This window comes from Pantoea sp. EA-12 (genome assembly GCF_030053355.1).
GTDB classification, from domain to species: domain Bacteria; phylum Pseudomonadota; class Gammaproteobacteria; order Enterobacterales; family Enterobacteriaceae; genus Pantoea; species Pantoea vagans_C.
The window spans coordinates 230,687-288,357 of record NZ_JASGBY010000005.1 but is presented as its reverse complement, the minus strand read 5'-3'; the positions used below and the strand labels follow the sequence as shown (position 1 = coordinate 288,357).

General features: G+C 55.3%; 48 protein-coding genes (2 of these 48 running past the window's edge). 32 read left to right on the top strand and 16 right to left on the bottom strand.

The window, feature by feature from the left end; all coding sequences use genetic code 11:
* Positions 1-23 carry the 3' portion of a transporter substrate-binding domain-containing protein gene (locus tag QMZ30_RS10255; RefSeq protein ID WP_039328592.1) on the top strand. It extends 742 nt beyond the left edge of the window, so the window shows 23 of its 765 coding nt (coding positions 743-765); the start codon falls outside the window, past its left edge; it ends in the stop codon at positions 21-23.
* A gap of 106 nt (positions 24-129) precedes the next feature.
* Here the strand turns inward: QMZ30_RS10255 and QMZ30_RS10250 are convergent, their stop codons facing one another.
* The 6 genes from QMZ30_RS10250 to QMZ30_RS10225 form a co-directional block, all read right to left on the bottom strand.
* Positions 130-993 carry a ketose-bisphosphate aldolase gene (locus QMZ30_RS10250; RefSeq protein ID WP_283227277.1) on the bottom strand — a complete coding sequence of 288 codons (864 nt, stop codon included), beginning with the start codon at positions 991-993 and terminating at the stop codon, positions 130-132.
* Positions 994-1,104: 111 nt separating this feature from the next.
* A complete protein-coding gene (locus tag QMZ30_RS10245) occupies positions 1,105-1,956 on the bottom strand; it encodes a class II fructose-bisphosphate aldolase (RefSeq protein WP_283227276.1) in 852 nt (283 codons plus the stop codon).
* A 9-nt stretch (positions 1,957-1,965) separates the two neighbouring features.
* Positions 1,966-3,057: a PTS fructose transporter subunit IIC gene (locus QMZ30_RS10240; RefSeq protein WP_039328598.1), complete on the bottom strand. Its 1,092-nt coding sequence runs from the start codon at positions 3,055-3,057 to the stop codon at positions 1,966-1,968.
* Positions 3,058-3,068: 11 nt separating this feature from the next.
* On the bottom strand, positions 3,069-3,383 hold the full coding sequence (locus QMZ30_RS10235) for a PTS fructose transporter subunit IIB (protein WP_039328600.1): 315 nt from the start codon (positions 3,381-3,383) through the stop codon (positions 3,069-3,071).
* 23 nt (positions 3,384-3,406) lie between these two features.
* Positions 3,407-3,877, bottom strand: coding sequence for a PTS sugar transporter subunit IIA (locus QMZ30_RS10230; protein ID WP_283227275.1), 471 nt, complete (start codon positions 3,875-3,877; stop codon positions 3,407-3,409).
* An 18-nt stretch (positions 3,878-3,895) separates the two neighbouring features.
* Positions 3,896-5,458: a BglG family transcription antiterminator gene (locus tag QMZ30_RS10225; protein ID WP_283227274.1), complete on the bottom strand. Its 1,563-nt coding sequence runs from the start codon at positions 5,456-5,458 to the stop codon at positions 3,896-3,898.
* A gap of 409 nt (positions 5,459-5,867) precedes the next feature.
* Here QMZ30_RS10225 and parC point away from each other — a divergent pair, with 409 nt between their 5' ends.
* The 3 genes from parC to ftsP all read left to right on the top strand — a co-directional run bounded on the left by parC (position 5,868) and on the right by ftsP (position 10,454).
* Entirely contained in the window at positions 5,868-8,141 is a 2,274-nt protein-coding gene (gene parC / locus QMZ30_RS10220) for a DNA topoisomerase IV subunit A (protein ID WP_283227273.1), read from the top strand.
* Positions 8,142-8,179: 38 nt separating this feature from the next.
* Positions 8,180-8,917 (top strand): 1-acylglycerol-3-phosphate O-acyltransferase, encoded by a 738-nt coding sequence (locus QMZ30_RS10215; protein ID WP_039328606.1) that lies wholly within the window; start codon positions 8,180-8,182, stop codon positions 8,915-8,917.
* Positions 8,918-9,026: 109 nt separating this feature from the next.
* A complete protein-coding gene (gene ftsP / locus QMZ30_RS10210) occupies positions 9,027-10,454 on the top strand; it encodes a cell division protein FtsP (protein WP_283227272.1) in 1,428 nt (475 codons plus the stop codon).
* A gap of 389 nt (positions 10,455-10,843) precedes the next feature.
* Here the strand turns inward: ftsP and dkgA are convergent, their stop codons facing one another.
* Positions 10,844-11,671, bottom strand: a complete 828-nt coding sequence (gene dkgA, locus QMZ30_RS10205) for a 2,5-didehydrogluconate reductase DkgA (RefSeq protein ID WP_039328609.1) — start codon at positions 11,669-11,671, stop codon at positions 10,844-10,846.
* A 206-nt stretch (positions 11,672-11,877) separates the two neighbouring features.
* On the opposite strand from dkgA, the gene QMZ30_RS10200 reads away from it, so the two are divergent.
* Complete coding sequence (locus QMZ30_RS10200; RefSeq protein WP_283227271.1) at positions 11,878-12,786, top strand: AraC family transcriptional regulator; 909 nt, start codon at positions 11,878-11,880, stop codon at positions 12,784-12,786.
* A gap of 82 nt (positions 12,787-12,868) precedes the next feature.
* Here the strand turns inward: QMZ30_RS10200 and QMZ30_RS10195 are convergent, their stop codons facing one another.
* Positions 12,869-13,528: a DedA family protein gene (locus QMZ30_RS10195; protein ID WP_283227270.1), complete on the bottom strand. Its 660-nt coding sequence runs from the start codon at positions 13,526-13,528 to the stop codon at positions 12,869-12,871.
* A gap of 105 nt (positions 13,529-13,633) precedes the next feature.
* Positions 13,634-14,824: a cystathionine beta-lyase gene (metC, locus tag QMZ30_RS10190; RefSeq protein WP_283227269.1), complete on the bottom strand. Its 1,191-nt coding sequence runs from the start codon at positions 14,822-14,824 to the stop codon at positions 13,634-13,636.
* Between the two features lie 260 nt (positions 14,825-15,084).
* Between metC and exbB the strand changes: the two genes are divergently transcribed.
* From exbB to QMZ30_RS10175, 3 genes are all read left to right on the top strand, one after another.
* Positions 15,085-15,813 (top strand): tol-pal system-associated acyl-CoA thioesterase, encoded by a 729-nt coding sequence (exbB, locus tag QMZ30_RS10185; RefSeq protein WP_283227320.1) that lies wholly within the window; start codon positions 15,085-15,087, stop codon positions 15,811-15,813.
* Positions 15,814-15,818: 5 nt separating this feature from the next.
* Positions 15,819-16,241, top strand: coding sequence for a TonB system transport protein ExbD (gene exbD / locus QMZ30_RS10180; RefSeq protein WP_039328885.1), 423 nt, complete (start codon positions 15,819-15,821; stop codon positions 16,239-16,241).
* Between the two features lie 182 nt (positions 16,242-16,423).
* Positions 16,424-17,746, top strand: a complete 1,323-nt coding sequence (locus tag QMZ30_RS10175) for an MFS transporter (protein WP_058968760.1) — start codon at positions 16,424-16,426, stop codon at positions 17,744-17,746.
* Between the two features lie 34 nt (positions 17,747-17,780).
* On the opposite strand, the gene QMZ30_RS10170 is transcribed toward QMZ30_RS10175, so the two are convergent.
* Genes QMZ30_RS10170 through QMZ30_RS10150 form a run of 5 tightly spaced genes read right to left on the bottom strand, consistent with a single transcriptional unit; the run spans position 17,781 to position 23,006 of the window.
* Complete coding sequence (locus tag QMZ30_RS10170; protein ID WP_283227268.1) at positions 17,781-18,746, bottom strand: Csu type fimbrial protein; 966 nt, start codon at positions 18,744-18,746, stop codon at positions 17,781-17,783.
* On the bottom strand, positions 18,743-21,178 hold the full coding sequence (locus tag QMZ30_RS10165; protein ID WP_283227267.1) for a fimbria/pilus outer membrane usher protein: 2,436 nt from the start codon (positions 21,176-21,178) through the stop codon (positions 18,743-18,745). Before QMZ30_RS10165 ends, QMZ30_RS10170 begins: the two co-directional genes overlap by 4 nt.
* A complete protein-coding gene (locus QMZ30_RS10160; protein WP_283227319.1) occupies positions 21,178-21,876 on the bottom strand; it encodes a fimbrial biogenesis chaperone in 699 nt (232 codons plus the stop codon). Before QMZ30_RS10160 ends, QMZ30_RS10165 begins: the two co-directional genes overlap by 1 nt.
* Positions 21,877-21,901: 25 nt before the next feature.
* The gene (locus QMZ30_RS10155; protein ID WP_039328878.1) at positions 21,902-22,414 is read right to left on the bottom strand and encodes a Csu type fimbrial protein; all 513 of its coding nucleotides are present in this window, start codon (positions 22,412-22,414) and stop codon (positions 21,902-21,904) included.
* A 22-nt stretch (positions 22,415-22,436) separates the two neighbouring features.
* On the bottom strand, positions 22,437-23,006 hold the full coding sequence (locus QMZ30_RS10150) for a spore coat protein U domain-containing protein (protein ID WP_039328877.1): 570 nt from the start codon (positions 23,004-23,006) through the stop codon (positions 22,437-22,439).
* A 548-nt stretch (positions 23,007-23,554) separates the two neighbouring features.
* On the opposite strand from QMZ30_RS10150, the gene QMZ30_RS10145 reads away from it, so the two are divergent.
* The 3 genes from QMZ30_RS10145 (at position 23,555) to QMZ30_RS10135 (ending at position 29,593) form a co-directional block, all read left to right on the top strand.
* Positions 23,555-25,657: a putative bifunctional diguanylate cyclase/phosphodiesterase gene (locus QMZ30_RS10145; protein ID WP_283227266.1), complete on the top strand. Its 2,103-nt coding sequence runs from the start codon at positions 23,555-23,557 to the stop codon at positions 25,655-25,657.
* Between the two features lie 160 nt (positions 25,658-25,817).
* The gene (locus QMZ30_RS10140) at positions 25,818-27,908 is read left to right on the top strand and encodes a putative bifunctional diguanylate cyclase/phosphodiesterase (protein WP_283227265.1); all 2,091 of its coding nucleotides are present in this window, start codon (positions 25,818-25,820) and stop codon (positions 27,906-27,908) included.
* 269 nt (positions 27,909-28,177) lie between these two features.
* Positions 28,178-29,593, top strand: a complete 1,416-nt coding sequence (locus QMZ30_RS10135) for an aminotransferase-like domain-containing protein (RefSeq protein WP_283227264.1) — start codon at positions 28,178-28,180, stop codon at positions 29,591-29,593.
* 106 nt (positions 29,594-29,699) lie between these two features.
* Here the strand turns inward: QMZ30_RS10135 and QMZ30_RS10130 are convergent, their stop codons facing one another.
* A complete protein-coding gene (locus tag QMZ30_RS10130; protein WP_283227263.1) occupies positions 29,700-30,182 on the bottom strand; it encodes a YlaC family protein in 483 nt (160 codons plus the stop codon).
* 252 nt (positions 30,183-30,434) lie between these two features.
* Here QMZ30_RS10130 and QMZ30_RS10125 point away from each other — a divergent pair, with 252 nt between their 5' ends.
* From QMZ30_RS10125 to QMZ30_RS10080, 10 genes are all read left to right on the top strand, one after another.
* Positions 30,435-31,049, top strand: coding sequence for a cupin domain-containing protein (locus tag QMZ30_RS10125; protein WP_039328871.1), 615 nt, complete (start codon positions 30,435-30,437; stop codon positions 31,047-31,049).
* 125 nt (positions 31,050-31,174) lie between these two features.
* The gene (locus tag QMZ30_RS10120) at positions 31,175-32,614 is read left to right on the top strand and encodes a circularly permuted type 2 ATP-grasp protein (protein ID WP_039328870.1); all 1,440 of its coding nucleotides are present in this window, start codon (positions 31,175-31,177) and stop codon (positions 32,612-32,614) included.
* The gene (locus QMZ30_RS10115; RefSeq protein WP_283227262.1) at positions 32,608-33,537 is read left to right on the top strand and encodes an alpha-E domain-containing protein; all 930 of its coding nucleotides are present in this window, start codon (positions 32,608-32,610) and stop codon (positions 33,535-33,537) included. The genes QMZ30_RS10120 and QMZ30_RS10115 overlap by 7 nt, the downstream gene beginning before the upstream one ends.
* Positions 33,534-34,334: a transglutaminase family protein gene (locus tag QMZ30_RS10110; protein ID WP_283227261.1), complete on the top strand. Its 801-nt coding sequence runs from the start codon at positions 33,534-33,536 to the stop codon at positions 34,332-34,334. The genes QMZ30_RS10115 and QMZ30_RS10110 overlap by 4 nt, the downstream gene beginning before the upstream one ends.
* 19 nt (positions 34,335-34,353) lie before the next feature.
* On the top strand, positions 34,354-35,058 hold the full coding sequence (locus tag QMZ30_RS10105; protein ID WP_039328866.1) for a proteasome-type protease: 705 nt from the start codon (positions 34,354-34,356) through the stop codon (positions 35,056-35,058).
* 224 nt (positions 35,059-35,282) lie between these two features.
* The gene (gene olsF / locus QMZ30_RS10100; RefSeq protein ID WP_283227318.1) at positions 35,283-37,001 is read left to right on the top strand and encodes a bifunctional ornithine lipid synthase OlsF; all 1,719 of its coding nucleotides are present in this window, start codon (positions 35,283-35,285) and stop codon (positions 36,999-37,001) included.
* Between the two features lie 169 nt (positions 37,002-37,170).
* Entirely contained in the window at positions 37,171-38,235 is a 1,065-nt protein-coding gene (locus QMZ30_RS10095) for an ABC transporter ATP-binding protein (RefSeq protein ID WP_283227260.1), read from the top strand.
* A gap of 25 nt (positions 38,236-38,260) precedes the next feature.
* Complete coding sequence (locus QMZ30_RS10090; protein WP_283227259.1) at positions 38,261-39,250, top strand: ABC transporter substrate-binding protein; 990 nt, start codon at positions 38,261-38,263, stop codon at positions 39,248-39,250.
* 2 nt (positions 39,251-39,252) lie between these two features.
* Positions 39,253-40,995 carry an ABC transporter permease gene (locus QMZ30_RS10085; RefSeq protein WP_283227258.1) on the top strand — a complete coding sequence of 581 codons (1,743 nt, stop codon included), beginning with the start codon at positions 39,253-39,255 and terminating at the stop codon, positions 40,993-40,995.
* A gap of 234 nt (positions 40,996-41,229) precedes the next feature.
* Complete coding sequence (locus QMZ30_RS10080; RefSeq protein WP_283227257.1) at positions 41,230-44,073, top strand: bifunctional diguanylate cyclase/phosphodiesterase; 2,844 nt, start codon at positions 41,230-41,232, stop codon at positions 44,071-44,073.
* 162 nt (positions 44,074-44,235) lie between these two features.
* Here the strand turns inward: QMZ30_RS10080 and ftnA are convergent, their stop codons facing one another.
* Entirely contained in the window at positions 44,236-44,745 is a 510-nt protein-coding gene (gene ftnA, locus QMZ30_RS10075) for a non-heme ferritin (protein ID WP_038644750.1), read from the bottom strand.
* Positions 44,746-44,983: 238 nt separating this feature from the next.
* On the opposite strand from ftnA, the gene QMZ30_RS10070 reads away from it, so the two are divergent.
* From QMZ30_RS10070 to mrdA2, 11 genes are all read left to right on the top strand, one after another.
* Positions 44,984-46,087, top strand: coding sequence for a M20 peptidase aminoacylase family protein (locus tag QMZ30_RS10070; RefSeq protein ID WP_283227256.1), 1,104 nt, complete (start codon positions 44,984-44,986; stop codon positions 46,085-46,087).
* A 302-nt stretch (positions 46,088-46,389) separates the two neighbouring features.
* Positions 46,390-47,979 (top strand): peptide chain release factor 3, encoded by a 1,590-nt coding sequence (gene prfC / locus QMZ30_RS10065; protein WP_039327028.1) that lies wholly within the window; start codon positions 46,390-46,392, stop codon positions 47,977-47,979.
* A gap of 319 nt (positions 47,980-48,298) precedes the next feature.
* A complete protein-coding gene (gene osmY / locus QMZ30_RS10060; protein WP_039327031.1) occupies positions 48,299-48,886 on the top strand; it encodes a molecular chaperone OsmY in 588 nt (195 codons plus the stop codon).
* Positions 48,887-48,982: 96 nt separating this feature from the next.
* Positions 48,983-49,144 carry a DUF1328 domain-containing protein gene (locus QMZ30_RS10055; RefSeq protein WP_013510475.1) on the top strand — a complete coding sequence of 54 codons (162 nt, stop codon included), beginning with the start codon at positions 48,983-48,985 and terminating at the stop codon, positions 49,142-49,144.
* Positions 49,145-49,321: 177 nt separating this feature from the next.
* Positions 49,322-50,365, top strand: a complete 1,044-nt coding sequence (locus QMZ30_RS10050) for a patatin-like phospholipase family protein (RefSeq protein WP_039327032.1) — start codon at positions 49,322-49,324, stop codon at positions 50,363-50,365.
* Positions 50,362-51,138 carry a TatD family hydrolase gene (locus tag QMZ30_RS10045; protein ID WP_283227255.1) on the top strand — a complete coding sequence of 259 codons (777 nt, stop codon included), beginning with the start codon at positions 50,362-50,364 and terminating at the stop codon, positions 51,136-51,138. The genes QMZ30_RS10050 and QMZ30_RS10045 overlap by 4 nt, the downstream gene beginning before the upstream one ends.
* A gap of 290 nt (positions 51,139-51,428) precedes the next feature.
* Complete coding sequence (deoC, locus tag QMZ30_RS10040) at positions 51,429-52,208, top strand: deoxyribose-phosphate aldolase (RefSeq protein ID WP_283227254.1); 780 nt, start codon at positions 51,429-51,431, stop codon at positions 52,206-52,208.
* Between the two features lie 171 nt (positions 52,209-52,379).
* Positions 52,380-53,702, top strand: coding sequence for a thymidine phosphorylase (deoA, locus tag QMZ30_RS10035; protein WP_058968697.1), 1,323 nt, complete (start codon positions 52,380-52,382; stop codon positions 53,700-53,702).
* 91 nt (positions 53,703-53,793) lie between these two features.
* Entirely contained in the window at positions 53,794-55,017 is a 1,224-nt protein-coding gene (gene deoB, locus QMZ30_RS10030; protein WP_058968694.1) for a phosphopentomutase, read from the top strand.
* 33 nt (positions 55,018-55,050) lie between these two features.
* Complete coding sequence (gene deoD / locus QMZ30_RS10025; RefSeq protein ID WP_034828492.1) at positions 55,051-55,764, top strand: purine-nucleoside phosphorylase; 714 nt, start codon at positions 55,051-55,053, stop codon at positions 55,762-55,764.
* Positions 55,765-56,141: 377 nt separating this feature from the next.
* Positions 56,142-57,671 carry the 5' portion of a peptidoglycan DD-transpeptidase MrdA2 gene (gene mrdA2, locus QMZ30_RS10020; protein WP_283227253.1) on the top strand. It continues 348 nt past the right edge of the window, so only the first 1,530 of its 1,878 coding nucleotides appear in the window; it begins with the start codon at positions 56,142-56,144; the stop codon falls past the right edge of the window.

The following is a 57,671-nucleotide window of genomic DNA, read 5'->3' as shown; positions in this document are numbered from 1 at the left end:
AGTGGTTGGGTGTGATCAAGTAAACAACGAGGTCGCCATAAATGGCGACCTTAAGCGCTAAACTGGCGAGCACCAGGCCAGAAATCGCGACCATAAATGTAGGGTGCGCATTTGTGCGCACCAGGTCAATTAACGATACAGCCCCGCTTTACCCAACCCACCAAACAGATTCATCTTGTAGCGAATCACCGCTTTCGCGGCAGCAATCGCGTCCGGGTAAATCACATTGGGATCCCACCAGGTTTCGCGCGCCAGAATCTCACGCAGTTTGGCAAAGTAAGCGTACTTCATATCGCTGGAGATATTGATTTTACCCACGCCCAGCGTCACCGCTTCGGCAATCTCTGCGTCCGGATTGGCGGAGCCGCCATGCAACACCAGTGGAATAGTCACACGCTGCGAAATATCTTTCAGGATATGCATCTGCAACTCTGGCTTCATGTCTTTTGGATAGATGCCGTGCGCGGTCCCGATGGCCACCGCCAGCGTATCCACGCCGGTGCGCTGCACAAAATCTTCCGCCTGCGCCGGTTCGGTGTAGATCACTTTACTCACGCCGCCCTCCACCGTGGTACCGGTATCGCCAATGGTGCCGAGTTCTCCTTCCACTGAAACCCCCACCGAGTGCGCCAGTTTCACTACCTCTTTGGTCAGCGCCACGTTCTCTTCATATGGCAGCAATGAGCCATCAATCATCACGGAGGTGAAGCCGCATTGAATAGCCCGCAGCACCTGGGCAATCGATGCGCCGTGGTCGAGGTGGATAGTGAAGGGCACGCGGCTTTTCAACGTGCGTTCACGCACATAGCCAAAGAATTCATCGGTGACAAACTCCAGCTCGCTTGGGTGAATCGAGATGATTGCCGGGGTGTTAGTGGCTTCGGCTTCTTCTACCACGGCGCGGATAAAGCAGCTGTCTGCCACGTTGAATGCGCCAATAGCAAAGCGATGTTCACGGGCAGGTGCCAACATTTCTTTCATTGAAATCAACATGTTAATATTTCCTTAACGTGAGTTTTACCAGAGCCGACGCGCGCGCCGACCCGATGATGGATAAAATGGGAACACTTTAGATACGCGCGATAAATCGCGCCGCTACGATCGTCAAACCCGGTTTGCCGATCCCGACCAGCTCAAATACTCAATCACCACCTCGCGGCAGGCGGATTCCATTAGCCCAAGCAAATCGGCCAGCTCCGCGTGTGGATGCTGCTTGAGCGCCTGTTCTACGGCATTTTTACCGGCATCAAATACCGCCGCGCCCACGTTAATTTTGGCCACGCCATACTGGCTAACACGGCGAATATCCTCGGCTGGCGTGCCCGATCCGCCGTGCAGCGCCAGTGGACGGGTGGAGACTGCATGCAGCTCCTGCAAACGCTGGAAATCGATCTTCGGCTTCACTCCGGCAGGATAGAGGCCATGCGCAGTGCCGACGGAAATTGCCAGCAAATCGATCTCGGTTTGCTCGATAAAGGGCAGCACATCCGCAACCTGCGTCATCTTCACCGAGGCATCCGCCAGCTCGTAAGTGGGTGCATCCGCGATATGGCCCAGTTCACCTTCAACACAGACGCCCGCCGTGTGTGCCATCTTCACCACTGCCGCAGTCTGGCGAATGTTCTCTGCCAGCGGATCGGCAGAGGCGTCGATCATCAGCCCGGTAAACCCGGCGCGAAACGCCTGGCCGATCAGCGGGAAGGCTTTGCCGTGATCCAGTGCCAGCGCCACCGGCACGCTTGCTGCACCGGCCAACGCCTGTACTAATGGCACGGCCACGGCGGGTGGGAAATGCGTACTGTGCCCCTGATACACATTGAGGATCAGCGGGGCGCGCTGCTGTTCCGCGGCTTGAATCGCCGCACGTGCGGTTTCGAGGTTAAAGCAGTTGATCGCCAGGACTGCGTACTGCTGTTTGGCGGCGGCCTGAATCAGGTCATTCATCATGGCAAACATGGTGGCTCCTTATTCCAGTGTGAATTTGATCTCTTCATCGCGGACGCCAGGGGCTTCCACGTCATCGAACTCTTCATCGGCCTGCGTCACCGGTTTTTTCATCAGCGACAGCATCACGCCGCACACAGCCGTACCGATGCCCAGTGCCAGACAGAACATCAGGGGTTTGGTGAACAGTGGCACCACAAACATCCCACCGTGCGGCACTGGCGCTTCTACGCCCCACACCATGATCAGTCCTCCGGCGATGGCAGAGGCCACCACACAGCTGGCGACCACGCGCAGCAGGTCACGTGCGGCAATAGGGATCACGCCTTCGGTAATCATGCAGATGCCCATCGGGAAGGCGGCCTTCAGCGCCTCTTTTTCCGCTTTGGTGTACTTGTGACGCGTCAGCAGATACGACAGCGTGATACCAAACGGTGGGATCATCGAGCCGACAAACTTCACCGCTTCCGGGCCGTAGATGCCATCAACCAGCATGCCGTCGGCGAACAGCGACATGGTTTTATTGATGGGGCCGCCGAAGTCAAAGGTCGCCATCGCGCCCAACACCGCGCCCAGCACAAATTTTGATCCGCCCTGCATGGATTCCAGCAAGTGAATCAGCGCCTTCTGTAGCCAGACAATCGGCTGACCGATGAAGGTCATCATCAATAGCCCGGCGATGATGGTGCTCAGCACCGGCAGCACCATAATCGGCATCAACCCCTGCATCGACTGCGGCAGTTTGATAGTGCGGCGCAGCAGCAGCACGGTGTAACCGACGAGGAAGCCGCCCAGCATACCGCCGATAAAACCCGTACCAATCTGGCCGCAAATAAAGCCGACAATTAAACCGGGTGCAAAGCCGGGTCGATCGGCAATCGAGTAGGCGATCGCCGCACTGATCAACGGCACGATCAGCCCCATGCCCCAGCCACCGATCTGGTTCAACATCCAGGCGATGGTCCCAGGATGTTTACCGACATCCGGGCCGCCGATCACCTGGCCGAGCGCGATACAGATCCCGGCGGCAACGATCAGCGGGATCATCCACGAAATTCCGGTGAGTAAGTGGCCTTTGATCTCCTGGCCGTACTGACGTTTGTTCTCGTTCATGGTGGATCTCCTCAGGCACGCGCCAGTGAATCCGCCACTTTTTCGAGGAATTTCACCGGTGACTTAATCACCACTTCGGTTTTCACTCGTACGATGGGTTTGCCCTGGAAGCGCTCTTCGCCTTTGATCTTCACGTCAATGGCGAGGATCACCACATCAGCGGCGTCAATGTCTTCACGCGTCAGCGCCGTTTCAGTACCGATGGTGCCTTGGGTTTCGACGTGGATGGTGTGGCCCAGCGCGTGAGCCCCTTTAATCAGTTTTTCGCGCGCAATATAGGTATGCGCGATGCCTGCCGTGCAGGCCGCTACACAGACAATATTCATGTGTCACCTCAGAGAGTTGGGTGTTAACAGAGGTCGGTTTCGGCGTACTGACTAAACAGCCGGATGATATTGCTGGGGTCGTTTTCCACCAGCAATTGGGCAATCACCTCATCATCGGCCAGCGCGCTGGCCACCTGCGACAACAGGCGAATATGGGTGGTGTTCTGATCTTCCAGTCGCACAGCGAACAGGATGATGCAGCGCACCTGGCTGCCATCAAGCGTTTCCCACGAGATATCCTGTTGGGTACGACCAATGGCGAGCGTGGTGTGGAGGACCGCAGAAGATTTGCCGTGCGGAATGGCGACGTGGTTTTCGAAACCGGTGGATCCTTCGGCTTCACGCAGCCAGACGTCTTCAATAAAGGCTGCGCGATCGGTGATGGCCCCGTCCTGATACAGCAGATCGGTGAGTTCATTAATCACCTCTTCTTTAGTGGTCGCGGTCAGCGCCAGATTAACGCGGCGTGGCGTGAGAATGCGGGAAATATCCATGGGTGCTACCTCATTCAATTAATGTTCAGCCAAGGCGCAGGGCGCGCCGTCCGGCAGCTGGCTGCCAATCATGGCGTCAGTCACTCGCCGAATATCGTCATCGTTAAAAAATGCACTGACATACACCGCCGGGATCGCACCGGCGTCGAGATGAATCGTGGTAATCACTAAATCCACCGTTTGGTTCTGGCAAAACGCAGCGTGATTACTGGCGGAGACCACGCCGGCGATTTCCCAGTCTGGGAAGGCACGCAAAATACGGCTTTTCAGTAGATGGGATGTCCCCACGCCGCTGGAGCACACCACCAGAATGCGCTTATGAGCAATTTGCCGCTCCAGCGCTGCCTGGAAATGTACGCAGAGGTAGCCGATTTCATCATCTGCCACGGGCGAAAGGGCATGCGTCCGTGCGGTCAATTGCATCGCCTGTTGGGTCAGGGAAAATATCCCCTTCATTTCCTGCTGAATATCCTCCAGCAGGGGATTACGAATGTGAATATGATATTTGAGTCGATTTAATAATGGCTTTATATGCACCAGTAGCCCATCGAATAATAATCGGTCCTGTGCTAAATCTTGCTGAATAAAAGCGGAAAACCGATCAATTAATTCACAGGTTATTTTTACGGACTCTGCGGTGGAAAACTGATTATGCACCGGGGCATTATCCCCACGCTCTTCCACCACAATGCCGGATGAAACGATATATTGATAAATAAATCCGACTTCATCTTTAGGCAGCGCGCAGCACATCCGCTGCTCAATCTGCACCACCATCTGCTGCGCGATAATCAGGATGCGCTGGTCAAGATCCTGCGCGGTGGTTGAGGTCGCCAGAGCCAGCGCGTTGCCCTGCGCCATACGATGCATCATGATCAGAATATGCGTGCAGAGATTCAGGTACCAGGCATCGCCCAGTGGGTAACTCAGCTGCTGCTCCATCTGCTGTAGCAGCGCCTGCACAAAAGCCACATCCTCATCACCGAAATAATGCACCAACGCTTGCTGGCTGCCGGGATCAAGCCGCGGTAGCAGCGGCGTTCCGGCGACATTTTGCTGCATCACATCATTAATCAGTGACACCATCGCCTGACGCAGCGTGTGTTCATCCCCTTCGATGTGCGTACCGCCAGGTCCGCGCTGCAGCGTCAGCCCCAACGGTTGCAACCACTCCTCAATCACTTTCAGGTCATTCACTATCGAAGCATGGCTGATAAAATAGCGCTCAGACAGTTTGCTGATGGAGGTGGCGCGGGGCGCATCACTCAGCAGCTGTGAGGCAATTTTCACTCTGCGGCTGTTTTGCCCCAGCGCATCGGCGCTGCTCTCATCGCCGTTTAACTGCTGCTCCAGCTGCAAGCGTTGCTGAATGTCATCAACCCGCAGACGTACGCCGCGTCCCGGCGTCTTTTCCAGCACCATTGACCATCCGCTCAGCCAGCTCTCCAGCCACTGCAAATCGCGTTGAATGGTTTTCTCTGACACGCCAAGTTGTAAAGCTAACGCTCTGGTCGGCTGCGGTGCAGCGTGTTGCAACAGCATTTTGACTAAACGGTGTTGTCGCGAAGTCAGTATTTGCATTCGGTCACCCTTTATTTTGGCAAATCGTTTTTAAGATTATTTCCTCGATATATTTATTTGGTGCCAGAAATCAGGAGCGCAAAAAATTGTTTTGTTGAGTGTAAATTTAGAAAAGGATGGCGTAAGCAACAATACTAAATGTTGTCCATGGATGCGGACAGTATTAATACGCTTCTCGCGTGAGATATTTAATTGCGATCCTGCTCACAATTTATTACGGATATTAATTGTGATGCTGCTCTCATTCCTTTTTATTTTTCTAACCAATATCACGTTATTTAACCTCACAGGTTTCTCTTCTCCACCACTGGCTTCCCTGTGACTAACTCGCACGAATAAGGTACTATCCTCGCCAAATGACCGCCGGATGTCCCGCCGTTGCGGGCCACGAAGTGAGGATGCGAGCTTAATGAGCGAATTGACGCAGGATGGTGCAGAGCGTCTTGCCCTGCACAAGTTTACGGAAAACGCGTACCTGAATTACTCCATGTACGTGATCATGGACCGCGCACTGCCGTATATCGGTGATGGCCTTAAGCCAGTGCAGCGCCGTATCGTGTATGCGATGTCAGAGTTGGGCCTCAACGCGAGTGCCAAATTCAAAAAATCGGCGCGTACCGTGGGTGACGTATTAGGTAAATACCATCCGCACGGCGACAGCGCCTGCTATGAAGCGATGGTGTTGATGGCGCAGCCCTTCTCCTATCGTTATCCGCTGGTGGACGGGCAAGGTAACTGGGGTGCACCGGATGACCCCAAATCCTTCGCCGCGATGCGTTACACCGAATCGCGTCTGTCGAAATATGCGGAAGTCCTGCTGGGTGAACTGGGTCAGGGAACGGTCGATTACATTCCCAACTTTGATGGCACCATGCAGGAGCCGAAAATGTTGCCGGCGCGTCTGCCGAACATCCTGCTCAACGGCACCACCGGCATCGCGGTGGGCATGGCCACTGACATTCCTCCGCACAACCTGCGGGAAGTGGCGGAAGCCGCCGTGCGCCTGATTGATAAACCCAATACCACGCTTGATGAGCTGCTGGATATTGTGCAAGGCCCGGATTATCCGACCGAAGCGGAGATCATCACGCCACGCGACGAAATTCGTAAGATTTACCAGAATGGTCGCGGATCGATCCGCCAGCGTGCGGTGTGGAAAAAGGAAGATGGCGATGTGGTGATCACCGCACTGCCGCATCAGGTATCCGGTGCACGTGTGCTGGAGCAGATTGCTGCGCAGATGCGTAACAAAAAGCTGCCGATGGTGGAAGACCTGCGTGATGAATCCGATCACGAGAACCCAACGCGTCTGGTTATCGTGCCGCGTTCCAATCGTGTTGATCTTGAGCAGGTGATGAATCACCTGTTTGCCACCACCGATCTGGAAAAAAGCTATCGCGTTAACCTGAATATGATCGGGCTGGATAACCGTCCGGCGGTGAAAAACCTGCTGGAAATCCTGTCTGAGTGGCTGGTGTATCGCCGTGATACGGTGACGCGCCGCCTGAATTACCGCCTGGATCGCGTATTGCGTCGCCTGCATATTTTGGAAGGCTTGCTGGTCGCGTTCCTCAATATTGATGAAGTCATCCACATCATTCGTACTGAGGACGAGCCTAAACAGGTCTTGATGTCGCGCTTTGAGCTGACCGACACTCAGGCCGAATCGATCCTGGAATTAAAACTGCGCCATCTCGCCAAACTGGAAGAGATGAAAATTCGTGGTGAGCAAGCGGAACTGGAAAAAGAGCGTGATCAGCTGCAGGCGATTCTGGCTTCCGAACGCAAGATGAGTAACCTGCTGAAGAAAGAGTTGCTGGCTGACAGCCAAACCTATGGCGACGATCGTCGTTCGCCGTTGCATGAGCGTGAAGAAGCCAAGGCGTTGAGCGAAAACGAGCTGGTAAGCGCCGAGCCGGTGACCATCGTATTGTCACAAATGGGCTGGGCGCGCAGCGCCAAAGGCCATGATATCGATGCGGCAGGCTTGAGCTACAAAGCCGGTGACAGCTATCTGGCCGCAGCACGCGGTAAGAGTAACCAGCCGGTGGCGTTTATCGACTCCACTGGGCGCAGCTACACGCTGGATCCGACTTCGCTGCCATCCGCACGCGGGCAGGGCGAGCCGTTAACCGGTAAGCTCACGCCACCACCGGGCGCGGCATTTGAACAGGTGCTGATGGAGCCAGACGATCAAAAACTGCTGATGGCTTCGGATGCCGGTTACGGCTTTATCTGTACCTTCGCGGATTTGATTTCACGTAACCGTGCGGGTAAAGCGCTGCTGACGTTGCCAGATAACGCCAAAGTGATGACGCCAATGGCGGTGCATTCGGGAGATGACATGCTGCTGGCGATTACCCAGGCTGGCCGTATGTTGATGTTCCCGGTGGGCGATCTGCCACAGATGTCGAAAGGCAAAGGCAATAAAATCATCTCGATTCCATCCGCAGATGCCGCAGCGGGCCTGGATAAACTGCAATGGTTGTTGATTCTGCCACCGGGCAGTTCCATCACCATCCATGTTGGCAAGCGCAAGTTGATTATGCGCGATGAAGACCTACAGAAAGTGCGTGCCGATCGTGGCCGTCGCGGCAGTGTGTCGCGTGGCTTGCAGCGTATTGATAGCGTGGAAGTGAATGCGCCTGCGCGCCCAAAGAGTGACGCGAGTAGCGAAGAATAATACTGACCAGGCGATGGAATGCCAACTTTGAGGAAGCTATGTTACTAATTTTACGTACGATTATTGTTATCGTTTATTCGATTTTGGTCTGTATCTTCGGCAGTATCTGGTGTCTGTTTTCACCGCGTAATCCGCGTCACGTCGCGACTTTTGGTCATATGCTCGGTCGCCTGTCGACGGTGTTTGGCGTCAAAGTGGAGTTGCGTAAACCGGCCGATGCGGAGAGTTACGGCAACGCGATTTATATCGCTAACCATCAGAACAACTACGACATGATCACCGCGGCGAAGATCGTGCAGCCCACCACGGTTACCGTGGGTAAAAAGAGCCTGCTGTGGATCCCGTTCTTTGGCCAGCTATACTGGTTGACTGGCAATCTGTTGATTGATCGTGATAACCGCGCCAAAGCACACGGTACCATCGGTGAGCTGGTGGCGCAGTTCAACAAAAAGAAAATCTCCTTCTGGATGTTCCCGGAAGGCACGCGCAGCCGTGGTCGTGGCCTGTTGCCGTTCAAAACCGGCGCTTTCCATGCTGCAGTGGCCGCTGGTGTGCCGATCATCCCGGTGGTGGTGTCTAACACCCACGACAAAGTGAAACTCAACCGCTGGAACAACGGCCTGGTGATTGTTGAAATGCTGCCGCCTGTTGATACCAAACAGTTTGAAACCACCTCGGTGCGTAAGTTAGCGACCCATTGCCGCGAATTAATGTCTGCTAAGCTGGAAGAATTGAACGCCGAAGTCGCCGAACGTGAAAAAAACGGTAAAATCTAGCCGATTACGGGGCAGTACCGCTGCCCCATGCTCATCACAGCAATAACCCACTAACAAAAACAACATGGACACGGCGTCTTCACGCCCCGCTCAAAAGGTCTGAAGTTTTATGTCTTGCAGCAGACGTCAGTTTATTCAGCTTACCGCCGGCGTTGCGCTGGCTTCAGGCAGCATGCCTTATGCTGCCCATGCTGCGGCACCGCCTGGTGATGTGCCGCTTCCGATTCCGCCATTGATCGAATCACGTCGTGGTCAGCCGCTGTTTTTGACGCTACAACGCAGCCATTGGTCGTTCAGCGGAAACAGCAACAAGGTGCCGGTATGGGGTATTAATGGCATGTACCTCGGCCCCACCGTGCGCGTATACAGCGGCGATGATGTGAAGCTGATTTACAGCAACCGCCTCAACGAACCGGTGGCGATGACCGTCAGCGGGCTGCAAGTGCCGGGCGCGCTAATGGGCGGTGCCCCGCGCTTAATGTCTGCGGGCGTAGACTGGGCGCCGGTGCTGCCGATTCGCCAGGGGGCTGCCACGCTCTGGTATCACGCCAATACGCCAAATCGCATGGCGCCGCATGTTTACAACGGCCTGGCTGGCATGTGGCTGATTGAAGATGACGTCAGCAAAGCGCTGCCGTTGCCAAAGCACTATGGCGTCGATGATTTCCCGCTGATTATTCAGGATAAGCGTCTGGATAACTTCGCCACACCGGTTTACAACCCCCCTGCAGATGGCGGTTTCCTCGGCGACACCCTGCTCGTAAATGGCGTACAGAACCCGTACATCGAGGTTTCTCGCGGCTGGGTACGCTTGCGCTTGCTGAATGCGTCCAACGCGCGCCGGTTCGATCTGAGCTTCTCGGACAACCGCCCGTTCACGGTGATCGCCAGCGATCAAGGCTTCCTCGCCGCTCCTGTGGCGGTGCAGACGCTGTCACTGGCACCGGGTGAACGCCGTGAAGTGCTGGTCGATATGTCGCAAGGTGATGAAGTGTCGATTACTGCAGGTACCGCCGCCGGTCTGATGGATCGGCTGCGCGGCCTGTTTGAACCCTCGTCCATCCTGGCGAATACGTTGGTGCTGAGCCTGCGACCAACGGGCTTGCTGCCGTTGGTTACCGATAATCTGCCGATGCGTTTACTGGCGGATCAGATTCTGGATGGTGTCGCGGTGCGCACGCGCGAATTCCGCATCGGAGACAGTGCGCCGGGCATTAATGGCGCGCTGTGGGATATGAGCCGCATCGATACCACCGTGCAGCAGGGCACCTTTGAACGCTGGATTATCCACGCCGATCGTCCGCAGTCGCTGCATATTCAGGGTGTGATGTTCTTGATTAAGAACGTCAACGGCGCGCAACCGATGGGGGAAGATCGTGGCTGGAAAGATACCGTGTGGGTTGATGGCGACGTGGAGCTGTTGGTGAGCTTCCCGCAGAGTTCGTCGGATCACTTCCCGTTTGTCTACTACAGCCAGACGCTGGAGTTGGCGGATCGCGGTACGGCAGGGCAGTTGCAGGTGAACCCGGTTCCTTGATTTACCCTCACCCTAACCCTCTCCCACAAGTGGGAGAGGGGATCGTTAGTGCAGTATTTGGATAGGTATGAGAACTTCAAATCGCAGCGTAGTGCTCCTTCGCCCGCTTGCGGGAGAGGGGATCGTTAGTGCGGCATCTGGATAGGTAAAAGAACTTCAAATCGCAGCGGAGTGCTCCCTCGCCCGCTTGCGGGAGAGGGGATCGTTAGTGCGGCATCTGGATAGGTAAAAGAACTTCAAATCGCAGCGTAGTGCTCCTTCGCCCGCTTGCGGGAGAGGGGATCGTTAGTGCGGCATCTGGATAGGTATGAGAGCTTCACATCGCAGCGGAGTGCTCCCTCGCCCGCTTGCGGGAGAGGGCTGGGGTGAGGGAAGACGTCCGCACTATCCTACCCGTTAAACTTCTCCGGATCCGGCCCCAAACGATTGCCGCTATCCAGCTTGGTAATCTCGCTGATCTCCGTTTTTTCCAACCTGAAATCAAACACCTGGAAGTTTTCGCGAATGCGTTCTGGCGTTACGGATTTAGGGATCACCACCAGTCCGCTATCCAGATGCCAGCGAATCACGATCTGCGCCGGGGTCTTGCCATACTTTTTGGCTAAATCGCGGATGATCTCCTGGTCGAACACGCCTTTACCGCCTTGCGCCAACGGACTCCAGGATTCTGTTTGAATGTGATGCATTGCATCCCAGGCATGCAGGGTGCGCTGTTGCAGCATCGGGTGTAGCTCAATCTGGTTCACCACCGGTGAAACCCCGGTCTCATCGATCAAACGCTTGAGGTGTGCTTCGTGGAAATTACAGACGCCGATACTTTTGGTTAAGCCCTGTTTTTGCAGCTCAATTAAGCCTTTCCAGGCTTCAACATAGTGATCTTTCTCTGGGCACGGCCAGTGCATCAGGTAGAGGTCGACGCTCTCCAGCTGCAATTTCTTCAGGCTGGTTTCCATCGCCGCCTGCCAGTTTTGCTGGTCGTCATTCCACAACTTGGTGGTAATGAAAATATCTTCACGCGCCACGTCGGTATCCTGCAGCGCCTGCCCGACTGCTTCCTCGTTTTTGTAAATAGCGGCGGTATCGATGGAGCGATAACCCACTTTTAACGCTTCCACAATCGCATTGCGGGCATCCTCAATGCTTGCCTGCCATACGCCGAGTCCAAGCTGAGGCATCATATTGCCGTCGTGCAGTTTAATAATGGGTTGCTCTGCCATAGTTGCTCCTTATCTGTCGCAGTGACTTACCGTTAAAAGCGCTGTGGTTAAGTCTAGTCAACAAACTTAACCGAGGAGATGATTGTGGCAATCAAAGCGCCGTTTTGCCCTGGTCATTTCTGCCAGAATCTTGCCTGATTCTCCAGAGTGGTGGAGCTTTAAGCAGTATTGCGGCACACTGAATTTTTGCTGCCAGAGAGAAAACCATGCCGAATGATGCCCTTTGCCGCCAGCTGGCGCAGCGAGTGATTGCGTTAATGAGTGATGCCCGGCAACCGTTGTGCGCGGTGGATAACGTCAAGCTGATCTATGCCTGTGAAACGCTGCCGCGCACGCCGATGATGTACCAACCCGGCATTGTGATTCTGTTCCAGGGACGTAAAACCGGCTATCTCGGCAGCACGGTGTTCCACTACGATGCCACCAAATATCTGATGCTGACCGTACCGTTGCCGGTGGAGTGTGAAACCGAAGCGACGTTAGAAGAGCCGCTGGCAGGCATGTGTCTGAGCGTGGATACGGCCAGTCTGCAGGATCTGCTGATGGATATTGGCGATGATGAGCAGTTTCAGCCGCAGCTGCATACCTCGGGCATCCATTCGGCTTTTATGAGCGAGGAGATGCTCTGTGCAGCCGAACGCTTGCTGGATGTGATGAACAAACCGCGTGACGCGCGTGTGTTGGGTCCGCAGCTGGTGCGTGAGATTATTTACTATGTGCTAACCGGGCCGATTGGCGGCGCACTGCTGTCGCTGGTGAACCGACAGACGCAGTTCAGTCAGATTGCGCGCGCGTTGCGCCGCATTGAAAACCATTTCTCAGAAAGCCTCAGCGTTGAAGTGCTGGCGGCGGAAGTGAACATGAGCGTGTCGGCATTTCATCACAACTTTAAAGCGGTAACGCAAACCTCGCCGCTGCAATACCTGAAGCGCTATCGCCTGCATCAGGCGCGATTAATGATGTTGCAGGATGGCATGAAAGCCAGTGCGGCAGCGGTGCGCGTGGGTTACGAAAGCCCTTCGCAGTTTTCGCGGGAGTTTAAACGCTATTTCGGCGTAACGCCGGGAGAAGAGGCCAGCCGCGTGCGTCTCACGTTACCGTTTGACGCCGCGTGAATGACAGGTGCGCATAAATGCGCCCCCTACAAAACCTTGTTTGGTCGCCATTTATGGCGACCAAATACATGACAGCGTTTATTTACGCTTTCTGGCGGCGCTTTTTCCAAATCACCACAATGCTGCCAGCCAGCCCGACACACAGCAGCACCATCGGTAGCACCATCAGCACGGCCATCACCTGGTCTTCGTGGCGCTTGATAAACGGCACCTGACTGATGCCATAACCCATGGCCACCACAATGCCGACCCACAATGCGCCACTCAGCCAGTTGAATATCTGAAAGCGACCGTTCTGTAAGCCAGAGATGCCCGCCATGGTAGGCAGCAAAGTGCGTACAAACGCCAGGAAACGACCGACCAGCAGCGCCATCAACCCGTGGCGGTTAAACAGATTCCACGCCCGCTGATGGTATTGCGCGGGAAGGTGCATCAACCAGCTTTTCACCAACCGGGTATTCCCGAGCCAGCGGCCTTGCAGATAACTCAGCCAGCAGCCGAGGCTGGCGGCGGTGGTCAGGATCACCATAGTCGGCACGAAATCCATCACGCCTTTGGCAATCATGGCACCCGCGAGCAGCAGCAGGCTGTCGCCCGGCAAGAAAGAGGCCGGCAACAAACCGTTTTCCAGAAACAGCGTCAAAAACATCACGCCGTAGACAACCCACACGACATCCGGATTGGCCAGCGCGGCAAAATCCTGATGCCAGAGCGCGTGGACAATCTCATGTAAAACACCCATCTGCTATCCCATCGAGTCACAAGGATTCTATTTTAACGTTCTGTGGCATCGTATTCGTTGATCTCACCTATGCCACACAGAACGGTTTAGGTTTTGTTTATCTTTTTACTGCTTTAAACGGGCAAAGCCGGCTTTCAGGTCATCTAACAGGTCATCGACATGCTCAAGACCGATGTGCAACCGCACCAGCGTTCCGGTGAAGTCCACGCCGCCTGCTGGGCGAATCTCTGCCAGTTCTTCCGGCTGGTTGGCCAGAATCAATGATTCATAACCGCCCCAGGAATAGGCCATGCTGAAGTGGTGGAAGTGATCGAGGTAATTCGCCAACTGCTCGTGGCTCAGCTTTTCATGCAGGATAAAAGAGAAGAGTCCGCTGCTGCCGTTAAAATCACGCTGCCAGAATTCATGCCCTTTGCATTGCGCTAACGCGGGGTGATTCACACGCGCCACTTCCGGCTGTGCAGCCAGCCATTCTGCCACCTGCAAACCGCTCTCTTCATGCTGGCGCAGGCGCGTACCCAGCGTGCGCAATCCGCGGCTGGCCATGTAGGCGGTATCGGCATCCACCATTTGGCCCATCAGGTACGAATTCTCACGCAGCTGTGGCCAGCAACGTTCATTGGCAACGGCGGTACCGATCATCGCATCGCTGTGGCCAATAATGTATTTGGTGCCCGCCTGGATAGAGATATCGATGCCATGCTCCAGAGCGTTAAACAAGACGCCCGCCGCCCAGGTATTATCGATCATGATGATCGCGTCTGGCGCTTTAGCCCGCACCGCCGCCACAATGGCGGGGATGTCCTGTACTTCCATGGTGATGGACGCGGGCGACTCAAGAAACACCACGCGCGTATTCGGCTGGACTAACTCACCGATTTCGCTTCCAATGCAGTGATCAAAATAGGTGGTGGAGACGTTCAGCTTACTGAGGATTTTTGAGCAGAAATCCTGCGTGGGTTCATACACCGCGCCGCTGACCAGAATATGATCGCCTGCTTCAACAAAAGAAAGAATCGCGTTCGACACCGCCGCTGCACCGCAAGGATAAAGCGCACAGCCAGCGCCGCCCTCCAGTTCCGTCATGGCGTCCTGGAACGAGAAGTGGGTGAGCGTGCCGCGACGGCCATAAAAAAGCTCACCGGATGCACGACCTGCGGTCGCACGTTTTTTGTCAGCAACGGTGTCAAAAACCAGTGACGAGGCGCGTTGAATCACGCTGTTAACTGAGCCCTGAGTGTAACGTTTGCTGCGTCCCGCGCTGACCAGCGTGGTATCAATTTTATTCGTTGCCATCACTGCCTTTCCTGACACTTACCGCAAAACATCCACGTTACCACGAAATGTCGCACTGGGTTGATCCAGATTACGGAATATCAGAGTGGTGCCAGTATTCTGTAAAACATTTGCCAAATTGTGGAAATACAAGGCACTTTTGGATTGTAAATAGTAATGAGAACTACTATCACTTCGGTCAATTTTTTTGCTATGATCCGCGCTTCAATCGTGAACTGTGCAACAGAAGTTGGAGACGCAGCGTGGTAGCCAGTGATTTGATGCAAACGGACCTCTCCGTTTGGGGCATGTATCAGCATGCCGATATCGTGGTAAAAATTGTGATGATTGGCCTGTTACTGGCCTCAGTTGTCACCTGGGCGATTTTCTTCGGCAAGTTTGCTGAGCTGAGCGGGGCGAAACGTCGCCTGAAACGCGAACAGCAGGCACTGGGCGAAGCACGATCGCTTGATGATGCTTACCGCGCCGCCGAAAGCTTTAAAAGTAACAGCCACAGTGCTGTGCTGCTGAATGATGCACAAAACGAGCTGGAACTCTCCGCGGGTGCCGACGATCTTGATGGTATCAAGGAGCGCACCAGCTTCAGCCTTGACCGTCGCGTTGCGGCATTCAGCCGTCATGCCGGTCGTGGTAATGGCTTCCTCGCCACTATCGGTTCTGTTGCGCCATTTATCGGTCTGTTTGGTACCGTGTGGGGCATCATGAACAGCTTTATCGGTATCGCTAAAACGCAGACCACCAACCTCGCCGTTGTGGCGCCGGGCATCGCAGAAGCGCTGCTGGCTACCGCCATTGGTCTGGTTGCTGCTATCCCTGCGGTGGTGATTTACAACGTTTTCGCCCGCATGATTGCCAGCTACAAAGCCTCATTGGGTGATGTGGCCGCTCAGGTCATGCTGCTGCAAAGCCGCGATCTGGACCTCGGTAACGTCGATACCGCGAAAGAAGCGACCCGTCCGACGGCGGCACAGAAACTGCGCGTAGGATAAGTATTATGGCGATGCGTTTAAACGATGACTCGGTAGGCGATGGCGAAATGCATGAAATCAACGTGACGCCGTTTATCGACGTTATGTTGGTTCTGCTGATCATCTTTATGGTCGCCGCGCCATTAGCCACGGTGGATGTGCGCGTTAACCTGCCTGCTTCCACCAGCGCACCGCAACCGCGTCCGGAAAAACCGGTCTATCTGTCGATCAAAGAAGATAAGCAGATTTACATCGGTAATGATGCGGTCACCAAAGAAACCCTGGTGAATGCGCTGACGGCACAAACAGAAGGCAACAAAGAGACTACTATCTTCTTCCAGGCTGACAAGTCAGTGGATTACGAAACGCTGATGAGCGTGATGGATCAACTGCGTGAAGCGGGTTATCTGAAGATTGGATTGATGGGTATGGAGACGGTGAAGAAATAATTCACCTTTCTCATCCCCCCGAGGGCCGCTATTCACAGCGGCCCTTTTTATTTGCCTCGCCATTCTAATGTTAATTTCTTGTTACTTTTGGTCTCACTTTTGTAAACTGCAATGGTGAAGCAGATCACATCTATTCCTGGCGTATCCGGTTAAAACGGAAGAAAAACCCCAGGAAGATCAATATGAGTGCGAGCCAGTCTTTACAAAAGCCATCGCAAGGCGGTGCCAAAACCATCTTTAGTGTCACCAGCGGTAATTTCCTTGAAATGTACGATTTCATGGTATTTGGTTATTACGCGACGGCGATTGCTAAAACCTTTTTCCCCGGAGATGACCCTTTCGCCTCACTGATGCTCACTTTGATGACCTTCGGTGCGGGCTTCCTGATGCGCCCCCTTGGCGCGATTATTCTCGGTGCTTACATTGACCATCACGGTCGCCGCAAAGGGCTTTTATTGACGCTGGGACTGATGGCGTTGGGTACGCTGACGATTGCCCTGGTGCCCGGTTATGCCACTTTGGGAGCCGCCGCGCCGATTCTGATTTTGCTGGGGCGTCTGCTGCAAGGTTTCTCTGCGGGTGTCGAATTAGGCGGTGTGTCCGTTTATCTGGCCGAAGTTGCGCCGAAAGGGCGCAAGGGCTTCTACGTCAGCTGGCAGTCTGGCAGCCAGCAAGTGGCGGTGATCTTTGCTGCACTGCTGGGTCTTGGCCTAAACCATCTGCTGGCGAAAGATGCGGTCACCGAGTGGGGCTGGCGTATTCCGTTTGTGGTCGGTTGTATGATTGTGCCGTTCCTGTTCTGGATCCGTCGCATGCTGGAAGAGACCGAGGCGTTTAGCCAGCGTAAGCATCACCCTTCGATGGGCCAGATTATGCGCTCAGTGGGGCAGAACTGGGCTCTGGTGCTGGCGGGCATGTTGATGGTGGTGACCACCACTGTGATGTTCTACATGATCACCGCGTTCACCCCGACCTTTGGCAAAACCGTGTTGATGATGAGTGATGAGCAGAGCTTTATGGTGACGCTATTTGTCGGCATCTCCAACTTGATCTGGTTGCCGGTGATGGGGTCACTATCGGATCGGATTGGCCGTCGTCCCTTGCTGATCACCTTTACCATTCTGATGATCCTGACGACCTGGCCGGTACTGCACTGGTTGGTGGGTTCACCAAGTTTTGCGCATCTTGTCGAAGCCGAACTGTGGTTGTCCTTCCTGTATGCCAGCTATAACGGTGCGATGGTGGTGTATCTGGCTGAAATCATGCCAGCGGAAGTGCGCGCATCTGGTTTCTCGCTGGCTTACAGCCTGGCAACAGCCCTGTTTGGTGGCTTCACGCCAGCCGTTTCCAGCTATCTGATCCATGCCACCGGTGATAAAGCGATGCCTGGCGTCTGGCTGTCGTTTGCTGCGGTATGCGGATTAATCGGTACGCTGTTAATTGGCCGTATGGTGAAGCAGTATCAGGCACGTCACAGCGGTTCGCCGGTGAGTGCATCCTTGTAAGATTTGGGCGGCCTCAAGGCCGCCTTTACCCCCTCTAAAACGATAAATCCACCACCACACTGTCGGTATAGCTGCCTGCGGCTGGCGTATTCTGCGTGGTCAGGATCTGCGCCGTGTAGGTGAAATTGCGCGTAATCAGATCGCTGCTCAGCGATGTGGCGCTTGCGCTGCTCCAGCGATCGGTGCCCGTTGGTCCCCAGCGGGTGGTGGTAGTGGTACCTTTATAGATGTCATAGGCCAGCCGGTTAGTGCCGCTCGCCATCTGGCGTGTCGTGCCGCTGTAATAACTGCCGTTGCTCAGTCCCACCGTGAAGGTACTGCCTTTTGAACACACCACGTTAATGGTCTGCTGCACGGTAGAGAAACTGCCAACCAGCGGCGCACTGCCGAAACTGACGTTGGGCGCGGTGATGGTGGTGCAATCGTTCGTAAGGACCAGGTTAACCGCAAACGTCATCGCTGTGCCGGTACTGGTTTGCACGGTGCCAACGCATAACCCCGCCACGTTGAGCCCCGCACACACCGTGTAGCTAACGGTCATCGTCACCATCGTGGTGTAACTGCCCGCCGCCACCACCTGTCCAGGTACGGTGCGGAAATAGAGCGGAATGTTGAAGTTCAGGCTGTTCCCCAAACCCAAGAGCATGGATGAACTCCAGGTATATTTCCCACCCTGTTGCAGTTCAGTAGCGCAGGCGCTGTCGATGCATATCTGAAACGGGATAGTATCGGTGCCGGTACTGCCGGTTTTCAACGCTGCGCGCGTGCCACTCAGGTAGGTTGAGGTGGTAAAGGTGTAGGCCACATTATCGGTGCCCAGCAGCGACAAGGTGCCTGAACCACAGTTAACGTTGGTGATGGTTGAAGTGCTTTGCGCGGTTGAGCCGACGGCAAAGGTGGTAACAGAACCAAAGGTCGCCGTCGGTGCCGATAAGCTACACAGCGCGTAGCTGGTACCCGGCAGAATAAACAGCGCCAGCAACAAAAGTAGCTTTCTCATGGTGAAATCCCTGACTGTGAATTATTTGCCGAACTGATTGCTGATCCTGGCGGCGGTGGTGGCAGAGCACAGGTGAGCGGCCCATAGGTTTGCAGCGCTTTGGGCTGGCCACCCTCAATAGTCAGCGTGGTGTCGCATGTGCGGCCATCCGGTGTGACCACGTGAATAGGGTTCTCAGCGCTGAGATTCTCCATCCAGACAATCCCGTCCCAGCCGACATATTCGGTCGCCTGGCTGGGACGTAAAACCTGGCTGGAGATAGGGATCGGCTGACCGCCGCTGTCGTGCAGCACCACACTGGCAGCACGCAGACGCTCGACCGGGAAGTGAAGCAGATAACCGCTTTTCCGTTTCACCGCGAAGCGTTGTTCCACTTTGGGTGCGGTCCGGTCAGCGGGTAAATCCAGGGTATCGAGATCGTATTTCGCGCCGTAATAACTGCTGATCGAGGGCACCAGTAAATAGCCCTCTTTATCGGTGCGTCCCATTGACTGGTTCTCATAGCGCACCGTTACATCCGGATAATCGGTTTTCACCACCACAAAGGCATCGTTGATATCGTTGGCGGCGAAGACGCGGTTATCCATGAGCACCAGTGATCCGGTTAAATCTGCCCACTGCGTGGTGTTGTCGTTATCCCCGTAGAAACCGGCAGAGGTATCAATTTTGTTGTTGCGATAGCGCAGGCTCGCCTGGCGATAATCTCCGCTATCGCCGCCCTGATTGGCCCATGCGGCATCGTATGCAAACCCGCCGTCCGTTGGCATGGCGCGTGAAACGTAGACGCGCTGGTTATTGCGGCCTTGCTGATCACGTTCATAGCTGACCGAGGCGCTGCTCTGCTCACCGAAGGGAATGACGAGGGAAATTGCGCCGCTCCAGTCGCCTTGTTCCTGATCGCGGCTGGCCGAGATATACAGGCTGCTGTTGCCCCACAGATTCTTACTCCATGACAGGTTCCACAGTCGGGTGCGGTCGCCAGTTCCCCCGGCGATATCAAAGTAAGCCAGGCCAAGACTGCCGTATTGGTTAAGGGAGACGCTGGCCGTATATTGCGCGCTGCGCCGTGCCAGCGAGTAGCTGGTATTGGCGCTGTCACCACGGCTGCCGACCAGGGCCAGGTTGCCGAAATCAGCCGTTCGCAGCGTGTGTTGCGTCCCTAAACTGAACCAGCTGTTGTTGTACTGATAGCCCCAGCTGTATTGCGTGCCCGGTTTGCCCTCCATTTGGCTCTGCGCCAGCGCACCGTTCACCACGCCCCAACTGCCAATTTTCACTAATCCTCCGGCTCCCCCCATCGCCACGCTGTCGCTGCCCTCGGCATGGCTCTCTAATGTCAGCCAGTCGGTTAAACCATAACGATAAGAGCCGCTGGCGGCTGCCGCCCCGTAATCGAAGTTTTGCAGACCGTAGTTTTCGCGAATCGCACCGGCAGAGAAGGAGTAATCGGATAAGCCCTGACGCAACAAACTGCTGGAAACATAAAACGGCAGCGTGGTCGTCACCTGGCGCCCCACGGCATCGGTAGTGGTGATCACCGCATCGCCCGCACCATTAACAAACGGGACATTGGTCAGTGACCAAGGGCCGGGTTGTACGTTGGCCTGGGTGCTGCGATAGCCGTTAATAAACAGATCAACCGACGAGGGAACGGCAGCCTGGCCAGAAAAAGCAGGCAGGGGATAGGTCACCAGATCAGGGCGCACGCTGAAATCACGTGCGATCTGAACCCCGCCAAGGCGCACGCTGTTGCTCCAGCTTAGCGCGTCAGTGACCAAATCCCCGGCGCGCCAGCTAATGGCATCATTTTCATCTTCGTTACTGAACCAGGTGTCATAGCGGATATAGCCCTCTTGCTGACCGCTCACGCCACCTTCCAGCTGCTGGGTGTAAACTCCGTTGGTGGAGAACTGTCCCACGGGACCGAAGAAGCGCAACTCGTTCCAGCTGGAGAGGCGCGAACCTGCGTTATCGGTCCGCGTCGCATAGAAATCGTAATTGAGTAAGGCCCCGTTGCTGGAGCGCCCCGGATAGCGCGGTCCTCGCTGATCTTTGCCTATCACCTGGCCTGGCAGCCATGCAGGTGGAACCGTCAGCAGCAAGCGTTGGCGACGCTCGTCGTAATCCACCTTCACGTCCGCCAGTTTATTGATGTCGATTTGCTGGCCCTGCAGCTTTTCGGCGGGAATACCCGCACGCTGCAAATCGCCGCTGCGTATCCAGAAATCTCCGTTTTTACGCTCAACCGGCACGATGTCACCGCGATCGCTCTGGTTAACCACCAGCTCCAGCATATATTGCTGGCCGCTGGCGTTATTCTCCATGGCAGGCGGGGGCGGCAGCTCGGAGAAGGTTTCCGCGCCGCTGGTCAGGGGGCTGAGACAGAGTACGCTGCCAACGGCGAGCGCACAGGGATGCAGCGTAAACCTCATTAGCGCGCGGCCGCGCTGCTCCAGTGGCCTTTATTCACCTCGGCCGATAGCTCGCCACTCACGCTACTGGTTAACGGCCAGCGGTTGCTGCTGTTGGCGAGCACATAGCCAAACAAGCCATTCCCGAGGCGACGACCACCAACAGTGACGTTACTTAACCGCGCATGGCCATTACCCCGGTTAGTGAGTTCTAGCCAGCGTCTGCCACCGCTTTCAATTTGTTGCCAGCTGAGCTGCGGTTTCGCACTGTCACTGGTGACGCCGTTACCGTAGACAAACAGCGGTACCGAATAGCGCATCTGGAAGGTCAGCCCCGCCTGATTCTCACCCGGCGTGCGTGGCGTAGGGATCTCATCCAGCACCACGCGGTAGGACATTTCACGTCCTGCTTCGGGTGGCGTTTGTTTGATCAAACGAACCAACTGTTTCTGACCTGGCTCGAGGCGCACCATGGGTGGGCTCGCTACCACCTGTTGTTGGGTTTGATACTGCTCCTGACCGCCGACTTGCAGCCAACTGAAGATGCGGACCTGCATGATCGTGGTGGCGTTGCCGCGGTTTTCCAGCCACAGCTCGCTGGCCTTATCTTCGGGATTTATCGCCGGATCGATCGGCCAAATCATCAGCGAATTGGCCGCGTGGGCGGCGGGGATTAGGGCCATGACAAACAACAGTAACAGGGCGCGCAGGTTCATGATTATTCATCCTTCTTTAATACTTCCGTCACCAACTCAGTGTGACGGTTAAGGTGTCGGTATAAGTCCCGGCGCGCGTCGGGCCGGGCAGCGTTAACAGGCCGTAAATCGGCAAAGTGATGTTATTAGCGTTGCTATAGCTCAATGCCACAGCCGTATTCACCGGGATGGCGGTGGTATGTGCCGCATTGGTATACAGGCTATAAGCCACGGTATTGGTGTTACCGGATATCTTGAGATTGCGGGTGGTGGTGTAATTGCTGCCGCCGTTGATGCTCATGCTCACGGCGGTGCCTGGCGTACAGGCGAGGGTGATAGTGGTGCTTTGCACATAACTGGCGCTGACACTGCTCGACGCCACGCCAGACTGCGTGCCGAAATTAAGCGTGCCAAAAACCCCGGTATTGGTACCGGAAACCACACAGCCTGCCACCACTGACGCAGAGACCTGAAACGTTGCCGTTGGCAACGCCCAAGCGGAGACGCTCCCTATCAGCAGGGCCAGGCCGCCTACACTGTGCACCCAACGCACCACGGCCACCCTGATTACCCCAACCGATCCCTTAGTAATTCACCGCCACGTTGATGGTATCGGTATAGGTTCCCGCTGGAATGAGCGGGTTAAAGCCACCCCCAACCACACGGCCATAGATGGCGTAATTGGTGCCCAGTGTCGGGTCGGTGGTGCCGCTGGCCGCAATGTTGGTGTTATTGGCAATCGCGGTAGTGAACGCGGCGTCGCTGTACAGGGTATAAGCAATACCTTGGGTGTTATTGGAACCGAGAATTAAATAGCGCGGCTGACCGCTCACGGTGCCATAGATGGTGGCAGGGGCGGCATTACTGCTGGTGACCTGCACGTTAAACGTTTGGCCGGTGGTGCAGCGCACATAAATACCGTTACCCGATGCGCCAACCAAAGTGGCGTTTAAGGTATCAAAGGTTGCAGCACTGCTACCAAAGTTCAGGGTACCGAAGTTGACACCGGTAGTGGCAGACTGACCATTCACCAGACAACCGGTGGTGAGGGTCAATGTGGCATTGATGGTTCCCGTTGTGGTGGCGGCAAAAGCAGCGGTTGGGGCGAGCGCGACGCTCAGGCTGGAAGCCAAAAGAAAAAGCTTGAGTTTCATAATCATTCCTTACTGATTATCCAATGTCATTGCTTTTTCACCTGGTGATTCATTTATGTAACGAATCCGAATTAAAACAAGAGCCGCGATCGGCTGCACTTCGTAAGTGCCCGTCACCTAGGAATATTCTTAGATGGTGGGTTTATGATTTATATCAGTTTTCTTTACTATAGATCAGCAATTCAGCAGTTGTGATGCTGCGCTTAGTTTTTTCACTAATCAATTCACACTTTTCGCCGATAACTCAGTGACTACAAGGGGTAGCGACCTGTTAAAAAAACTAAACAACGAGTGATTTAACCCTCTACCGCGACTCACGGTTCAATGCTATGTTCGTGCATTAATCAGATATTATTAATTTTTCTGACTGCGGCAGATGATGAAAATAAAAAAACACAGCGCGGTGATTCCAGAATTGTCTGGATCGGCTCCTTTCTCTGCCTCACTGCATGCGGTCATTAATCGCCCTTAATCGATGTTCGAATACTCTTTGACCTTTTTTGACGATACAGCACCTGCTCCGCAGCGGGCTGAGCTTAGGAGCGCACATGCTGCTGGTTACCTGGGATAGCGTTCTGGTTACGGTTTCACTGATTGTGGCCTTTATCGCCGCGTTTACCGCGCTGGACACGGCTGGGCGCGTCGCGGTTTCGCGCGGCTGCCTGGCGAAGATGTGGTTAGTGGGCGGCGGCACCGCGATGGGTATTGGTATCTGGGCGATGCACTTCATCGGTATGTTGGCGATGATGATGCCAATGACCATGCGCTATGACATCCCCCTCACGGTCATTTCTCTGGTGGTGGCGATCCTCGCCTCTATTTTTGCCTTTGCGCAGGGCGTTCAGGGCAGCCATCTGACCCGTCGTCGGCTGATACGTGGCACCTTGATACTCGGCAGTGGCGTGGTGATGATGCATTACATCGGCATGAACGCTTTGATGATTGAGCCCGCGATCCGCTGGGATGCGTTGTTAGTCGCGGTGTCGGTGATCATTGCTTACGTCGCCTCTGGCGCCGCATTGTGGCTGGCTTTTCATTTGCGCCAGGGCGAAAGTGTGCTGATGATGCGCGTCTGTGCCGCGTTGGTGATGGGCATTGCGATTGCGGGCATGCATTACACCGGTATGGCGGCGGCAGAGTACAGCATGCCGAGCACCATGATGCAGCATCACGGCGTCAGTGAAGATGGGCTGGCGGTGTGGGTGACCATCATTACGCTCACCATTCTGGGTTTAACGCTGTTGGTCTCGATGCTGGATGCGCAACTGCGTGCCGCGCGTCTGGCTGCCAAACTCAAACGTGCCAACAATGAACTGCGTCAGTTGGCGATGCATGACAACCTCACCACGCTGCCTAACCGCGTACTGCTGGAGCAGCAGCTCAACGAGCAAATCAAGCAGGCGACTTTACAAGATCAAACCTTTGCGCTGATGTTCATGGATCTCGATGGCTTTAAAGCCGTCAATGACACCTGGGGGCATCATGTGGGTGACCGTTTGTTGATTGCGGTGGCAGAGCGGCTGCGTGTGCAGCTGAGTGATGACATTTTCCTTTCCCGACTCGGCGGTGACGAATTCGTGCTGCTGTGTCCGCAATACAACGCTTTGCAGGCTTCAGCCTTGGCGCAAAGGTTGGTCAATACCATCGATTTACCTTTTGAGTTGGATCGCTACTCGCTGCGCGTATCGTTAAGCGTCGGTATCGTCACCTTCCCCGAACACGGTCGCAGCCAGCAGGAGATGATGTTCAACGCTGACTCTGCCATGTATCACACCAAACACAGTGGCCGAAACGGTTGGTGCTTATTTGAACCGGTAATGAGTGCCACGGCACAACATCAGTTGGCCTTGGCCAATGACCTGTGGAATGCGCTGGAGCACCAGGAGATGTGCCTGTTCTATCAGCCAAAATTCCGCGCGGGCGGCACGGTGTTGATGGGCTTTGAGGCGCTGTTGCGCTGGCAGCATCCCCGCCGTGGTTTGCTGATGCCCGATATGTTCCTGCCGCGTGCGGAAAAAACTGGGCAAATTGTTGCACTGGGTAACTGGGTGATCGATGAGGCCTGCCGCCAGCTGAAACAGTGGCACAATGAAGGCAACAGTGACTGGAGCGTGTCAGTGAACCTCTCCGCGCTGCAATTTCACCAGCGAGATTTGATCGACAGTCTGCGCCTGGCACTACAACGCCATCAGTTGCCGGAAGGGGCGCTGATGCTGGAGATTACCGAAAATATTGCCATGCGCGACCCGCAATTTAGCCAGCAGCGCATCTCCGAACTGCATCGCCTGGGGGTGAAAGTCGCGATTGATAACTTTGGTATTGGTTATGCCAATCTGCTGCATCTCAAGCATCTGGAAGCCAGTGAACTGAAAATCGACCGTGCTTTTGTGAATAGCCTGCGGGCTGACAGTGAAGACGCTACGGTAGTGAGCGCGATGCTGACGCTGGCACAAAGCCTGAACCTGCGCATGGTCGCGGAAGGGGTCGAAACCGAGGAACAGCAACGTTTACTTACTGGTTTAGGTTTTGACACCTTACAAGGTTATTTGTTGGGTAAACCGACACCCGCAGAGCGCATTGGTGAATTTACCGCTGCGCTTAATATGCCGCTGCCCTTTGCCGATAACGTCATGCCACTGGCAGGTGCATAACAAACAATTTTTATTTTCTTCCGCATCGGAAGGTTTCATCGTTCAAAGACTCAAATCGGCAGTGATTCTGCCGATAATTTCAACAATAAAACTAATAGCCTTCATTTTTCTTTCATAACACCACAGCTGATTTAAAACGGCTTTAACTTGGGAAATCACTATGTTAGTGACTTCGTATGATTCGTTTACCGTGATCGTCTCGATTCTGGTGGCGATGCTGGCCTCGTTTACCGCATTAGATATGGCGGGACGCGTGGCCTCCTCAACCGGCAAGGTGGCGCTGGTTTGGTTGTTGGGCGGTGGATTCGCCATGGGCGTTGGCATCTGGGCGATGCACTTTATCGGCATGCTGTCGATGAGTCTCGACATGGTGATGAGCTACGATCCGATGCTGACGGTGACCTCCATGGTGGTCGCCATTCTGGCCTCGATCTTTGCCCTGTGGCTGGTCTGTTCCTCGGCGGATTTACCCTGGAAGCGGTTACTGGGCGGTGCCTTCGTGCTCGGTTCGGGCGTGGTTGCCATGCACTATACCGGCATGGCGGCACTGATGTTCGCGCCAGGTATCACCTGGAACTGGACGTGGGTAGCGGCTTCGGTGGTGATTGCCATGGTGGCTTCCGGTGCGGCGTTGTGGCTGGCCTTCAATCTGCGTGAAGGGCACGGGCGCGTCACACTGTTGCGCCTGGGTGCATCGGTGGTAATGGGCTGCGCGATTGCCGGTATGCACTACACCGGCATGGCGGCGGCGTCTTTCCCGATGCAGAGCCACGCGACGCACATGGGCGTCAACAGCAACTGGCTGGCGATTGTAGTCACCGTCGTCACCCTGGCAATTCTGGGTATCACGTTGCTGGTGTCGATGCTTGACGCCCGCTTGCAGGCGCGCACCTCGATTCTGGCGCACTCCCTTGCCGAAGCCAATCGTGAACTGGCGCAGCTGGCGCTGCACGATAACCTGACGCGTCTGCCCAACCGTATTCTGCTGGAAGATCGTCTGGAGCAATCTATTAACAAAGCCAACCGTGAAAAATCACAGTTTGCTCTGATGTTTATGGATTTGGATGGTTTCAAAGCGGTCAATGATGCCTTCGGCCATCACGTGGGAGATAATCTGCTGATCGCCGTGGCCGAACGCATGATAAGCCAGATGAAAGGGCACTTCACCCTGGCGCGCATGGGTGGTGACGAGTTTGTGCTGCTGATTGAAATCGACGATCCCAACGATGCGGCAGCCGTGGCGGATACCTTGGTGAAAGCGGTGGACCGTCCGTTTGATATTTCCCGCTATGAGTTAATGGTTTCGCTGAGTATCGGTATCGCAGTCTATCCTGGCGATGGTAAGGATGATCGCGAGCTGATGTTCAATGCCGATGCCGCGATGTACCACACCAAAAACAACGGTCGCAACGGTCACAACTTCTTCCAGCCATCAATGAATACGCTGGCGCAGTCACAGCTGCAGTTGAATAACGATCTGTGGCAGGCACTGGATAATGGCGAGCTGCGTTTGTTCTACCAGCCGAAGTATTGCGCGCCCAGTGGCCCGATTATCGGCTTTGAAGCGCTGTTACGCTGGCAACATCCGACTCGCGGTTTACTGGCACCGGACACATTCCTGCCGATGGCCGAGAAGACCGGCATGATTATTAATATCGGCAACTGGGTGATTGATGAGGCTTGCCGTCAGTTGCACAGCTGGCACATGCAGGGCCATCCGCACTGGTCGGTGGCGGTGAATCTCTCTGCGCTGCAATTTGAGCAGTGCAATCTGGTGGAGACCGTCACGCAGGCGCTGGCAAAGCATAAGATTCCCGCTGAGCTGTTGACGTTGGAGGTGACAGAAACCACGGCGATGCGCGATCCGGAAGAGAGTGTGCGCATCCTGACCGAGCTGACCAATATGGGTGTCAAAGCCTCGATCGATGACTTTGGTACCGGTTATTCCAGTCTGCTCTACCTCAAGCGCCTTCCCGCGAGCGAGCTGAAAATTGACCGCGCGTTCGTTAATGAACTGCAGGCCAAATCGGAAGATGCCACTATTGTTTCTGCCATTGTGGCACTGGCGCAGTCGCTGGACCTCAAAGTGGTGGCCGAAGGGGTGGAAACTCAGGAGCAGCAGGCGTTCCTGACAGGCCTCGGCTGCGATACGTTGCAAGGCTATCTGCTCGGCAAGCCGGTACCGCCAGAGCGCGTTCACGAGCTGGCCAATTTTGTAGAGGAAGAGCTGGAGTTGGTGCGGCTGCCTTGATGGTGCGGTGATGCCCCCATCCCCTCATCCCAGCCTTCTCCCGCAAGCGGGAGAAGGGGCATTCCTCTGCACAGTGAATGTTGTTTGCCTGACTAAAAATCACTGCCCAACGGTCCCCTCTCCAGCTTGCGGGAGAGGGGGTATTCCTCAGCAGAGTGAATGTTGTTTGCCTGACTAAAAATCACTGCCCAACGTTCCCCTCTCCCGCTTGCGGGAGAGGGTTAGGGTGAGGGAAAATAGCCGCACAAATCCCAAACAGCGGAGGTCGGGTGGCGAAATACCAGCAGTTGGTCGATCAGTTACGGGCACAGATTGAAGCCCGTATCTGGCCGCCAGGAGAAAAGCTGCCGTCGCTACGTCAGCAAGCGGAGCAGAGCGGGCTTAGCCTGATGACGGTGATGCACGCCTACGAAGTGCTGGAGAGTCAGGGCTGGATCGTCTCTAAGCCGCAGTCCGGCTACTATATTGCCCCGCGCGCCGCTGAAAGCCGTCCACGTTTACCCACGCAGGCCATTGCCAGAACTGAGCAGGCAGACACCAACAGCTTCGTGTTCGATGTACTGCAAGCCACGCGCGATCCGGCCATTATTCCCTTCGGCTCAGCGTTTCCCGACCCTGAACTCTTTCCGCAGCGCCAGCTGATGCGCTCGCTGGTAAAAGTCTCGCACAATCTCAAACCCACTGACGCGCTCAACAATCTGCCGCCGGGGAACGAAGCGCTGCGTAAAATCCTGGCTCAGCGTTACGCCCAGCAAGGCATCACCTTATCACCCGACGATATCGTCATTACCAATGGCGCGATGGAAGCCCTCAATCTCAGTTTGCAGGCCGTAACGGAACCCGGCGACTGGGTGGTGATTGAGAACCCCTCTTTCTACGGTGCATTGCAGGCGATTGAGCGCCTGAAGCTGAACGCCATCGCTATCGCCAGCGACGTCGAACAGGGCATCGATCTCGATGAACTGGAGCAGGCGCTACAGCGCTGGCCGGTGAAAGCCTGCTGGTTGATGACCAACCGCCAAAATCCGCTCGGCTTTACGCTGAGCATCGAGCGCAAGCAGCAGTTGGTGGCTTTGCTGGCGCGGCACAAGGTGGCGATGATTGAGGATGACGTCTACAGCGACCTCTACAATGGTCACGACAAACCACTGCCCGCGAAAGCTTTTGATCGTGAAGGGAATGTCCTGCACTGCGGCAGCTTCTCAAAAAGTCTGGTGGCGGGATTTCGCGTCGGTTGGGTGGCGGCCGGACGTCACGCCCAGCGCGTGCAGCGCATTCAACTGATGAGCACGCTCTCCACCAGTGCACCGATGCAGCTGGCGCTGGCCGATTTCCTCAGCACCCGCAGCTACGATACGCATCTAAAGAAGCTGCGTCAGACGCTGGCAAAGCGCAAGCAGCAGGCACAGCAGGCGCTGCGCCGCGTCTTGCCAATTGAGGCGCGCATCAGCGATACGCCAGGTGGCTATTTCCTGTGGATTTCACTTCCCGAACAAATCAACACCACGCAGCTTTATCATCTGGCCTTGAAAGAGGGCATCAGTATTGCGCCGGGCCAGCTGTTCTCGGGCAGTGAAGGATTCAGCCACTGCTTCCGATTCAATACCGCCTGGCCGTGGGATGCACGGGCCGAGGCGGCGGTGGAGACGCTGGGCAAATTGATTGCGCAATTGCGGTCGCCATAAATGGCGATCCTACACGTAGCGCCGCATCTGTCTGCGATGGCACGGCTTTAATTTCGCGCGATAAACCGCACCACTACATGCCATTAAATCGCGCCGTGACAGCCCTTTAAACCGTTGCCGCCTGCTGGTGGCCCCAGGTCAGATAATACACATCGTAAAAATCGACTTCGCCTTTCTGTTTCATCAAACGATCGATACCACTGCGCACGCGATCGGGCGTGCCGGGATGGTCCACAATTTTATCCAGCGCCTGCTGTGAAACCGGCTGCACGTAATACCATTCGCCGTTGTAGCACACGCGCAGATCCAGCGTATCGATATCTTCGAAGCGATATTTGGGATTGATGTCCATCAGCATCAGCACACTCATCACTACCACAAAGGCGGTGGCAAACCAGAACGCTGGCCAGCCCAACATCTCAGTGGAGAAAATCAGCGCCACGCACAGTGCGTAACACAGGTACATCACCGCCCAGAGGCCGGGATGGGTTTTGAGGAAAGAAAAACTAAAGCGCGGCAGATTATCGCGCTGGCCTTCACGGTTCAGCGTGGCGATCTCATCGAGCAGGATTTGTTTGATCGTGTCCATTGTTCACCTCTCATTATCACTGCCTGCCAGTTAATCACATAACAGTGAAGTGAATCAGATACAGATCTGGGATGTTTTTATATAACAGTTTAGGCTTCTCTCCCTCACCCCACGAAATGTTAAATATGTTGCCAACTAATTTGACTTTAGTAAGGTAAATCATTCTTTTATGTGAATTTTGTTGGTGGGCGCACATTGCAATGCCTCCGGGCTTTGCCACAATTAAGCAACGTGGCTTTCCGGAGAAAGAGTATGACTGCCAACACTTCCAGCCTGCTGTTACTGATGTCTTTCGCCGCCGGTACCTTTTCAGCAGGTTCATCCAGCAATCCGCAGCATTTGATGCTGTCGCTGCCGTCGGGCGGCATACCTAACAATCTGCTGCCGCTGATCATCTGGCCTGGCATCGCACCAGACTATGATGAGGAACTGCAGAGCGACAGTGCGGCCTGGTTCGAGAAAACGTTTAGCGCGAACGGCTGGCCTGCTGCGTGGCGCGCGCCAATCTACCCTTATACCCATTACCATCCCAATACCCATGAAGTGCTGGGCATTGCATCTGGCTGGGCTGAAGTGCTGTTCGGCGGCGACAGCGGCCGCATGGTAACGCTGCGCGAAGGGGATGCGGTGCTAATTCCCGCAGGCGTTGGCCATAAACAGGTGTTTGCCTCGGACGATTTTTTTGCCGTTGGCGCCTATCCTGAAGGAATGTCGCCAGAAACCGTGCGTGATGAGCCTTCTCGTTTACGTGCTGCGAAAGATCAGATTGCGCGCGTACCGCTACCGCATCGCGATCCTTTTACTGGCGGCGACGGAGCAATGACCGATATCTGGCTGCCAGTTGCGCAGCAGTTGATGCACCAGTAAGGTGCAACACCACCGTTATCCGGCGCTGCTCCGCTATTGGGGCGCGTGTGCCGTTGCGGACGCGAGCCTCTGGCACACTTTGTGCAGGAGAGGAGATACGTCCTCTGACAAGCGCCGGGTAAATCATGAAAGAAAGCTACCAGATAGCGTCACACTTCTATGATGAGATGTTGCTGAGCGACGGCCAACACCGCGCGCACTATCAGCATTACTGGGAATGGTTACAACAGGCGGACAAAGAGGCAGTGGCGCGTAAGCGCGAAGAGGCGGAATTATTGTTTCATCGCGTGGGCATCACCTTCAACGTCTATGGGGATGATGGCGGAGCGGAGCGATTAATCCCGTTCGACAGTGTGCCGCGCATCATTCCTGCTCGCGAGTGGTCGATGCTCGATCGCGGCATCCGCCAACGTGTGCAGGCACTCAATGCCTTTCTGCACGACATCTACCATCAACAACACATCCTTAAAGCCGGAATCGTGCCTTCCGAACAGGTGCTGGTGAACGACCAATATCAACCCTGCATGCAAGGCGTTGATCTGCATCGCAATATCTATGCGCACATCACCGGCGTCGATATGGTTCGTAATAATGACGGCGACTATTACGTGCTGGAAGACAACCTGCGCACGCCGTCAGGCGTCTCCTATATGCTGGAGAACCGCAAGATGATGATGCGCCTCTATCCGGAGCTGTTTATCGAACAGCATGTGGCCCCGGTGGAGCGTTATCCTTCGCACCTGCTACAAACGCTGCGCGAAAGCTCACCGGTCAACGATCCGGTGGTGGTAGTCCTGACGCCAGGCCGCTTCAACAGTGCCTACTTTGAGCACAGCTTCCTCGCCCAGCAAATGGGTGTGGAGCTGGTGGAAAGTGCCGATCTGTTTGTGAAAGATGGTGCAGTGATGATGCGCACCACCGCAGGACCGTGCAAAGTCGATGTGATCTATCGCCGCGTGGATGATGCTTTCCTCGATCCTTTGGCGTTTAGGCCGGATTCAATGCTGGGCGTGCCGGGCTTATTGTCGGTGTATCGATCCGGCAACGTGGTGCTGGCCAACGCCATCGGCACCGGCGTAGCGGACGATAAATCGATCTACCCTTACGTGCCAGACATGATCCGCTTCTATCTCGACGAGGATCCGATCCTCAACAACGTGCCGACCTGGCAGTGTCGCAAACCGCAGGATCTCTCCTACGTGCTGGCGAATCTCAACAAAATGGTGGTGAAAGAGGTTCACGGCGCAGGGGGTTACGGCATGCTGATTGGTCCGGTTGCCAGCCAGCAAGAACTCAGCGATTTCCGCGATCGCTTAAAAGCGCGACCGGCTAACTATATCGCGCAGGACACGCTCTCCCTCTCGACTTGCCCGACCTTTATCGACAACGGCCTTGCGCCACGCCACATCGATTTACGCCCCTTTGCCTTAAGTGGCGCGGATATCCGCATCGTGCCTGGCGGCTTAACCCGCGTGGCGTTGACGGAAGGTTCGCTGGTGGTGAACTCATCGCAGGGCGGTGGCACCAAGGACACCTGGGTTCTGGAGGATGACGCATCATGCTAAGCCGCACGGCCAGTGGCCTTTACTGGATGGCGCGCTATCTGGAGCGCGCAGAACAACTCGCCCGGGTGTTGGATGTGACCAACCGCCTGTCGCTGATGCCGGTACGTAACAGCCACGGTGATGAGCTGCTGTTGCCGCTGAATCTCACCGGCACACGACAGTTGTTTGAAACCCTCAACGGGCGTTTCACCATGCCGCAGTTGTTTAACTTCTTTGCCCTTGATGACCGTAATCCCAGCAGCATTTTCAGCTGCTGGCAGGAGGCGTGGAACAATGCGCACGCGGTGCGCGGCAGCTTGTCATCGGAAGTGTGGGAGAGCATCAACTCCACGTGGATCGAGATGCGTAACACGCGGCGGCGCGGCATCACCAGCGCCAATGCCGACAGCTTTTTTGACTGGGTCAAAGATCGCTCCCACCTGTTTCGCGGCGCGATGTTTGGCACCTTGCTGCGCGGCGATGCGATGAGTTTTATCCGTCTTGGCACGTTAATGGAACGCAGTGACGGCACCGCGCGTCTACTCAGCGTCAATCAGCAGCTGCTGGAGCAGCATCCCGACTCGGTGCGAGAGTACTATTGCCTCGATACGTTATTGCGTGCGGTATCGGCGCGTGAAGCTTACAACGCGATCTTCAAGCAGCAACTGATGCCGGATCTGGTCAATGAGATGCTGATCCTTCGCAGTGAAAGTCCACGATCGCTGCACTCCTGCATCGAAGAGATCGCCACGCAGCTGGAGGAGATCGGCAGTAGCGGTGAAGATCGCCCGCGCTATCTGGCCACGGTGCTGTTAGCGGAAATGCGCTTTAGCACCTGGGAAAGCCTGACGCGTGAAGGGTTGTACAGCTGGCTTAATCACTTTCTTTCGCAAATCAACGCGCTGGCGGAAAGCATCAATCAAACCTATCTGGAGGCGAAATGAGACTGAACATCGAGCATAAAACCTGGTATGCCTATGAGCAGCAGGTGAAACTCAGCACCCAGTATCTGCGCCTGACGCCGCAAAACTCGGTCCATCAGCAGATTCTGTCGTGGGACCTGGAGCTGCCTTGTGAAGCCACGCGCACCCTGGATGCTTACGGCAATGTGATGCATGTGTTAACCCTGGATATGCCACACCAGCAGTTGGAGATTGCGGCGCGCGGCGTGGTGGATATTCTGGATGCGGGGGAATTGTCGCCGGATCCCGAATGCACCTTGTCGCCGTTGGTGTTTTTGCGCGCTACACCGCTGACGCTACCAGATGCAGCTATTCGTGATTTCGCGCTGCGCTACTGGCATGCGGAAAAACCCCTCGCCAGCCTGGAAAAGCTGATGGGTGAGCTGTTGCTGAAAATGCCTTATCGGCCAGGCAGCACCCAGGTCAGCGATACCGCAGCGAAAGTATTTGCCGCCGGCAGCGGCGTTTGCCAGGATCACAGCCACGTGTTTCTGGCGTGCTGCCGTAGCCTTGGGATCCCCGCGCGCTATGTCAGTGGTTATCTCTATACTGATAACGTTGAACACGTTGCCACCCATGCTTGGGTAGAAGCCTGGCTGGATGGCAATTGGCACAGCTTTGATATCACCAATAATACCCGCAGCACGCGCCAGCATTTACGGCTGGCGGTGGGTGTGGATTATCTCGATGCCTGTCCGGTGCGTGGTATGCGGCTGGGCGGTGGCGGTGAAGATATGCTGGCGGTCGCCGCGGTGCAGCAGGTGCATTCGCAGCAGTAATTTTTTTGCAGGCGTGACTATGACTTATTGTGTGGCAATGCGTTTATCGTCAGGGATGATTTTTGTGTCGGATTCACGCACCAATGCGGGCGTCGACCATATTTCCTCGTTCCGTAAATTGCACGTGTTTCAGGTTGATGATGAACGCACCCTGGTGCTGCAAAGCGCCGGTAATCTGGCGACCACGCAAAGCGTCATGAGCCTGCTGCGGCGCAACAGCCATGACAGCGATCAGCCCAACTTATTGAATGGGCGATCGCTGTATGACATTGCGCTGCTCGTGGGGGAAACTCTGCGAGAGGTGATTAAACGTGACGGCGAAGAGTTTGGCGGCACGCTGCTGTTAGGCGGGCAGATCCGCGGTGAAGAGCCGCGCCTGTTTCAAATCTATCCGCAAGGCAACTTCATTGAAGCCAGCGTGGATACGCCCTATTTCCAGATTGGTGAAAGCAAATACGGCAAACCGATAATTGACCGGGTGTTGCGTTACGAAACGCCATTGAGTCAGGCGATGCAATGTGCGCTGATTTCAATGGATTCAACGCTGGCGAGTAATATTTCTGTGGGGCTGCCACTGGATGTGATGATTTATCACACCGACACCTTCAGTGATAATGAGCAGTATCATATCACTGAACAGCACCCCTATTTTTCGCAGATTCGTCAGCTGTGGAGCAAAGGTTTGCTGAGTGTTTTCTCGCAGTTACCGCCGTTGAAGCTGTAATTCTCCCCTGTGTGACTAGCGCTTTCGGTCGCCATAAATGGCGGCCCTACAACGACAAGGCACGATTTTCGTAGGGTACGCATTGATGCGCACCTGCAATCGGCCATGAATGACGCTTCTCTTCCGTTCTACGCTTTTTCCGGTCCACCCCGCCACCAGTCATAAATCTGAAAACAAGCCTGTTTACCTTCGGTGCGATAACCTCTGCGCACAAAAGGTGAATGATGTTCTCTGTTGATCAGCTTCTCGATACTTACTGGCCAGGCCATCACCCCGCGAACTGGCAAAAACGCCTGCTGAAATGGGCGGTTCGCGAACATGAATTCCAATCCTTTGCTGACCGTTATCGCCACCTGAAAGGGGTGGATATGGTTGAGCAAGTACTGGAGCACCTGGATGTGCGCTGTGAATTAAGTGAACGCGATCTGGAGCAGATCCCGACTCAAGGCCCGGTGGTGATTGTGGCTAACCATCCGCTGGGCGCGTTGGACGGTCTGGCGCTGCTGGCAGCGGTTTCACAGGTGCGCCGCGACGTGAAAATTGTCGCAAACCGCATGCTGGTGATGCTGGAACCGATCAACAACCTGATGTTACCCGTGGATAACATGGGTAACCGCACCAGTCGTGAACAGCTGTCACGCATGCAGCAGCATCTCGACAATCAAGGTGCACTGATTATCTTCCCTGCGGGTGAAGTCTCACGCCTTGGCACTCAGGGCGTACGCGACAGCAAGTGGCATCACAGCTTCCTCCGTCTGGCGGCCCGTGCTCGCGCCCCGATTGTGCCGGTGCACGTGGTGGGTCGTAACAGCCTGGCATTTTACGCGGCGGCAAAAATTGCCTCGCCGTTGGCGCTGCTGATGCTGGTGCGCGAGATGTTCCGTCAGCGCGGTTCCCGCATCAAGCTGCACATCGGTGAGCAAATTCCCTTCGCCAACTGGCACGACGGCCACACGCCGGGTAAAGAGCTGGCAAAACGGCTGCGCAAACATCTCTATCGCATTGGTCAGGGGCGGCGTGGCCTGTTCCTGACAGAAGCGGCGATTGCGCGTCCGGAAGATCGTGCTGAACTGAAAAAAGCGCTGATGGAGAGTGAGCGACTTGGCTCGCTGCCGGATGGCAAGCAGATCTATCTGTGGCGACGTAACGGGGCTACCTGGGTGCCGCTGTTGCGTGAGTTGGGACGCCTACGCGAGATTGCTTTTCGCGCGGTAGGCGAGGGCAGCGGTCGCCGCCGTGATCTCGATAAATACGATGATGATTACTATCACCTGATTTTATGGGATGACGATGCGCTGGAGATCGTCGGGGCGTACCGCTTCATTCCGGGGGCCGAGCAGTTAAACCGTCGTGGCCTGGAAGGCATCTACAGCGACAGTCTGTTCCATTACGACGAGCGCATGCTGCCGATCATCAATCAGGGGCTGGAACTGGGGCGCAGCTTTATTCAGCCCGCCTACTGGGGTAAGCGCGGCTTGGATTATCTGTGGATGGGGATTGGTGCCTACATCGCTAAATACCCGGAAACCCGCTATCTGTTCGGCCCGGTGTCGATTTCCGGAGGCATGCCGCTGGCCGCGCGCGATCTGTTAGTGGCGTTCTACCGCATGTACTTCCCGACCGAGTTGCCGCTGGCGAAGTCACGCCGTCCGTATCCGGCTTCGCTGCCAGAGGTGCTGGCGCAGTTCACCGGGGATAATTACACGGAAGATTTACGTCGCCTGAAGCATCTGCTGGCAAACCTGGGCACCGCGATTCCAACGCTCTATAAGCAGTACTCAGAGGTGTGCGAACCCGGTGGGGTGCAGTTTATCGATTTCGGCAGCGATCCCGATTTCAATAACTGTATTGACGGGTTGGTGTTGGTGGATCTGACACGCGTTAAGCCATCACGTTATGAACGTTATATCGGCATGCATTTGCAGATTGCGAGCGCCGAATAACTCGGGCGGCCCAAGGGCTGCCCTTACCACGACATTGAGCATTTCGCTGTAGGGGAGGCCCTTGGGCCTCCCGCTGTCCATCGCGCACGGAAACGTCAAATGGGTGTCACGGGATCGTCATCTGATTGTCGTAGGGTCTTAGCCGGACTGTCAGATAAAGGCCAGAAACATGGCAACGATCACACTTCGCGGGTTGTGCAAATCTTTCGCCGCGCAGCCGGTACTGCAAGATATCTCCCTGCAGATTGCGCAGGGCGAGTTTATCGCCGTGCTCGGTCCTTCGGGCTGCGGCAAAACCACTTTATTACGCCTGCTGGCCGGGTTTGAAACCGCCGATGCCGGTGAAATCCACGTTGGCGAACGCTGCTTTGCGGCACCGGGCGTGCATCTGCCGCCGGAAGATCGTCAACTCGGCGTGGTATTCCAGAGTTATGCGCTGTGGCCGCACATGACGGTGGCAGAAAACGTCTGCTACAGCCTCAAAGTCAATGGTGTGGCACGCCAAGAACGCGACAGCCGCACCCAGCAAGCGCTGGAATTGGTGGGGTTGGAGAAATTTGCCGCGCGGCGTCCGGCGGATCTCTCTGGCGGTCAGCGTCAGCGTGTGGCACTCGCCCGCTGCCTGGTGGCCCAGCCCACGCTGGTGCTGCTCGACGAGCCGCTCGCCAACCTCGATGTGCATCTGCGTGCCACCATGGAAGAGGAGTTCCGCCGCTTCCATCGCCACAGCCACGCCACCTTAATTTACATTACCCACGATCAGCACGAAGCGATGGCGCTGGCCGATCGCATTGTGGTGATGGATGGCGGCCGCGTCATGCAATTCGCCACACCCCAAACCCTGTGGCGCGAACCGGTGAACGCCATGGTTGCGGGATTTATCGATGACGGCAAAGTGCTGCCAGTCAGTGACATTGAACCCTGCGCTGACGGCCACGCCTTTGCCACGCTGTGCGGCCTGCGCGTGACGTTACGCTGCGCACCCGATCAGCGTCCGATGCCCCACGGCTACGCCAGTTTCCACGCGGTGGATTTTCGTCTGGCGCAGCCGGACGAGCCACAATTCGCGGTGCATGTTCAGCGGGTGATCTATCGCGGTGGGCACTATCAGATCGATGTGGCCCCTGTGGCCGCACCCGACACCAGCATCACGCTGCTGTCCGATACCCCTTTACCCGTTATCGACGCGACGCTGGGTGTCGCGCTGCGTGACGGTTGGATTCTTCCTTTATAACGTTCAGATACTTAGGGAAATTGCTATGCGCACGTCGTTTAACGCTTTGATGTTAGCCAGTGGATTACTGCTTGCCGCCGCCAGCCAGGCGGAAGATGCACCCTCCGGGAAGCTGGTGATTTACACCTCCCAGGCGCCAGAAATCGCGCAGCAAACCGTGGATGCGTTTAAAGCCGCCTATCCGAACGTGCAGGTGGAGTGGACGCGTAATGGCACCACACAGCTGATGAACGTATTGCAGACCGAGATGATGAGCGGTGGGGCCAAGCCTGATGTGCTGCTGATTGCCGATGCGATCAACCTCGGCGCGCTCAAGAACCAGAATCAGCTTTACAGCTACACGGATGCCCCGCTGAGCCACATCAACCCTTCGTTTTACGATAAAGATAAAACCTTCTTCGGCACCAAAATCATCGCTACGGTGATCGCGTATAACACCCAACACGCAAAGCCGATTGACAGCTGGAACGCGCTGGCGGTGGAAGCCAACAAAGGCCAGATCGCCGTGCCAAGCCCACTTTACTCTGGCGCGGCGCTCTACAAACTGCACACCGACATCAATACGCCAACCATTGGCTGGAACTTCTACAAGAAGCTTGCGGCAATCGGTGTGGCACCGCAGGGCGGAAACGGCCCGGCGCTGAAAGCCGTGGCCAGCGGGCTGGATAAATACGGCATCATCACCGATGCCGACGTGATTCTGGCGAAGAAAAAAGGTTCGCCGGTGGATCTGGTGTATCCGAAAGAGGGCGTTTCCTACGTCACTGAGCCGGTTGCCATCATGAAATCGGTACATAACCTGCCGGCTGCCAAAGCCTTCGTGAATTTTATGCTGTCCGAGCAAGGCCAGAAGCTGGTGGTCGAGCAGGGTAACCGTCCGGTTGACGATCGCGTCTCTGCGCCAGTAGGCTTCACGCCGATCAATAAAATCAAGCTGCTGACGCCTGATGTGGCGAAAGCCATCAAGGAAGATGCCACGGTGCGCGATCAGTTCACCGCGCTGTTTGGCGGCTAAGCATGAGCGTGGTGAGCAACGAATGGCGTAACGCGACGCGAGGCGCTCAACGCCTCCGTTTCAACAGTGAAAAGCTGGTCTTAGCGCTGATGGTGCTGCTGATTGGCCTGCTGTCGGTTGCGCCCTTAGTGCGGCTGGTGTGGACGGCGATTGCGCCACAGGGCGTGCCGGATATGGCGCGTCTGATGCGCCTGATCGCCAGCGACCGCGTATTGATCGCCAGCGGCAATACCTTGCTCATCGCGCTGAGCTCAACCCTGATTTCCGTGCTGCTGGGTACTGCCGCGGCCTGGCTGGTGGCGCTCAGCGATTTGCGCGCGAAAACGGCCTGGGTATTCGCCTTTATCCTGCCGCTGATGATTCCGCCGCAGGTCACGGCACTGGCTTGGCTCCAGGCGTTGGCCCCGTCGAGCCCATTAGCGCTGCTGTTTGGCTCGCTGGGTTTGCCGTGGTTTGCGCCGGGCGAGCAGCCGCTCTATTCGCTGAGCGGCATTGTGCTGCTGCTTGGCACCCACAATGCGCCACTGGTGTTTCTTACGGTACGCGCGGGTTTACGCCGCCTGCCCGCAGACCTGGTGGAAGCGGCGCAGGTCAGCGGGGCATCCCGCACTCGCGTGCTGTTCACCATTATTCTGCCGCTGGCACGACCGGCGATCTTTGCCGGGGCCGCACTGACCTTTGTTGCCGCCGCCGGTAACTTTGGCATTCAGGCGATGCTCGGAATCCCCGCGCGGGTGCCAACACTCATCACGCTGGTGTATCAGCAGCTCAACGGTATCGGCCCCAGCGCTTTGCCGAACACAGCCGTTTATGCGCTGCTGATCGCGGTGATTACGCTGGCGGGCATGGCGGCCAGCGCCTGGCTGGGCGGACGCCACGATGTGCGCGTCAACGGCGCACCGCGCCTGTGGCAGCAGTCGTTGGGGCGTGGACGCATGGCGATTGAAGGGGCGGCCTGGCTGTGGATGGCGTTGACGCTGTTGCTGCCCATCAGTGCGCTGTTGATTACCGCGCTGACCCGCGGATTTGGTCAGGCGCTGACATGGCAAACTCTGACGCTGGAGAACTTCCGTAGCGCACTGTGGGGCTATCCCGCGGTGCGGCATGCGTTTATGACCAGTCTGGGATTAACCTCGCTGGCCGCGATCATTTTGACCGCCACCGCGCTCTTCCTGGCCTATTTCCTTAGCTGGCGGCGGACCAAACTGGTACGTGGCCTGTGGCTGGCCAGTGAACTGACCTACGCATTACCGGGCATTGTAACCGGTGTCGCCGCAATGCTGTTCTTTCTACGTCCGCTGCCGATTATCAATGTGTCGCTATATGGCACGGTGTGGATCATCCTCGCGGCGTATCTCGCCAACTTCCTCGCGCTGGTGCTGCGCCCAACGCTGGCGGGATTCGCCCAACTCGAACCGGCATTAGATGAAGCGGCACGGCTGTGCGGTGCCGGATTTATGCGTCGCATGCGCGATATTTTGCTGCCGTTAGCGGCGCCTTCTGCGCTGGCGGGCACGGTGCTGGTGTTCCTCACCGCACTCAATGAAATTCAGGTCTCGGTATTGCTGGTCACTTCGCAAACCCAGACCATCGGACCCACCATCGTGTTTCTTGACGAAGGGGGCTCCGCCTCGCTGGCGGCCGCGGTAGGCTGCCTGATGATTCTGGTCGTCTGTTTGCTGATGGGACTGGCAACGCGGCTGGCGCGGCGATTGCCGCAAGGGGTATTACCATGGCAAGCGTAAGCCAGTTGGTGACATCTAACATCGCTCATATCCCAGAGCCACTCTGTCAACGCAGCATAATAAGTTGAGTATCCCTCTGAATAATTTTTCGCCACTGCCGATAATCTGACTACCAACTTTTGTCTGTTGACGATTAGCGCTTGTAAGCCAAGCGCTTTTGCGTTTAAGTCAGCACATTGATTAAGAAATATCTTAAGCAGCAATGTACACCAGGCCAGCAATAGGCGAACAACAATGAATAATAACTCTGACGTCATGTACCGGCTTCTGGTGCAGAGCGTGGTGGATTATGCCATTTACATGCTCAAACCCGACGGCACCGTAGCAAACTGGAATGCTGGGGCGCAGCGTGCCAAAGGCTATACGCCGGACGAAATCGTCGGCAAAAACTTTGCGCTGTTTTACAGCGAAGAAGATCGTAAAAATGGTGCACCGCAACGCGGGCTTTCCATAGCGACAGCGGTGGGGCGCTTTGAGACCGAAGGTTGGCGCTATCGCAAAGATGGCAGCGCTTTCTGGGCACATGTGGTGATCGATGCGATTCGTGACGACTACGGCGAGCTGCTCGGCTTTGCCAAAATCACTCGCGACTGTACCGCACAGCAGGAGCTACAGCGTAAGCAGCGTGAGCAGGAGCAGCGTTTCCGTTTATTAGTTGAAGGCGTAACGGACTACGCCATCTACATGCTTGATCTCGATGGTAATGTCGAAAACTGGAATGCCGGCGCGCAGCGTGCAAAAGGCTATGTGGCTGAAGAGATCGTCGGCCAGCACTTCTCGCGCTTCTACAGCGCGCAAGACCGCAAAAATCATATCCCAGAAAAAAACCTCAGCACCGCTTTCAGAACCGGACGTTTTGAAGACGAAGGCTGGCGTTATCGCAAAGATGGCAGCGCGTTTTGGGCGCATGTCATCATTGATGCCATTCGTGATGATTCAGGCAAGCTGATTGGCTATGCCAAAATCACCCGCGACTGCACCGAACAGCGTGAGCTTCAGCGTAAACAGCGTGAATATGAGAAAACCTTCCGTCTGCTGGTGGAAGGCGTCACTGACTACGCCATCTACATGCTGGATTTGCAGGGGCGTGTAGTGAACTGGAACGCCGGTGCACAGCGTGCCAAAGGCTATGTCTCTGATGAAATCGTAGGTCAGCATTTCTCCGTGTTCTACGGTTCGCAGGAACGTCTGGCCAATACCCCTGAGGCTAACCTCGGTATCGCACTGAAAACCGGCCGCTTCGAGGATGAAGGCTGGCGTTATCGTAAAGACGGCTCCGCGTTTTGGGCTCATGTGGTGATCGACGCGATTCACGACGAAGACGGCAAGATGATTGGCTTTGCCAAAATCACCCGCGATGTCACTGAACGCCGTGAGAACGAACAGCAACTGCTGCGGGCGCGGGATTTGGCGCAGGCGCAGAGTGCCAAAATGTCTGAGCTTTCTACCTTCCTCGACACCGTCATCGCCAATATTCCGTCGTGCGTGATTGTTGAAGACGCCATCAGTCGTGAAATCCTGATGGTCAACGACAAAGCTGAGCAGCTGTTTGGCATCAGCAAACATCTGATCATACATAAACGCCCGCATGAATGTATGTCTGCGGAGCAGAGCGATTACTTCAACAGTCTGGCGGATATCGCACTGCGCAGTGAAGGTATCCACTCGCGTGAGCAACTGCTGTTGACGGCGGGCGGGGAGCGCATTCTGCATACCCGCGCCACCACCATCAGCGGCAAGGATATGCGACAGAATTACGTGATGCTGATTGTGGAAGACGTCACCGATCAGCGTGAAGCGGATGCGCGTATTCATCACATGGCGCATCACGATACGCTTACCAGCTTGCCAAACCGTGTACTGTTCCGGCAGAAACTGAGCGAAGCGTTGCGCGTGGATAATCAGCACCATTCGCTGAGTGCCACGCTGTGCCTTGATCTTGATAACTTCAAGAACGTCAACGATGCGCTGGGTCACCAGATTGGTGATGACCTGCTGCGGGTGGTGGCGAAGCGTCTGCGCAGTGCGCTGCGCGATCAGGACACGCTGGCGCGTATTGGCGGCGATGAGTTTGCCATCGTGCTGCCGAATATCAACAACGCGCAGGAAGCGGCGGTGGTGGCACAGCGCCTGATTGAAGCGATCCGTCCACCGGTCAACGTGGAAGGGCACAACCTGTCGGTTGGCTTGAGCGTCGGGATTGCTTTAACGTCGCAAACCACTAACACGCCGGAGCACATGCTGCGCTGTGCGGATATGGCGCTGTACGAAGCCAAGCGTAATGGTCGTAACCGCTTTGAGCACTTCACGCTGGAGATGGATGACCTGGCGCGTAGTCGTCGTGTGATTGAAAACGATCTGCGTGATGCGATTACCGGTCGTCAGCTCAAGCTTTACTATCAGCCGATCACCAATGAAGAAGGCATTATCGGTTATGAAGCGCTGATGCGTTGGCATCATCCGATCAAAGGATTGATCATGCCGAATGACTTTATTCCGATTGCCGAAGAGACCGGGCTGATTCATATGCTCGGCGCGTATGCGCTGTATGAAGCCTGCCGCGAGGCGCAGAGTTGGGGCACGGACCAGTCGGTGTCCGTCAACCTGTCGCCGCTGCAGTTCAAGAACAGCTCTCTGGTGTCGGTGGTGGAAGGCGCGCTGCGAGAGTCCGGTCTGGCGCCGCATCGTCTGGAAGTGGAGATCACCGAATCGGTATTACTCGACGATACGCTGGGCAATATCCGCACCTTGCAAAGCCTGAAAGCGATTGGCGTACAGATCGCGTTGGATGACTTCGGCACCGGTTACTCATCGCTGAGCTATCTGCGTTCCTTCCCGTTCGACAAGATCAAAATCGACAAGTCGTTTATCAACGATATGGGTGACAGCCGTGAAGCCATGGCGATCATCCGCGCGATCACCGGCATGAGTCGTAGTCTGGACATTCAGATTACAGCAGAAGGCGTGGAGAGCGGCGAGCAGTTCGCGAAACTGCGTGAAGAGGGTTGTACCCTGTTCCAGGGATACTATTTCGGTCGCCCACAGCCGTCCGAATTGCGTTTGAAAGAGTTGGAATAATTAAGGTCGCCATTATTGGCGACCTTACAGCGGCATATCGTAGAGTGCGCATTGATGCGCACCTGGCCGATAACCGCATTTCGTGACGCAAACATTTGTTAATGCATAAAAAAACGCCCGGCAATGCCGGGCGTTTCGCTGTTTGCTGTGTGTAATCTTTGCTTATGACTGACCGTGGCCTTCCACGTTCATGCGGCCCAGGTCTTTATCGACCAGGAACAGGCCTTCGCCTTTATTGCCGACCAGTGCCAGTTTATCCAGCACGGTTTTGAACAGCTTCTCTTCTTCGTGCTGCTCAGCCACATACCACTGCAGGAAGTTGAAGGTTGAGTAGTCTTGAGACATCAACGCGGTGTGCACCAAATCGTTGATGCGCTGGGTGATCAGTTGCTCATGCTTCAGCGCTTCTTCCAGCACGTCATTCAGTGAGTTCCAGCTAACGGCAGGCGCGGCAATGCTGCCCAGCACCGGCAGTGAACCGGCATCGCTGACGTAATCGAACAGGCGCTGCATGTGCTCCATCTCTTCACGAGAGTGCATCTTCAGGAAAGAAGCAGCACCTTCAAAGCCTTTGTCGCTGCACCATGCGCTCATCTGCAGATACAGGTTGGCTGAGAAGAATTCCAGGTTCAGTTGGTCGTTCAGGCGAGAGGTCATTTCAGCAGTTAACATGGCTGAGTCCTTTTTAATTTGTCAGGTGAAGTACGGTGAATTATGCATCAATCTATACTTTTTTGTGAAGGCTTTTTCGCAAAAAAGTTGAATTTATCTTATTGATTGTAAATGGAATTATTCCGTTTGTTGAATGCGAAGAGTTCTCAGTTTTGACTCATTTTCATTCACGCTGGATTGATTATAGCTGCGCATCGGCGGATGCTGGAGCGAGCCTTTACTTGTCAGGAGCTTAGCGGTGTCGAACGTATTAGATCATTACCATTACCTGCATGAAATCCCGGAACTGGGATTCGAAGAATTCAAAACTTCCGCCTATATCGCCGAACAGCTGGAGCAAGCTGGGATCAAGGTGACGCGCGGCATTAACAACACCACCGGCATCGTGGCGGAAATTGATAGCGGCGTGCCAGGTCCGGTGCTGGCGTTGCGCGCGGACATGGACGCGCTGGGTCATATCATTAACGGTGTCGCGTGTGCACGTCATACCTGTGGCCATGATGGGCACTCTTCGGTGGTGCTGACCGCGGCGCAGGAATTGCTGAAAGAGGACGCAATCAAAAAGGGCAAACTTAAGCTGCTGTTCCAGCCCGCTGAAGAGTTGGGTGCCGGTGCGCTGGCGATGATTGAAGGCGGCGCGATGGATGACGTGGAGATGATTCTCGGCTTCCACGTCCGCCCACTGGAAGAGTGCCATGTTGGTCAGGCGACACCCGCCGTGATCTACTCAGCCTGTAGCACGCTGGAAGCTACTATCAAAGGCGTTCCCGCCCATGCGGCACGTCCCCATTTAGGGGTGAATGCGTTAGACGCTGCCGTACAAGCGGTGCAGGCCGTCAACAGCATTCATCTCGCTCCGGGTTTGACCTGGAGTGTCAAGGCAACGCGTTTCCTGTGCGATGCTGGCGTCACCAACTCGGTGCCGGATGAAGCGCGCGTGGTGTGGGACCTGCGTTCACAGGAGAACGCGCCAATGGATGTGCTCAAGGATAAAGTCACCAAGGCGATTCAACACAGCGTGGCCGCGCTGGGTGCCACTGCTGAAGTGGTGGTGTTGAAAGAGATGCCAGCGGCTGAGATCCATGAAGACGCTACGGCGGTAATTCGTGCGGCGATTGTCGATGTGCTGGGTGAGGAAGGATTGCTGGATACCAAAACCACCCCAGGCAGTGAAGATTTCTTCTACTACCCGGTGAAGCGCCCGCAGGTGAAAGCCGGCTTCTGGGGCCTGGGAACCAATCTGGTGCCGGGCCTGCATCATCCTGATATGCGCTTTGAGCTGAGTTCGCTGGAGATCGGGGTGAAGATCTTTAAAGCGGCAGTAGTGCGTGTTTTAGGCTGATGAGCTGATTACGCGCAATGAATTGCGCCGCTACGTATCAGCAACATGCTGTAGCGGCGCGATTCATCGCGCTTTATTAATTTTACTGCACGAATCCCACGATTTCCCCGCCTGCCGAATTATTGTATGCTATGCCGCCTCAATGCTGACTGGATAACCGGACTGCCGCCCATGTAGATCGCGCACATCTTGCTGTGAACTGGCGCCTTTGCGTCACTATTGGGTCCGTTATCCTCCGGACAGCCCGGAACAATTTATTCGCAGCGCGCCCCCGCGCGTTGCCCTTGAAGAAGAATTCACTCATGTCTATTGCTCCCTTTTTAGAAGAAGTGGCGCGCCGTCGTACGTTTGCGATCATCTCGCACCCGGATGCTGGTAAAACCACAATTACCGAAAAAGTGCTGCTGTTCGGGCAGGCGATCCAAACCGCCGGTACCGTAAAAGGCCGCGGCTCCAGCCAACATGCGAAATCCGACTGGATGGAGATGGAGAAACAACGTGGTATCTCCATCACCACCTCAGTGATGCAGTTCCCGTATCGCGACAGCCTCGTTAACCTGCTGGATACCCCAGGACACGAAGACTTCTCGGAAGATACCTACCGCACGCTGACGGCGGTGGACTGCTGTTTGATGGTGATCGACGCAGCAAAAGGTGTTGAAGATCGTACCCGTAAGCTGATGGAAGTTACCCGTCTGCGTGATACGCCAATCATCACCTTTATGAACAAACTTGACCGTGATATCCGCGATCCGATGGAGTTGCTGGATGAGGTAGAAAGCGAGCTGAAAATTGCCTGCGCGCCAATCACCTGGCCAATTGGTTGCGGCAAGCTGTTCAAGGGGGTGTATCACCTCTACAAAGATGAAACTTACCTGTATCAGACCGGTAAAGGCCACACCATTCAGGATGTGCGCATTGTTAAAGGTCTGGCGAACCCCGATCTGGATGCGGCAGTCGGTGAAGATCTGGCGCAGCAGCTGCGTGATGAGCTGGAACTGGTGCAGGGCGCTTCACACGAATTCGATCAGGATCTGTTCCTGAGCGGCGAAATTACCCCGGTGTTCTTCGGTACCGCATTGGGTAACTTTGGCGTTGACCACATGCTCGATGGCTTAGTGGCCTGGGCACCTACGCCGATGCCGCGTCAGTCTGATTCGCGTCTGGTTGAAGCGAAGGAAGAGAAGTTCAGCGGATTCGTGTTCAAGATTCAGGCCAACATGGACCCGAAACACCGTGACCGCGTGGCCTTCATGCGCGTGGTGTCGGGCAAGTACGAGAAAGGCATGAAACTGCGCCAGGTGCGTACCGGCAAAGACGTGGTGATCTCCGATGCGCTGACCTTTATGGCGGGTGACCGTTCGCACGTCGAAGAAGCCTATCCGGGTGACATCATCGGTTTGCATAACCATGGCACCATCCAGATCGGTGACACCTTTACTCAGGGTGAAAACATGAAGTTCACCGGTATTCCGAACTTCGCCCCAGAGCTGTTCCGTCGTATCCGTTTGCGCGATCCACTGAAGCAGAAACAGCTGCTAAAAGGTCTGGTTCAGCTGTCGGAAGAGGGCGCAGTGCAGGTGTTCCGTCCGGTGCACAATAACGATCTGATCGTGGGTGCAGTGGGTGTGCTGCAGTTTGAAGTGGTGGTGGCGCGCCTGAAAAGCGAATACAACGTTGAAGCGATTTATGAAGCCATCAACGTCTCGACTGCGCGTTGGGTCGAGTGCAAAGACGCGAAGAAATTCGATGATTTCCAGCGTAAAAATGAAGTGAACCTGGCGCTGGATGGCGGTGACAACCTCACCTATATCGCCCCGACCATGGTTAACCTCAACATCACCCAGGAACGCTATCCTGACGTGACCTTCCGCAAGACGCGCGAACACTGATGCTGTGCGGCCCATAGGGCTGTAGGGTGCGCCCCTTGGGCCGCCCGCCGACTCACTAAGATGCCTCTCTGCTTCAGGGCCAGTGGTTATCACTGGCCCTGTTTTTATCCTACAGACTGTTCCTATTTACGCTGCGTTTATCGCTTTTTGGCGAGATATCAACCACAAAAGCCAGCAAAACCTGTAATCCCTACTATGATTATCCTGTCGGACGAGAAAAGAGACCTCTGGTTTCATTACGTCCATTCACGCAGCGACGCCGTTTGTTGCTGGCGCATTCGCAGTTGCGAGTGAGTTAACTGATAGAAGGATGATATCGATGAATAAGACTAAGATTGCAAAAACCCTGATTGCTGCGCTGGCCAGCTCTGTCTTGCTGAGCGGTGCCGCGTTTGCTGCGGATACCAGCAGTACGGGTTCCAAAATCGATAGTTCTATGAAAAAAGTCGATGGTTTTATGGATGACAGCGGCATCACTGCCAAAGCCAAAGCGGCGCTGGTGGATGATGAGGCGATTAAAAGCACGGATATCTCAGTAAAAACGCATCAGGGCGTGGTCACGCTGAGCGGTTTTGTCGCCTCGCAGGATCAGGCGGAAAAAGCCGTGGCGCTGGTGCAAAAAGTTGAGGGTGTGAAATCCGTCAGTGACAAACTACACGTTAAAGACAGCAAAGAAACCACGCTGAAGGGTTACGCGGGTGATACCGCCACCACCAGCGAAATCAAAGCTAAGCTTTTAGCAGATGACATTGTGCCATCCCGCAACGTGAAAGTGGAAACTAACGATGGCGTGGTGCAGTTATCAGGGAACGTGGCAACCCAGGCACAGTCTGATCGTGCTGAGAAAATTGCCAAAGCCATTGAAGGCGTGAAAAGCGTGAAGAATGACCTGAAAGTGAAATCTTAACGCGAGCAGAACGGCATCAGCTTGACGCCGTTCTTTAATAAAAACAGTGATGTATGAATAAGCAGTTCGATTTTCACTATGGTAAAGGAGAGGCTTATGTTTCGTTGGGGTATTATCTTTCTGGTCATCGCTCTGATTGCTGCAGCATTAGGTTTCGGCGGTCTGGCGGGTACGGCAGCATGGGCAGCTAAAATTGTCTTCATCGTCGGTATTATTCTGTTCCTCATCAGCCTGTTTACCGGGCGTAAACGACCCTGACCGATTGCGTTAACACAACGCTAACCCGCGAGTTACTGAAGCGGAGAACCGTCATTTGCGGCATAATTACCCGCCGCGCCGATTGCTAATGCAATAGGTCAGGGAACGACAATGACTGGTTCTCCGGGATGCTGCCTTAAGCGGCTCCCTCAGAGCAGGAAAACTGAGGGACATCCATTGGGAATACGCATCCCGGTGTCACTGGACACCTTTGAGCCGTTGGCGCTCACCCCATTCAAATCCAACAAAATCGCACTGGTCTGCGAAGGCGGCGGTCAACGCGGCATCTTTACCGCAGGCGTGCTGGACGAGTTTCAACGTGCGGGTTTTAACCCCTTTCAATTGATGTTAGGCACCTCGGCAGGGGCGCAAAACCTTTCAGCGTTTGTTTGCGCGCAGCCTGGCTATGCTCGCCGTGTGATTACCCGCTACACCACCAGCAAACTATTTTTTGATCCGCTGCGCTTTGTCCGCGGTGGTCATTTGATTGATCTCGACTGGCTGGTGGACATCACCAAACAAGAGTTTCCGCTGGCGCTGGACACGGCTCAAGGTCTGTTTGCCAAGGGCAGCGAGTTTTACATGTGTGCCTGTCGTGGCGATGATTACTCGGCTGAGTATTTCAACCCGACTCACACCACCTGGCACGACATTATTAAAGCCTCCAGCGCGATCCCTGGATTTTACCGCAGCGGCGTGGAGATGAACGGCATCAGTTATCTGGATGGGGGCATCAGTGATGCGATCCCGGTGCGGGAAGCGGCCCGGCGTGGCGCGGACACCATTGTGGTGATCCGCACGGTGCCTTCACAGATGTCCTATACGCCGAAATGGTTTAAACGCATGGAGCGCTGGCTGGGCGACAGTGCGCTGCAGCCGATGATTAACATCCTGCATCACCACGAAGAGAGCTACCGTGAGATTCAGCAGTTCATCGATCAGCCGCCGGGCGATCTGCGTATCATCGAGATCTATCCGCCTAAACCGCTGGCCAGTATGGCGCTGGGCAGCCGTCTCGCCTCGCTTAATCAGGATTACCATCTGGGCCGCCGCAGTGGTCGCTATTTCCTCGCTACCCTTGGCCAGTGGCTGAGCGATGCCGAACCGATCCTGCGCGTGACGCCTCCGGCCGCAGTGGCGAATGCCCCCGATAATCGTGCCGTGCATACGCCATTGCTGGCGGATAACGATGCAGACTTTGATGCAGGATCGCTGGCATGAGATTTATCGATACTCACTGCCATTTTGATTTTCCCCCTTTTGTCGATGACGCAGTGGGCAGCATTGATCGGGCGGCGCAGTCGGCGGTGGAACGGATTATTGTGCCAAGCGTTGATGCCAGTCGATTCGCTTTGGTCACTCAACTGACGCAACAGCATGACGCGCTGTATGCCGCGTTGGGGTTACATCCGATCAATATCGCCGTGCATACCGATGCGCATCTGGAGGAGCTGGAACGTTGGCTGCAAACGCCCGATCCTAAACGGGTGGCGATCGGCGAGATCGGCCTCGATCTCTATATGGATGATGCGCAGTTCAGCAAACAAACGCATTTGCTGGATGCGCAATTAAAATTAGCGAAGCACTACGACTTGCCAGTGATCCTGCACTCGCGGCGCACGCACGATCAGTTAGCGCTGCATCTGCGCCGTCACAATTTAGCGCGCTGTGGTGTGGTGCACGGCTTTGCCGGAAGCCAGCAGCAGGCCGAGCGTTTTATTCAGCTTGGCTATGCCATAGGCGTTGGCGGCACCATCACATACGAGCGGGCCAGTAAAACCCGCAATACCATCGCCAGTTTGCCGCTGTCATCGCTGTTACTGGAGACCGATGCGCCAGATATGCCGCTGCAAGGTTTTCAGGGCCAGCCTAATCGTCCTGAAAGGGCGCGTAACGTATTTGATGTGCTGTGCGAGCTGCGCAGCGAGCCGCCTGAAATCGTCGCCGAAGCCCTGTGGCAAAACAGCCTGCGCGTGTTTGCACTCCCCGACTGACACCCTCCCGACAGATTCTGGAAATGCCACTTTTGTGGTCCGAATTGGCTACAGTATTAAAGCCGCTATACACTTTTTCACCAAAAATTGTGATAATATTAACAACCAGTATTTCGCCATAAATCGGTTGTGCCAGCGGTTATTTGTGATGAATATCACGACATAATTGTATTTACATGACAAGTTTTCTTTTTTCGTGTGACTCAAGGCGCAATTAATTCGTGCGAGGATTGTTAGAATTATCACATTCCCCGGTGACACTGTCTGCCGGTTACCTTTTGGAGAGCACCATGACCGATCTCAACGCTGCTGCACAACGTGCACTGCAACTGATGGACTTAACCACGCTGAATGAAGACGATACGGATGAGAAGGTGATCGCACTGTGTCGTCAGGCGAAATCGCCAGCCGGTAATACCGCGGCTATCTGCATCTATCCACGTTTTATTCCGGCGGCGCGTAAAGCACTGCGTGAGCAGGGCACCCCAGAGATTCAGATCGCGACCGTGACCAACTTCCCGCACGGCAACGATGACATTGACATCGCGCTGGCAGAAACTCGTGCGGCTATCGCTTACGGCGCCGACGAAGTGGATGTGGTTTTCCCGTATCGCGCGCTGATTGCCGGTAATCGCGAAATCGGCTTTGAACTGGTGAAAGCCTGTAAAGAAGCCTGCGCCGCCGCTAACGTGCTGCTGAAAGTGATTATCGAAACCGGTGAGTTAAAAGAGGAAGCGCTGATCCGTGCCGCTTCTGAAATTGCCATTGATGCGGGTGCTGATTTCATCAAAACCTCCACCGGTAAAGTGCCGGTCAACGCCACACCAGAAGTGGCGGCGATCATGATGCAAGTGATCCGTGATAAAGGTGTTCAGCAGCAGGTTGGTTTTAAACCGGCGGGTGGCGTACGTACCGCCGAAGATGCGGCCATCTACCTGAAACTGGCAGACGATATCCTCGGCGAAGGCTGGGCGGATGCGCGCCATTTCCGCTTTGGCGCGTCAAGCCTGTTGGCAAGCCTGCTGAACACGCTGGGCCACGCAACGGCGACCAGTAAGACGGGTTATTAATTTCACGCCAATGGGCGCCATAAATGGCGACCCTACAGGTGTCTGGCGCATTTTAGCGGGTTGCCATAAACGGTGACCGACGCATGTCTGATACGTTTTTCGTAGGGTGCGCATGTATGCGCACCTGGCCGATGTTCTGCCATTTTCACAGCAATCTCCGGGGAGGCAACCTTGTTCCTGCCACAAGAAATTATTCGAAAAAAACGCGATGGCCTGCCACTGACTGAGGCGGAAATCCGCTTCTTTATTAATGGCGTGCGCGATAACAGCGTATCAGAAGGTCAGATCGCCGCGCTGGCGATGACCATCTATTTCCACGACATGAATCTGGAAGAGCGTGTGGCGCTGACCATGGCAATGCGCGATTCCGGCACCGTGCTCAACTGGCAATCGCTAAATCTCAACGGTCCGATTGTTGATAAACACTCAACCGGCGGCGTGGGTGATGTGACATCGCTGATGCTTGGCCCCATGGTTGCTGCCTGCGGCGGTTATGTGCCGATGATCTCCGGGCGTGGCCTCGGACATACCGGCGGCACACTGGATAAGCTGGAAGCGATCCCTGGTTTTGACATCTTCCCGAGCGACGATCGTTTTCGCCAGATCATCAAAGAGGTCGGTATCGCCATTATTGGCCAGACCAACTCACTGGCACCGGCCGATAAACGTTTCTACGCCACGCGTGATATCACCGCCACCGTTGATTCGATCCCGCTGATCACCGCCTCGATCCTCGCCAAAAAACTGGCTGAAGGTCTCGATGCGCTGGTGATGGATGTCAAAGTCGGTTCCGGTGCCTTTATGCCGACCTTTGAAGCCTCTGAAAATCTGGCGCAGGCGATTGTTGGCGTTGCAAATGGTGCAGGCTGCAAAACCACCGCGCTACTCACCGACATGAATCAGGTGCTGGCCTCAACCGCGGGCAACGCGCTGGAAGTGCGTGAAGCGGTGCAGTTCCTCACCGGCGAAGCGCGCAATCCGCGTCTGCTGGAAGTCACCATGGCGCTGTGCTCTGAAATGCTGATCTCCGGCAAACTGGCAGAGAATGACGCCGAAGCGCGGCAAAAACTGCAGCAGGTGCTGGATAACGGCAAAGCGGCAGACGTGTTCGCTCGCATGGTGGCGGCACAAAATGGCCCGGTCGACTTTATCGAACGCATGGACCATTACCTTCCTGCGCCTACGCTCAGCAAAGCGGTGTACGCCGACCGCGCGGGTATTGTCAGTGCGATGGATACACGAGCGCTAGGCATGGCGGTAGTGGCGCTGGGTGGTGGTCGCCAGCGCGCCAGCGACAGTATTGATTACAGCGTGGGCTTAAGTGAGATGACCACGCTCGGCACGCAGATTGATGCGCAGCGCCCGCTGGCGGTGATTCATGCCGCCTCGGAAGCGCAATGGCAGCAGGCAGCTGAAGCCGTCAAAGCGGCTATCACCTTAAGCGATACTGCGCCTGCGGCAACACCGGTGGTTTATCGCCGCGTCAGCGAGTAACGCTTCTTCGTGCCAGGGAGCGGCCGTTCGGGTATACTGATCTGATCGCTTTTTTTTGACTTGTCATCGCGCAGTTGCGCAGGAGACTTGCATGAAACGTGCTTTTATTATGGTTCTCGACTCCTTTGGGATCGGCTCCAGCAAAGACGCCGATAAATTCGGTGATGAAGGATCGGATACGCTCGGCCATATCGCCGAAGCGTGCTTCGAAGGTCGCGCCAATATTGGCCGCGAAGGCCCGCTGCATCTGCCTAACCTGACCGCACTCGGTCTGGGGAAAGCGGCTGAACTCTCTACCGGTCGCTTCCCGCCGGGTCTGGACGCCAATGCGGAAATCATTGGTGCCTATGCCTACGCCAGCGAGCTGTCGTCGGGCAAAGACACGCCGTCAGGCCACTGGGAAATCGCCGGTGTGCCGGTGCTGTTTGACTGGGGCTACTTCAGCGACAAAGAGAACAGCTTCCCGCAGGAACTGCTCGATGTGTTGGTGAAACGCGCCGATCTGCCGGGTTATCTCGGTAACTGCCACTCATCCGGTACAGTGATCCTCGACCAGTTGGGCGAAGAACACATGAAATCCGGCAAGCCGATTTTCTACACCTCGGCTGACTCGGTATTCCAGATTGCCTGCCACGAAGAGACCTTTGGCCTCGATCGTCTGTATGAGCTGTGTGAAATCGCCCGTGAAGAGCTGACCAACGGCGGCTACAACATCGGCCGTGTGATTGCGCGTCCGTTTGTCGGTGACAAAGCGGGCAACTTCGAACGTACCGGCAATCGTCACGATTTAGCGGTGGAACCGCCTGCGCCAACTATGCTGAAAAAGCTGGTGGACGAGAAGGGCGGCGAAGTGATCTCCGTAGGCAAGATTGCGGATATCTACGCCGAGCAGGGCATCACTCAGAAGGTGAAAGCCACCGGGCTGGATGCGTTGTTCAACGCCACTATTGAGCAGATGAAGAAAGCGCCGGACAATTCCATTGTGTTCACCAACTTCGTTGATTTTGACTCAACCTGGGGTCATCGTCGCGATATCGCGGGTTATGCTGGCGGCCTTGAGTTTTTTGATCGTCGTTTGCCAGAGCTGATGGAACTGGTGAAAGAGGGGGATATTTTGATCCTCACCGCCGACCACGGTTGTGACCCAAGCTGGCAGGGCACCGAGCACACGCGCGAGCACATTCCGATTCTGATTTACGGTCCGAACGTGAAACCGGGATCGCTGGGTTACCGCGATACCTTCGCCGATATCGGCCAGACCATTGCGACCTATTTTGGCCTGTCCAGCATGGACTACGGTAAAAGCCTGCTGTAAAACAGCCCACCAATTTTAAAAAGGAAAATAACCATGGCAACGCCTCATATTAATGCAGAAATGGGTGATTTCGCAGACGTCGTACTGATGCCGGGCGATCCGCTGCGCGCGAAGCACATCGCAGAAACCTTCCTGGAAGATGCGGTTGAAGTGAACAATGTGCGCGGCATGCTGGGTTACACCGGGACGTACAAAGGCCGTAAGATTTCAGTGATGGGCCACGGTATGGGCATTCCTTCTTGCTCAATCTACACCAAAGAGCTGATCACCGATTTTGGCGTGAAAAAAATCATCCGTGTCGGCTCCTGTGGCGCGGTACGTGCAGATGTGAAACTGCGTGATGTTGTGATTGGTCTGGGTGCCTGCACCGATTCCAAAGTGAACCGTATGCGTTTCAAGGATCACGATTTCGCGGCGATTGCCGATTTCGACATGGTGCGCAACGCGGTTGACGCGGCAAAAGCACTGGGTGTCGATGCCCGCGTGGGTAACATCTTCTCCGCTGATCTGTTCTACACGCCAGATCCGCAGATGTTCGACGTGATGGAAAAGTACGGCATTCTGGGCGTGGAAATGGAAGCGGCCGGTATTTACGGTGTGGCAGCGGAGTTTGGTGCTAAAGCACTGACTATCTGTACCGTGTCGGACCATATCCGTACCCACGAGCAGACCACTGCAGCAGAGCGCCAGACCACCTTCAACGATATGATTAAGATCGCGCTGGAGTCGGTGCTGCTGGGAGACTGATTAAACATATCTCCCTCACCCTAACCCTCTCCCGCATGCGGGAGAGGGAACTGTTCGAAGAAAGTATCAAAACTGTGCGGTTTGCTCCCTCTCTCGCTTGCGGGAGAGGGAACGATTCGAAGAAAGTATCAAAACTGTGCGGTTTGCTCCCTCTCCCGCGTGGGGGAGAGGGAACGGTTCGAAGAAAGTATCAAAACTGTGCGGTTTGCTCCCTCTCCCGCGTGGGGGAGAGGGCCGGGGTGAGGGCGTCAAACCGCACTATCTAGTCCGCCGTAAACATCTGACACACTTTTACCCAAGCTTGTGCATCTTCCTGCTGGCTCTAAAGCCATCTCTGCTTATCATTAGCGTGATAACAAAGAGACTAAGCCCCCCTGATGAATTTCCGTAATTTCGAAGCTGAAGAGAAACTGTTTGTCCGACGTGCGCTTGTCGCTTTTGCTCTGGTCGTCATCTGCTTCATCATTCTTGGCGTCAACCTGTATCGTATTCAGGTGGATCAGCACAGCTATTATCAGACACGATCCAACGAAAACGACATCAAAATGATCCCCATCGCCCCCACGCGCGGGCTGATCTACGATCGCAACGGCATTCCGCTGGTGCGCAATGTCACCTGGTACGACATTCTCATCACGCCTTACAAAATCGCCAATATGCAGGAAACGCTCAAAGCGCTGACGCCGATTGTCGATTTGACGCCAGAAGAGATCGAAACCTTTGAGCATGAGCTAAAACAGAACAGCCGTTATAAGCCGGTGGAGTTGAAAGGCGAACTCACCGACGAAGAGGTGGCACGTTTTTCCGTTAACCAGTTCCGCTATACCGGTGTCACCATCGATACCTATCAAGACCGTGAATATCCTTACGGTGCCGATTTGGCGCACGTGGTCGGCTACGTTTCCAAGATCAACGACAACGATTTTAAGCGCCTGAACGCGGAAGGCGTGGGAGAAAACTACGCGGCGGACCATAACATCGGTAAGCAGGGCATCGAAGGCTATTACGAATCGCTTCTGCATGGCAAAACCGGCTATCAGGAAGTGGAAGTGGATAACCACGGCCGCATCGTGCGCGTGCTGAAAGAGGTGCCGCCCGTCGCCGGGCAGAACATCTACCTTACGCTGGATCTGCACCTGCAGCAGTATGTGGAGAGCCAGCTGGCCGGACAGCGTGCCGCGGCATTGATTGAGGACCCGCGCGATGGCAGCGTGTTAGCGATGGTGTCCGCGCCGAGCTACGATCCCAACCCGTTTGTGAAAGGCATCAGTTATAAAGCCTACAAAACGCTGCTGCAGGACAAAAACCTGCCGCTGATCAACCGCGTCACGCAAGGTCTCTATCCGCCTGCCTCCACGGTTAAACCCTATATGGCGATGTCGGCGTTATTAAGCAAAGTCATCACCCCGACCACTACGTTCTTCGGGGCACCGACCTGGACCTTGCCGGGGACCGATCGTAAATACCGTGACTGGAAAAAATCGGGCCATGGCATGTTGGATGTTACCCGCGCCATTGAGGAGTCCGCGGATACGTTCTTCTATCAGGTGGCGTTTATGATGGGCATTGACCGCATTCACACCATGCTGAGTCAATTTGGTTACGGCAAACCTACCGGTATCGACCTGAATGAAGAGTACGCGGGCCTGTTGCCAAGCCGCGAGTGGAAGCAGAAAGTGCACAAGCGTGCCTGGTATCAAGGGGATACCGTGTCCGTTGGTATCGGGCAAGGCTACTGGATCGCCACGCCGATTCAGATGGTGAAAGCGTTGGTGGCACTGCTTAACAATGGCCGCGTCATCAACCCGCATCTGCTGGAGAAATCACAGCGCGGTACTGTGCAGCAGCTCTATCAACCGAAAGAGCCGCAGCCACAAATTGGCGATCCTAAATCGCCGTACTGGTCG

What these genes read in the sequence shown, in the direction of transcription:
- QMZ30_RS10105 (WP_039328866.1), top strand. Translation starts at nt 34,354, where the DNA reads ATGACTTATTGTGTGGCAATGCGTTTATCGTCAGGGATGATTTTTGTG.
- QMZ30_RS10125 (WP_039328871.1), top strand. Translation starts at nt 30,435, where the DNA reads ATGACTGCCAACACTTCCAGCCTGCTGTTACTGATGTCTTTCGCCGCC.
- QMZ30_RS10145 (WP_283227266.1), top strand. Translation starts at nt 23,555, where the DNA reads ATGCTGCTGGTTACCTGGGATAGCGTTCTGGTTACGGTTTCACTGATT.
- QMZ30_RS10090 (WP_283227259.1), top strand. Translation starts at nt 38,261, where the DNA reads ATGCGCACGTCGTTTAACGCTTTGATGTTAGCCAGTGGATTACTGCTT.
- dkgA (WP_039328609.1), bottom strand. Translation starts at nt 11,671, where the DNA reads ATGGCAGAGCAACCCATTATTAAACTGCACGACGGCAATATGATGCCT.
- deoB (WP_058968694.1), top strand. Translation starts at nt 53,794, where the DNA reads ATGAAACGTGCTTTTATTATGGTTCTCGACTCCTTTGGGATCGGCTCC.
- QMZ30_RS10175 (WP_058968760.1), top strand. Translation starts at nt 16,424, where the DNA reads ATGAGTGCGAGCCAGTCTTTACAAAAGCCATCGCAAGGCGGTGCCAAA.
- ftnA (WP_038644750.1), bottom strand. Translation starts at nt 44,745, where the DNA reads ATGTTAACTGCTGAAATGACCTCTCGCCTGAACGACCAACTGAACCTG.
- QMZ30_RS10095 (WP_283227260.1), top strand. Translation starts at nt 37,171, where the DNA reads ATGGCAACGATCACACTTCGCGGGTTGTGCAAATCTTTCGCCGCGCAG.
- QMZ30_RS10055 (WP_013510475.1), top strand. Translation starts at nt 48,983, where the DNA reads ATGTTTCGTTGGGGTATTATCTTTCTGGTCATCGCTCTGATTGCTGCA.
- QMZ30_RS10150 (WP_039328877.1), bottom strand. Translation starts at nt 23,006, where the DNA reads ATGAAACTCAAGCTTTTTCTTTTGGCTTCCAGCCTGAGCGTCGCGCTC.
- parC (WP_283227273.1), top strand. Translation starts at nt 5,868, where the DNA reads ATGAGCGAATTGACGCAGGATGGTGCAGAGCGTCTTGCCCTGCACAAG.
- QMZ30_RS10120 (WP_039328870.1), top strand. Translation starts at nt 31,175, where the DNA reads ATGAAAGAAAGCTACCAGATAGCGTCACACTTCTATGATGAGATGTTG.
- QMZ30_RS10225 (WP_283227274.1), bottom strand. Translation starts at nt 5,458, where the DNA reads ATGCAAATACTGACTTCGCGACAACACCGTTTAGTCAAAATGCTGTTG.
- QMZ30_RS10250 (WP_283227277.1), bottom strand. Translation starts at nt 993, where the DNA reads ATGTTGATTTCAATGAAAGAAATGTTGGCACCTGCCCGTGAACATCGC.
- metC (WP_283227269.1), bottom strand. Translation starts at nt 14,824, where the DNA reads ATGGCAACGAATAAAATTGATACCACGCTGGTCAGCGCGGGACGCAGC.
- QMZ30_RS10130 (WP_283227263.1), bottom strand. Translation starts at nt 30,182, where the DNA reads ATGGACACGATCAAACAAATCCTGCTCGATGAGATCGCCACGCTGAAC.
- QMZ30_RS10140 (WP_283227265.1), top strand. Translation starts at nt 25,818, where the DNA reads ATGTTAGTGACTTCGTATGATTCGTTTACCGTGATCGTCTCGATTCTG.
- deoD (WP_034828492.1), top strand. Translation starts at nt 55,051, where the DNA reads ATGGCAACGCCTCATATTAATGCAGAAATGGGTGATTTCGCAGACGTC.
- ftsP (WP_283227272.1), top strand. Translation starts at nt 9,027, where the DNA reads ATGTCTTGCAGCAGACGTCAGTTTATTCAGCTTACCGCCGGCGTTGCG.
- QMZ30_RS10085 (WP_283227258.1), top strand. Translation starts at nt 39,253, where the DNA reads ATGAGCGTGGTGAGCAACGAATGGCGTAACGCGACGCGAGGCGCTCAA.
- exbD (WP_039328885.1), top strand. Translation starts at nt 15,819, where the DNA reads ATGGCGATGCGTTTAAACGATGACTCGGTAGGCGATGGCGAAATGCAT.
- QMZ30_RS10110 (WP_283227261.1), top strand. Translation starts at nt 33,534, where the DNA reads ATGAGACTGAACATCGAGCATAAAACCTGGTATGCCTATGAGCAGCAG.
- QMZ30_RS10215 (WP_039328606.1), top strand. Translation starts at nt 8,180, where the DNA reads ATGTTACTAATTTTACGTACGATTATTGTTATCGTTTATTCGATTTTG.
- QMZ30_RS10245 (WP_283227276.1), bottom strand. Translation starts at nt 1,956, where the DNA reads ATGTTTGCCATGATGAATGACCTGATTCAGGCCGCCGCCAAACAGCAG.
- deoC (WP_283227254.1), top strand. Translation starts at nt 51,429, where the DNA reads ATGACCGATCTCAACGCTGCTGCACAACGTGCACTGCAACTGATGGAC.
- QMZ30_RS10165 (WP_283227267.1), bottom strand. Translation starts at nt 21,178, where the DNA reads ATGAGGTTTACGCTGCATCCCTGTGCGCTCGCCGTTGGCAGCGTACTC.
- QMZ30_RS10195 (WP_283227270.1), bottom strand. Translation starts at nt 13,528, where the DNA reads ATGGGTGTTTTACATGAGATTGTCCACGCGCTCTGGCATCAGGATTTT.
- QMZ30_RS10080 (WP_283227257.1), top strand. Translation starts at nt 41,230, where the DNA reads ATGAATAATAACTCTGACGTCATGTACCGGCTTCTGGTGCAGAGCGTG.
- olsF (WP_283227318.1), top strand. Translation starts at nt 35,283, where the DNA reads ATGTTCTCTGTTGATCAGCTTCTCGATACTTACTGGCCAGGCCATCAC.
- exbB (WP_283227320.1), top strand. Translation starts at nt 15,085, where the DNA reads ATGCAAACGGACCTCTCCGTTTGGGGCATGTATCAGCATGCCGATATC.
- QMZ30_RS10235 (WP_039328600.1), bottom strand. Translation starts at nt 3,383, where the DNA reads ATGAATATTGTCTGTGTAGCGGCCTGCACGGCAGGCATCGCGCATACC.
- QMZ30_RS10230 (WP_283227275.1), bottom strand. Translation starts at nt 3,877, where the DNA reads ATGGATATTTCCCGCATTCTCACGCCACGCCGCGTTAATCTGGCGCTG.
- QMZ30_RS10240 (WP_039328598.1), bottom strand. Translation starts at nt 3,057, where the DNA reads ATGAACGAGAACAAACGTCAGTACGGCCAGGAGATCAAAGGCCACTTA.
- QMZ30_RS10170 (WP_283227268.1), bottom strand. Translation starts at nt 18,746, where the DNA reads ATGAGAAAGCTACTTTTGTTGCTGGCGCTGTTTATTCTGCCGGGTACC.
- QMZ30_RS10045 (WP_283227255.1), top strand. Translation starts at nt 50,362, where the DNA reads ATGAGATTTATCGATACTCACTGCCATTTTGATTTTCCCCCTTTTGTC.
- QMZ30_RS10200 (WP_283227271.1), top strand. Translation starts at nt 11,878, where the DNA reads ATGCCGAATGATGCCCTTTGCCGCCAGCTGGCGCAGCGAGTGATTGCG.
- osmY (WP_039327031.1), top strand. Translation starts at nt 48,299, where the DNA reads ATGAATAAGACTAAGATTGCAAAAACCCTGATTGCTGCGCTGGCCAGC.
- QMZ30_RS10115 (WP_283227262.1), top strand. Translation starts at nt 32,608, where the DNA reads ATGCTAAGCCGCACGGCCAGTGGCCTTTACTGGATGGCGCGCTATCTG.
- prfC (WP_039327028.1), top strand. Translation starts at nt 46,390, where the DNA reads ATGTCTATTGCTCCCTTTTTAGAAGAAGTGGCGCGCCGTCGTACGTTT.